This is a genomic window from Diplocloster modestus (assembly GCF_019042245.1).
GTDB lineage: Bacteria > Bacillota > Clostridia > Lachnospirales > Lachnospiraceae > Diplocloster > Diplocloster modestus.
The window spans coordinates 230,686-288,356 of the sequence record NZ_JAHQCX010000005.1; the positions used below are offsets into that span (position 1 = coordinate 230,686).

Sequence of the window (57,671 nt, forward strand, 5' to 3'; positions counted from 1 at the left end):
CGAACAGGTTTCCCGTATTCGTAGCCGCTGATCCGGCCCGCACCATGTTAAAGAAACCGCACAGTCCGCACATGGCCGCCGACAAAGCGTACCCGAATATCCGCATTTTGTTCACCGGAACCCCGGACTGGAAAGCCGCTTCCGCGCCGGAACCTACCGCCTTACAGAATTTTCCTACCTTCGTATAGTTAAAAGCAAAGCAGGAGATCGCGATCACACCCAGCACTATGACTAATTTTAACCCGGAATTATCATAAATGTACATGGAAAACGGTACGCTGACCGAGCCGCCTCCTGAAATGAAGATCGTAAGCCCCCGCAGGACCAGCAGGGTGCTTAACGTAACAACAAACGACGGAATATGGAATTTTACATACAACAGGCCGTTGACCATTCCAAATACAAGACCAACCACCAATGCCACCGGTAACGCGAGTATTGGCATTACCTGTGCCGTCCACGCGGCACAGACCGCCGTAATCCCGACCATCGAACCCATGGAAAAGTCCACATCCCCCTGCGCCACGATGAAGGAACAGGATACGGTCCCGATCACCAGCGCAAAAGACTGGTTCAGAATCAACTTCATATTTTTTATAGACAATAAGGTTCCTTCACTGATGACCTGAAAAAACAGAACTATCAGGATCAGCCCGATAAACGGGATAAAGTCCCTTATATTCATCCGGTCCGTAAGCTTTTTCTTCGGCTTCACCAGAACCGGTGCTTTTACCTGAGCCACTTGCCATCCCTCCTGTTAAATCATATATTGTATCAGATCGTTTTCCGTAAGATCCGGACTTCTGTCAAAGGTGCCTGACAGCGCCCCTTCCTTCAGAATCAGAATCCGGTCGCTCATGCCGATTAATTCCTGCAGTTCCTCGGATATCATCAGAATCGATTTTCCCGACTGCTTATACTGATTCATCAGCTGATAGATCGCCGCCTTGACTCCCACATCGATTCCCCGGGTCGGGCAGTCCAGGATCAGCAGATCCGAATCATTGCCCAGCCATTTGGCCAGCGCCACTTTCTGTTTGTTTCCGCCGCTCAACTGGATGCACAGCTGGTCCAGGGAGCTCATTTTAATACTTAGCTTATTGCTCTCCCTGCCCGCCAGCGTCTCTTCGGCCTTAGGAGATACATAGCACCCCTTTTTTATTTTGTCATAGGACGGCAGGCAGATGTTGTCGCGTATGTTGGACAGCTTCATGATGGACTCCTGATCCCGGTTCTTGGACACATAACCGATTTTCTGGTGGATCGCGGTTCTGGGATTCCGGATCCTGATCCGTTTCTCCCCTGCATATACATTTCCTTTCTTCGGCGCCTGGATACCGAAGATGACTTTCCCCAGTTCGTGCATACCGCAGTCCGTCAGGCCGCCGATTCCCAGGATTTCCCCCTTCTTTAAGTTCAGGCTGATATCCTTGAGCAGGCTGCTGCTGACATGTTCCACCTCCAGCACTACCTGATCCGTCAGGGCCTTCTGCTGATCTGTCCGGTAGTAATCGTCCTGCACGTCCCGTCCGACCATATGTTTTCTCATGACATCCGGCGTGATCTCCTCTTTTTTCAGATCCCGGACAAAGTTCCCGTCCCGCAGTATGGTCACGGAATCACAGAGCTGTGTCAGTTCATCCAGGTCATGTGATATAAAAATGATGGTTTTTCCCTCATCCTTTAAACGGCTCATCAGCCGGTACAGGATCTCGCGTCCCTTCTGGGACAGGGCGGTCGTGGTTTCATCCACGATCATCACCTTCACATCCTCATACATGGCCCTTGCGATCTCCACAATTTTCCGGTTTTCGAAGGATTCCCCGCCGATCGGATTCTCCGCCCGGATATCGGAAGCCCCGATCTCGTCCAGGATATTCTGTGCTGCGCGGATCATTTCTTTCTTCCGGACGATCCCCAGATGGGCGAACAGATTCTCTTTCCCGGCGAACACATTGGCCGCCACACTGATTCCATCGATCGTCCCCATCTCCTGGACGATCATGCAGATCCCCTGCCCCGCGGCATCCAGTACCGATTCCGGCTGGTACGGCTGTCCATCCAGAGCCATGGTTCCATCCTCCGCCCTGTAGACACCGGTGATGACAGATGCCATGGTCGATTTTCCGGAGCCGTTCTCCCCGATCAGCCCATGTATCTCACCTGACCGGAAATCAATGCTCACCTGATTCAGGGCTTTGACGATTCCGAAGGTTTTCGTTATATTCGAAACCGACAAGACCACTTTATCCTCCATTGTTTTCCCTCCCTTTTGTAACTTTCGTAAACCAAGTATAGCAACGGATCTGAAGTAAAATAATAAAATATCCGACCTTTTTGTTTACTATCCCATCATGTTCGGATGCGGATATTTACCATAAATTCAGGCTGTGCTACTATAAGATAAAGCTACTGTATGTAATTTCGGCATCGAAAGAGGGAGACGGTTATGGAGAGCCTGCAGGTTTTGTTGGTGGACGATGAATATCTGGCAATCGAAGATCTGAAATCAATGGTGGACTGGGAAGCCCTGGGATATCGCATCGCAGGCGCCGCCCACAACGGAAAGCAGGCGCTTGGTATCGCCGCCCGGGAAAAGCTGGATATCATTATCACAGATATCAGTATGCCCGGTATGGATGGGATCGAGCTGATCCGGCAGATCCGCAAAAAGCAGCCGCACATGCGGTTCCTGCTGCTGACCGCCTACGCGGAAATCGATTATATGAAGCAGGCGTTCCGACTGGGTGTAGAAGATTATCTGATGAAAGATGAGATCACATCGGACAGCCTGTCCGCGAAGCTGACCGAAATACGGGATAAATATCTGTCGGATCTTTGTCTTAACTACACCTATATCCAGAAGAACCTGCACCACACATTTCTGGACAGCAAGGCTGCCATACCTGAGGACATCATATCCGTCCTGCCAGCCGGATATTCTTATCTGGTCATTGCCCCGGATATCCTGTTTCCGTGGGTGGAGGATCACGGGCTGCAGGAGCGTTATCCCATAACCAAACGATTGGCAGATGCCCAGGTCCTGTGCGAGAACTTCAAGGATGCACACGCAAAGAACCTCTACGTATTTCAGGCTTACAATAATAAACTGGTTTTACTTCTTAAAGTTCCGCCCTCCCATTCCGGGGCGTATCTGCATCAGGCTGTCTATCGTTTTGCACAGGCTTTACACCGCCATTTTACCGAACATATGGCGGAAAGTTTCTCGATTTTCTACCATCCTCAGGTTCAGCCGCTTGATAAGCTGCACCAGGATTATTTCTGCCGTCAGAAAACCTTGCGTGCCCGCTATTTTCTGGAAAACAGGCAGATCCGTTCCCTGGATGATCCGGATCTGTTCATTACGAATACCAGGACCGATCTGTCGGAGTCAAAGATAAACTCCCTTTTGGAAAAAGACCCGGACCAGCTGCTGTCCTTCACAGAAGAACTTTTTCAGAATATTCTTACCCGGCACAATTATCTGGGCCTGTCGGAATATACCCAGGTGTATTTTTCCTGCATTTTCCGCAGTCTGTCTGTAGAACCGGAGGATTTAGAGGACAGCAACCTGGTCAACGCCCGGTCCGTTCATGCCTGGATCCTGTCTCAGCTCGAACATATTTGCCGTTTGAAAAAGCATAAGCGGACAAGGGAGACACAGAAAGCGATTCAGTTCATTGCCGATTACTATGCAAACGAGCATCTGTCGGTACAGCAGATCGCTGATGAAGCGGGCTTGAGCACCACCCATCTGGGACGTGTATTCAAACAGGATACCGGCCTCACCGTATGGGATTACCTTACCAGATACCGCATCGAACAGTCCTGTAAAATACTGGAAAAAGAAGATCTGAAAATCTACCATGTGGCCGGGATGGTCGGTTATTCTTCTTCCCAGTACTTCAGCCAGGTCTTTTATAAACTGAAGGGGGTCAAACCCCTCGACTATAAGAACAAGGTTACGAATTCCCGGAAAGGAGGGCCGGAATGAAAACGCGTTCTATCATCGGGCAGAAGCTGAAACGCCGAACCAGCATCCTGGTCATTCTGGCCATTCTCACCATCAGCATTCCGCTGATTTTCCTTTTCTCCTGGAATTATGTCAAAAATTCCGTCTATAACATGAACGTCATCTCCGACCAGATCGTCGATCAGATGAATGACAGCTGCAAAAGCGTAATTCAATATGCCGGCTGGATCACCACGGATAAGCGCCTTCTAACGCTGCTTAAGGAATTTGATCTAACACAGGAAGCGGAAGAACGGTCCTACTACGAAAGCCTGATTTCCAACCAGCTCACGGAGCTGGCCGGTATGAGCGCCTCCATACAGGATATCGTCCTTCTGCTGGATGACGGAAGGGTATTCCGCTCAGTATTTATCGACGATTCCGACATTGACCTCATCCTGAACTCCGGTTGGTATCTGAGACAAAAGGAAGAGAATTATCTAAAGTTCTTCTCCCCTGACGGGACGGACAGTTTCACTTTCTGCGCACCTCTGGAATCCATGTCCGGCATGTATGGCAAAATTATTCTGACTTTCCGGGCGGACAGTCTGATCCAGCTGATTCAGACTGCCGACAAGACATTCCAGCACTATCTCTGGCTGGATACCTGGAATCAGCCATTTTATCCGGGCATCGAGAATACCGGTTTTGATTATGCTCCGGTCCTGGATCACAGCGCCAGATACCGGCTGCAGGAGGACTTTATCCTGAACCGGGGAAGCGGGATCTATATCACCCATATCAGCGAAGTTACCCGTTGGAAATTCATTGCGTACGTGCCCTATCATGAACTGCTCGGTAACTTTTTCCCGATCTTTGTCATTCTGATCATCTCGGTCCTGTTCGTTGTCCTGCTGGCCAGTTTTATTTTGAATCCACTGATCCGGAATATCATCGAACCGCTGGAAGTCCTCTCACTGCACATGAAGAAGGTGACAGGCGGCGAAGAGGCACTGGTGGATATCCGGACCGGTGATGAGATCGAGGATCTGAGCCATGCATTTAATCAGATGGCCCTGGAGCTGCAAAGACATATCCGAAGGCTGCTGGAAGATGAAAAAACAAAACAGCAGATGAAGTATGGCCTGCTGATCTCTCAGATAAATCCTCACTTTATCTATAACACCATGAATACCATCAATTATCTGGCGAGAAAGGGCAGGACCGGGGATATCGTCGTGCTGAATAACGCTCTGATCCGGATACTGAAGGATAGTCTGAGGGTCAATGACATCTCTGTCTTCGACACGGTAGAACAGGAAATCGATGTGGTCAAACAATACATGACGATCCAGTCCTGCCGATATGCGGATCAGATCCGGGTAATCTGGGAAGTGGATGAAGAGGTACTGGGCTCGAAAATCCCCAAACATATCATACAGCCCATCGTGGAAAATGCCCTGCTGCATGGATTTTTGTCGGAGGATCTCTCCGGATGGGACGAGGCTCCTTTTATCAGGATCCGAATTTATAAAAAAACAGATGCGGACCGTCTTGTGATCCGCATCGAAGATAACGGGGTGGGTATCGATATGGATCATTACCGAAAATTATGTCTGGAAGCAGACCAGCCGGAAGAGAATGAGTCCTCGCGGGGTAATCACATCGGGCTGGCCAATATCAGATGGCGGCTGAACTATCTGTTGAAGGAGGAACAATCGCTGACCGTGGAACAGGCGTCGCCTCATGGGACGGTGGTTACGATCTTGATTGGGGAACAGGATTAAAATTAGAATTACATCTGCTTTTTCATTCTCAGGAGCCTGGCACTGTAAGGACGCTCCAGTGCTATCTTTAGTTCCTTCCTATCAGGATTCCAATCCACGGTTTCCTCTGCAAAGGAGGGATACCGTATCTCAGGCGGTCCCGCTTGAGTCTGCACAAAATCCAGCGGAATAACAGTCTCCTTTTGCATCCCCCGTAATCGCCATACTGCTATATAATATGCCCGCTCTCCCTCCAGGCAAAAGCACAGCCAGGGGGCCTCCCACCCGTGCAGTCCCAGCGGCCAGTGCGGAACAGCCTTTGTTATTTCTTCCCGGTAGCCTTTATAACACGTGACCGCCTCAGCCACCAGCTGCCGGCACACCGGGTCCAGCTCGTCCAGGCGGCCGCCCATGTGGATTCTAAAGAGCATACTATTTATCATATTAAATACGGTATCTTCCGCATCCGAATCTTTCCCGGGATAGGACCAGACCCCGCACTGCTCCGGCGTCACCGCCGACGCGCTGTTAGCTGCAATGACGGCCATCTTATGAAAATCCTCCTGGTCGCTTAAAGACTGGATACTCATACGTGACAGCATGGCATAATCCATCCTCAGGCCTCCGCTGCCGCAATTTTCCAGGATCAGATCCGGATACATCTCCTGAATGGAATAAAGCCATTCCAGATAAGCCCGGTTGTGCCCCAGAAGCCCGTCACCGAGGCTGAATGCCCGATAATCGGTTCCGGGCCCGCTGCATATGTTATAATCCATTTTCATATAGCCGAACCCATAGGTTTCAACCATGTCCCTTATGATCTTTGTGGCCCTGGCCGAAACCTGCCCATTACGAAAATCCAGCTGATACCTGCCGGAATCGATAACAGGATGGCCATCCCTCTGAAATAGCCAGTCCTCTGGCAGCTGATCCGCATGTGGGCAATCGATGCCGAACGCTTCCAGTTCCAGCCAGATTCCCGGTATCATATTGCATTGGCGTATTTTTCTTACCACCTCTTCCAGTCCGTTTGGATACCGTTCTTTCGATGGTTTGAAATCACCAAAGGTATACTGCCAGTCTCCGGAATCATACCAACCGCAGTCTATTACAAAAATTTCACAACCCGCTTTTGCCGCCTGTTCGATCAGCGGCAGGAGCTTTCCCGTCGTGGAGTCACCCATGAAACAGTTCATGTAATCATTAAAAATAACCGGCAGCCGGCTGTAATCCGCATGCTGCCTGCGGATTCTGCGCCGGTATTCTGTCAGGTTTGCCAGCGCTTCTTCTATGCCTTGTTTCCCAAAGGCTATGGCCGCGGGTACGCTCCCGAAAGCTTTACCGGGGTCCAGCCGGATTTTCCAATGATTCTCTTCCAGCCTCGGCCCGCTTAGCTGGAGGTAAAGAGCATTTGTACACGGATTTTGAAGGAGTGAGCCCCCGTAATCCTGGGCCGTGATCCCAGCCTCCCATGCCCAGGCCCCGTTGGATTCGATCTGCCATACGGCTGACCCGCCCTTGCCGGAATGCATCAGGCCGCCCATAGGCAGATGTTCTCCACAGGACAGACCGCTGCTGTTGGATATATGTATCCGGTCGTAGCTTAGATTTCCATAGGCTGTAAGCCCTGCCGACTGCAGGGTCCGGGTTACCCATCTGCATTCCTCCGACCAGGTATTATGAGGTTCATAGAGGATCAGCTGTTCCATCGTATGTCCACCATTTCCCTCTACTGGAAATCCATATTGCAGGGAACTGATCCCCTCAAGCGTCAGGGGTTGTGTTCCATGATTCGTAATCTCACTGCTGCAGCGGAACGCGGGTATACCTTTATATAGTGTGAAGGTGGTCGTTATGGTCAGATCATTATAGTTCTGGAAAAACCGGATCTCCTTCCCTGTGGGGTTGTCGAGAACTTCATGGGATTGATAATTTAAGGGCAGCTGAGGGGTGTCATAATAATTCTTGGCTCCCCGAAATGAATAGTTCGGGAGTTCCGGAGTCATTACGTCCACGATGCGGCAGCCTTTATATTCTGCGTCCGGCTCCCATTCCTTGATCCCTGCATACAGCAGAGTTACTTCTTTGCCTTTTTCATAGGCAAAGATCAGATTCAGATAAGGTTCTTTCAATTTCAGATAGTTCATCTTCTCCTCCACGCGAGTGCTTTCCCAATAATCGGGATGTTTTCCAGGTTCACTATGCCTTAAGATAAAACTATTTTAACGGAATGGACAAAAGAAAAAAGTGAAAATATACTCATTTTGTTAAATTTACATGCAGAATTTTTCCATAAAAGTGAAACTTCACTTAAGAATTTGCGAACAATATGTGAAGGATTCCACTTCCCCTGGAAATCCCCGGCAAGATGTAGTATAATCATGGGCATATCAGAAGTTTTGCGGGGAAGAGACCATGTTTGGATATGTGATGATAGACAAACCGGAACTAAAGGTGAAGGATTATTATAAATATAAAGCATATTATTGCGGCCTCTGCCGGATGTTAAAGGAGAGGTATGGTTTTCTCGGGCAGATGACGCTGACTTATGATATGACGTTTGCGATTGTGCTGTTGACCTCTTTGTATGAGAGCGATACTACTTTGTCAAAACACCATTGCATCGTTCATCCTGTGCAAAAGCATGAGATGCTTCAAAATGAGATTACTGAATACGCGGCTGCCATGAATGTCATTCTGGCCTGCTATCATTTCGAAGATGACTGGAAGGATGATAAGAGCCTGCCCGGTCTGGCCGGTTCCACCCTGCTGAATCGGAAAGTCAGGAACATTATCCGCCAGTACCCGGTCCAAAGTGACGCGATCCGGAATTCCCTGAGTCAGCTTCAGCAGTATGAGGCGGAGCAGGCTACCGATATCGACCTGATCTCCGGCTGTTTTGGAAAGCTGATGGAAGAACTGTTCCTCTATCGCAGGGATCAATGGGAACCCACTCTTAGAAGACTGGGGTTCTACCTGGGTAAATTCATTTATCTCATGGACGCCTATGAAGATCTGCCGGAGGATCTGGAAGGAAACCATTACAACCCTCTGCGGGCAATCTGTGAACAGGAAGATTATGAAGAGCGGTGTCATCAGATGATGCTCCTGATGATGGGCGAGTGCAGTGCTGAATTCGAGAAACTTCCCTGTCTGCTGGATGCGGATATTCTGCGCAATATTCTCTATTCCGGTGTCTGGGCAAAATACAACAAGATTCAGAAAAAACGAAAGGAAGAAAAAGAACAAGACGATGATAACAGATCCCTATAGTATACTGGGCGTGAACAGAAACGCCTCCAACGATGAAGTTAAAAAAGCTTATCGGGAACAGCTCCGCAAGTACCATCCAGATTCCTATGTAGGTAACCCTCTCTCCGGTCTGGCGGAGGAAAAATTCAAGGAAGTCCAGGAAGCCTACGACCAGATCATGAAAGAACGGGAAGGCGGATACGGCGGATATAACAGCTACGGCGGTCCGCAGCAAAGCCAGCAGACCTACGGCGGTTCCCAGGATGACGTGGAATTAAACGCGGTGGTCAACTATGTCAATTCCGGGCATTATCAGGAAGCCTTAAACATGCTGTCCAGAATACAGAACCGCAGCGCACGCTGGTATTACTGCAGCGCCGCCGCCAACGCAGGCGTCGGCAATAACGTAGTGGCCGTGGATCATGCCCGTCAGGCGGTCAACATGGAACCCGGCAATCCTCAGTATAACCAGCTGTTAAACCAGCTGCAATGGAACAGCCAGCGCTACCAGCAGGGCAGTTACGGCAACCGCGGCGGCGGTCTGCCCACCACCGGGAATTGCTGCTGTGATTTATGGATCGCGGACAGCTGTTGTGAATGTATGGGAGGAGATCTTTGTTCATGCATGTAAACGCAAGACAGATGGCCTTTACAGGCGTTTCTCTGGCACTTACAGTCCTTTTGATGATATTGAGCGGTATTCTGAAGTTTAACACTCTATTTCTGCTTGGAGCCGCTTCCTTCTTTGTCGGAATCGTCATCCGTGAATTTGGAATGGGATTAGGCGCCGCGTTCTATGCTGCCTCCATCCTGCTAAGCTTCATGGTGGCGCCCAACAAGCTTCACTGTATAACCTTCGCCGCTATGGGTTTCTATATCCTGATGGTAGAGATCGTCTGGCGACAGTTAGGTAAAACAAAGGCTGCCCATAACCGGAAAGCATTATTCTGGGCAGCGAAATACCTTATTTTTAATATCATCTATATTCCGATCCTTTTTCTGTTTCCGCGTCTTCTGTTCCAGCAGGAGCATACCTCATCCTATCTCTGGATCGCGCTGATCATCGGGCAGGTAATCTTATTTGTATATGACCGGGCTTATGAATATTTCCAATACGCTGTCTGGGGTAAATTAAGGAAGCACCTAAAACTGGATAAATAACAAAGGGGGACATGTCCATTTCGGTTTGGGACATGTCCATTTCTACATACTCTCCATTCAACTGCATGCTAGCCTTCCCTGGAGGCAGCCCTTTCCTTAAACGCATTTTCCACGCCGGTTATTCTCTTATGGAACACGATTACCAGGACGACAGCGATTACAACGGGGATAATCATCGTGCGCCACATAACTACATATCCGGCCCGCTCCGCGATCGCACCAGCCAGCACCGGACCGGCCAGGTTCCCCAGATCCTGCCCGATATAGCTGGTGCTGCTGGCGGAACCCCTTCTGGACTCCGGAACACATTTCATGCACAAGGTCTGGACCGCAGGCTGGGCCGCGCCGTATCCGAAAGCGGAAACCACGGCGGCAACCAGGAATAACGGCAGGCTGCCGGAAAAGCTGATGATCAGAAAGGACAGGGCAAACAGGCACATGGCTGGTATCAGCGCCTTCACAGCCCCGAACCGGTCCGCCAGCTTTCCGGCCGTAGTGGGCGCGAACAGCATGGAGACCGCATACACCGTATAGAACAGTCCGATATTCATGACGCCGCGGTTATCTGCGAAAATGACCAGAAATGAATTGATGTTGATAAAGGTCATCTGCAAAAAGAATAACAGGATGGCCGGCAAAGCCGCTTCCTTCGCAAAAATGTTCTTGACGGACACCTGGAATTTTTTCTTCTCCCGGGTGGGATTCTTAATCAGAGACACGACAAGCACACCGCACATCGTGCAGCATCCGGCGATCACGAATGTGGGCTGGTAACCGATGGACTGGGCCAGTGACAGTCCGATGGTGGGGCCAATAGCCTGGCAGGCCGCCTGGGCCAGCGTAAAGGTGCCGATACCGATACCGAATTTGTCAGCCGGAAGGGAATCCGCCGCCAGTGCCAGGCAGCAGGTAGCCGTAAACGCCTGACCGCAGCCCTGAAGCAGACGGAACGCGACCAGCATGGGGACGCTGTCTGAGATACTAAAACCAAAAAAGGAGACCGCAATCACAGCGATCGCTCCCATCAGAATGTATTTCCGGTTAAAGGCATCGATGGAAGGGCCGGATACAATCTTAAATATCAGCGCTGTCAGCGCAAACAGACTGGACACCAATCCCACAATTGTGGCCGTCGCGCCGAGATGATCCGCATATTTGGCAACCAGAGTATTCACCATCTGCATACCCAGGAACAGCATGGCATTGGCCAGGAATACACAGGTATACACCCGGTTCCATATTTTGGAACGGCCGCCGAAGGCCCGTTTCATTCGTTCATTATTCATTATTTACCTCCAGTGTGCGTTTTCCTGCACAAATAATTGCTTTTCTTTGAATACAAAATACGCAGCCTTCGGCAACTACAGCCATTTTCATAAGCAGGAAAGGCTGCAAGTCATCGAAGGCTGTCAGTTAAAACACTTAAAAACAGTTTGAACAATGTATAATCATATCTTAATTCCGGCCTAGTTTCTCTTCATCCGCCACATAGCTAAAGTCCGTAACAATACCGGCTTCCTCCCTGGCAGGTACACCCAGAACACTGAAGATAATCAGATTCTTTCTGAAATCATTCACATAGACAGGACCATGACGCAGGCCCTTGGGAACGAAGACGGCTCTCGGTTCATCGAAGGACAGTATCTGTTCCTCCTCCCCTTCACCCAGATGGAATTCTACATGAGCGCCCAGATCCTTAGGATGGTCCGGGTCGGTGCCGTAGAAAAAGAATGTTTTATCTGCATTATGTATCCATTTCGGATAGGGGCCTCCTTTGTGGCCGTCAGGACCGATATGTACGATTTTTTCTTCCTCTTTGGACGTTCCCTCCATCATCATGAAGTCATCCGTAATCGTCATGATCTCAACCCAGTTAGCCGCCTGATCCAGATGTTCCTTGCCAAACATATAGACGGGGGATTTTCCCCGGATCGGTTCCCGGTCCGTTTTTAAGGTCATTTTGATACAATATTTTTCCGCTGCATTCATCGTCTGCGGTACCTCCATTTGTTACTAACATTTGCAGTTTTATATCTGCCGTTTATTTCTCCTCTTGCTCCGGCCGGCAGCTCAAGCGAGCTGCTTTTCAAAATTACCAATAGGGTCCACCGGATCACTGCCGTAAAATTTTTTATAAGCTTCCATGTCATCTCCGATCACCGATTTGATTTTCGCGTCATCTCCGATGAACTCAAAGTCGTTGACTACCTCGGCCTCCGCCTTGCTGTTAACCGTATAGACGTTGGTGACCATTACATCCTTATGGAAATTCGTGATATAGATCGGGCCGTAACGTACATTCTGAGGGATAAATACGGCGCGGGGAGAATCAAATTCGAATATTACCTCATCTTCCCCCTCGCCCAGATGGAATTCCACATGTGCACCCAGGTCATTCAGATCCTCCATGTTGGTGCCGGAGAAGATCATCGTCTTATCACAGCCCTTGTTGTATTTCGGGAACGGACCTCCCTTGTGGTCTCCCATGTTATAGGTTCTTTTTTCGAACCCTTCCGGGAAGCCGTTCATCATCATATAATTTCCGGTGATCATCAGGATCTCCACCATGTTCGGTGCGTCCTCAAAATACTCCTGTCCCTGATATTCCTGGCCGAGAATCCAGGTTCCTGCACGCCCTGGACGGCGGGGCCGATCTTCACGCAGCAGCATTTGAATGCAGTTTTTTTCATATTTACCCATATATGATAACCTCCTTGATTTCTTTTTTATTTCAACTCGCACAGTGGGTTAAATGTAACTATTTTTGAACAGTCAATACAGCTCCACGACTTCCTGTGTCTTCCGGTTCCTTGCGAAACGCCGCATAAAGGACCAGGACAGACCTACCATAGAAGGCAGCGGCATATGAGGCATATTCTCAATTCCTACCATGCGCAGATGATATTTCCCGGCGCTGTTTTGGATATCCGCCATATAGTGTTCAAATCCATCGACAAACAGAACCTCACTTTTGTCGCAGGGAATGCCCAGTTTCCTGGTAACAAAGTCTTCACTCTCAGCCGTTGCCCTGATTTCATCCAATGTCTTCATCGGACATCCGGAGGCTTTTAACCGCCTCTGCCAGCTTCCTGCACGGCTCTCAAAACTTAACGGACACATAAATTCCTGCCCGGGCAGCAGATGGTCAGCCGCCTGATTTAACGGATACATACAGCCGCACTCGCTGTAACCGCTGAAATTGATCAACGGCATATCGATCTTACTCATAGCCTCTATCTTTTCATCCGGTACCAGTACCGCTTCGCCGCTCTCCTCGGGTCTTGGCAGGCCCGGAAAATTACCCAGCGGCGCTGCCGCTGCCACCACATCCGGATGCCGGTAAGCGAATTCCCTGGTAAAGTGTCCGTTATGGGAATGTCCCGTTACATAGACACGGTCCAGATCCACCGGATATAGTTCCGACGCGTCCTTTATAATCTCACACAGCAGGTCATTGTCGTCGGGATGCTCCGCCGCGAAGAACAGAACGCACAGCTCGCCGAAGGCGGCCAGTTTCACATACTCGAGATAGATCCCAAGCGCGGCCGGAATCAGATGGTCATTCGAATAATTGACTTCCTGGAATATACATACCACCGGCAGCTTCCGCCCGTCTTTTCCCGCAGCTTCGGGCGCTGCGAAGGTCCACCGGCTGCCGGATCTGTCATGATTTTTACAAATCAGGCCGTTTTTATGCAAATACTCCTGAAGTCCGGCGTCCTCCAGCCGGTCATAGGTGTATTCAAAATACATCCCCTCTGCCAGCTTTTTCCCCATCTCACTATAGAGCAGCCGGTCTTTGTTATAGGCTGCATTCCCGCACTGTGTAATCTGGAAAAAGTTATTGGTTTTATTGTTGGCCCAGAGACCGCTTATATTCAGCGCCGGAAGCTTCAGGGAGCCAATGTGTTCCACCTTGGCATCCACGTCTGTTACAGCTTTTCCATCGGGTGTCTTAAGCGTAAATTCTTTGATGTCCGACAGTTTATGGCCGGTACCGTATACGGAAGAAAGATCCAGGTACAGCCTCTTGGGATCCGCCGGGAAGATGGAGGTGGCTTCCAGGAGGATATTGGAATACATCATGCTCTCATCCACCTGTTCCATGGCCACATACAGCATCATCATATGTTCCCTGCGCGCCATCTCACTGTAAGCCTGGTAATGCTCCAGCATCTCCATCGCCCAGTAAGGATTCGTATAATCTGTTTTCTCCAGAACCATCAGCGCCGTATATTTTTCCTTCGGATTCTCAAGTGCTTCCTTCGAAGCCATCACAATCCAGCGCACGTGCCCCAGTTCGCGGTCCTCGTAATAAAAGCCCAGGTTCTTCCATTTCTCAATCACAGCCGGCACATTCATACTGCCGGTCTTGCTGTGGTAATCCTGCGGATTCTCATACCCTCTCCATAGGCTGTCATCGATAGCCTCCACCCGATGCGGAACACTGGGATTATCCTGCTTTGTGATCCAGCGCACCAGCTCATAGATAGGACTGGTTTTTATCTGCCATTTCGCTTCATCCCATAAGTCAATATTTTCATATTTACAAAAGTGGTTCATATTTTCCTCCGCGGGAAAATTAATTTTCCCGTTCCAGTTTAAGTTCCATCTCCCTGGATTCCTTCCAGCGGCCGCACGCCACAAAATGTCCCGGCTCAACTTCGGTCAGTTCCTGATCCTTATTCTTACACTCCTCGCAGGCCATCCAACAGCGGGGGGCAAAACGGCATCCGGGCTTCGGATTCATAGGGCTTGGAACATCCCCGGTCAGAACGATGCGCTTCTCCTGTTCCTCAAAATCGATTTTCGGCACGGCCGACAGCAGCGCGATCGAGTAAGGATGAAGGGTGTTTGAGAATATCGTGTCGGTCGGCGCGATTTCCACGATCTGACCCAGATACATGACCGCCACACGGTCCGAGATATGCCGCACCACGCTCAGGTCATGGGAAATAAACAGATAGGAAAGCCCCATCTCTTTCTGCATATCAATCAACAGGTTGATGATCGTCGCCTGCACCGATACATCCAGGGCAGATACCGGTTCATCGCAGACGATGAATTTCGGCTGCATGGCCAGCGCCCTGGCGATTCCCACCATCTGGCGCTTCCCTCCGTCCAACTCATGAGGATACTGGTCCAGTACGTAAGGTTCCAGTCCCACACGTTCGGCCAGCTTCCGTACCTTTTCGTCCAGCTCTCTGCCTTCTGCGGTTTTATTAATCTTAAAGGGCTCAGATAGAATACTTCGGATGGGTTTTCTGGGGTTCAGGGATGAATACGGATCCTGAAAGACCATCTGCGTCTTTTTCGTGAGCTCCAGGTTTTCCTTTTTGGATGGTTTGGTCACATCTTTATCTTCATAAAAAATTTTCCCGCCGGTGGGCTTTAGCAGCCGCATCAGAACATTGCCGACCGTGCTTTTTCCGCACCCGCTCTCCCCGACCAGGCCCAGGGTCTCGTTAGGCATGATGTCCATCGTGATATCATCTACCGCATGAAGGTATCCCTTACTGGGAATTTTAAAATATTCTTTTAAATGTTCCACCCGCAGCAGCGGTTTCTGTGTACTCTGTCCGGATGTCCCGGCCTCAATTTTATTTACCTTCTTTATCTCGGTCATAGGTTGCCTCCATGTTCCCAGCACTGCACATAATGATTTTCATTGACACAAATCATTTCCGGCTGCTTTGTCTGACACACCTTTGTGCAATGTCCGCAGCGGGGATGGAATTTGCATCCTTCGGGCAGCATCTGCGCGTTGGCCACATTGCCGGGAATCGAAGCCAGGCGTTCCCTTTTGCCGGTCAGCTTGGGTACGGCATTTAACAGTCCGATCGTATACCAGTGCATGGGATGCTCAAATACTTCCCTGACCGAACCGTATTCCACGATCTCGCCGCCGTACATGATCGCCACGGTCTGGCACAACTCCGCGATGATTCCCAGATTGTGGGTGATCATCAGAAGGGAACTGTCCATGGTCTTCTGCAGATCCTTCATAAGCTCCAGGATCTGTGCCTGAATCGTTACATCTAGCGCGGTAGTCGGTTCATCTGCGATCAGTATCTCAGGAGAACAGACCAGCGCTGCCGCGATACCTACTCTCTGGCGCATACCGCCTGAGAACTGATGCGGATAATCGTCCATACGATATTCCGGTATTCCCACCATCTGCAGGAATTTCGCGGCTTGTGCATGGGCCTCCTTTTCCGTCATATGCCCGTGCTGGCGCAATACCATAGTGATCTGATGTCCCACCGTGAATACAGGATTCAGAGAGGACAGCGGGTTGGCAAATACCATGGAGATTTTGCCGCCGCGGATCGTATTCAGCTCTTTTTCCTTCATTTTCAGCAGGGACTGTCCCTTATATTCGATGTCTCCGCCGGTGACATAACCGATCTTATCCGGCAGAAGTCCCATGACGGAAAGCGCCGTTGTCGTCTTGCCGGCACCGCTCTCTCCGACCAGGCCCATGGCCTGCCCTTTATAGAGTGTCATGTTTAATCCATTCACTGCTTTGGCCACCGTATCACCGGAACGATATTCCACGCTTAATTTTGAAATTTTTAATATTTCTTCCATATCTTAAACTCGCTTTCTATAGTGGAATCATCAGCCCCTTAATCCTTGTTCTTCGGATTAAGAATATCATTCAAACCGTCTCCTAAGAAGTTAAACGCCAGTACGGTCAGCATCAGCGCGATACCGGGTACAATGACGACCCACGGGGCCGTGGCGATATATTCCCGCCCATCGGAAATCATCGCTCCCCAGGAAGGGGACGGGGCCGGAACACCGAGGCCCAGATAACTCATGCTGGCTTCCGTAAGGATCATTCCGCCGAACGCCTGTGTGGCGGTGATGATGACGGGTGAAATTACATTAGGAAGTACTTCTTTCAGAATGATTTTAGAATTCGGAATCCCCAGTACCCGGGCAGCTTTCACATACTCACAGTCGCGGATACTCATCACCGTACTGCGTACCACTCTCGCCACCATGATCCAGCCGGTGATAGACAGCACGACCACCAGGTTCGTGATACTGGACCCCATGACGGCCACCACGCAGATCGCCAGAAGCAGGGTCGGCAGCGCCATCATGATATCGCAGATTCTCATCAGGATCAGATCCGCGATACCGCCGTAGTAACCGGCCAGCAGGCCGATGATCAGGCCGAGTATGGTGGTGATCAGCACCACGCTGAATGCGATCAGCAGCGAAGTCCTGCCTCCCAGCAGCAGACGTGTCAGCACGTCCCGCCCCATAGGGTCACAGCCGAAGATATGCTTGGACAGTCCGCCGAAGATCCCTTCCGGTGCCGCCAGCCGGTTCGTAAGCTCTGCTTTCAGAGGATCGAACTGGACGAAGAGAGGCGATAAAAAGCAGACCGCAGCGATTACCAGGATGCCTGCAAGCCCGATCAAAAACAGCTTGCTTTTCCACATCCGGCGCGTAAAATCTTTTCGATTCATGTTCTTTTCTCCCCCCTGTCAGTTAAAGGAAATACGTTTATCAATGAACGTATACAAAATGTCGACAATCAGATTACAGACTACCATAATCACAGCCACAATCAGCAGAATCGACTGCACCAGCTGGAAATCACGGGATGAAATCGCGGTAACCGTCAACTGGCCAAGACCCGGCCAGTTGAAGATCTGTTCGATTACCATGGAGCCGCAGAGCAGGATGCCCAGCTGTGCGCCCGATATGGTTACGATCGGGAGGATCGCATTTTTAAACGCGTATTTGACATAGACCTGAAATTTGCTGACTCCGCGGGCACGGGTAGCAGTTATGTACTCTTCTTGCAGTACGTCGATCATGCTGGAACGAAGCATTCTCGTGACCAGGGAGCAGAACGCGAATCCCACGCACAGGGAGGGCATCACCATATTCTTCCAGCTCCCCACGCCCTGTGTGGGCAGCCACTTTAAACCCACACTGAATATCAGGATCATCAGCAGGCAGAGCCATACCGGGGACATGGCCTGACCGCAGAGCGCAAAGGCAGTAGCACAGGTGTCCAGTGCGGAACCTCTCTTGATTCCGGCTACCAGCCCCAGCGGAATCGAGATGATCAGGGCAATGATTACGCCGATCACCGTGATTTTTGCAGTATTCAACAGCCTGGAGAGGATCAGGGGACCACAGTCCATATTAAAGTGGAAGGAATAGCCCAGATCGCCCTTTAAAAGATTTCCTATGTACATGAAGTACTGGACCACATAGGATTGATCCAATCCCATCCGGGTACGCATATTATCGATCTGCTCCTGTGTCGCCGTGGCCGGGAGCATCTGCACGGCCGGATCGCCCGGAGCGAGCCGTACCAGTGCGAATGCGATTATCGTAACACCGACAAGGACGATCAGAGTAAGCGCCAGGCGGCGTAGAATTTTCTTAAACACTTGGAACCCTCCTATAACTTTCGATTCACAGTCATTGAGAAATAATCAGAGAAGCTTCCCGTTATTTCATCTGAACGAAACGGTATTCACCGGAACCATCCGCAAAGACGTTGTAGTTGGATACATTACTGGCGCTGGCACACAGATAGGAAGGGGAGTACAGGTAGGAGAATGGCGCCATCTCATCCATTTCGATCTGGAATACCTGTTCTATCAGTTTCGTACGTTCTTCTTTATCGCCGCAGGTCCGTACCTGCGCACACAGATCCGACATTTCCGGATTCACATACTGGGAGCCGAATACGTCAAAGCCAATGATAACCGCAACTTCCGTCTGGGTGTCTCCGGCCGTGGAAGCGAACGCGCCGAGGATGATGTCAAAGGTTCCTGAGGATCGGCGGTCTGTGAAAGCAGCCTGCTCCAGAGGTTCCAATTTTACATTCAGTCCAACTTCCGCCGCCATGGACTGTACTGCCTGAGCCACTTCATCCGCGCGGATAAAGCTGGAGCTGGTATAAACCATGGAGATCTCAGATCCGTCATAACCGGATGCTTCTACCAGAGATTTCGCATGTTCCGGATCATATTTGTAACCCTCCGCGTCTGCCTTATAACCTACATTTCCTTCCGGGCAGGGCCAGGTCGCCGCGTTTCCGTTTCCGATAACGCTGGATACGATCGCTTCACGGTCAATGGCTTCAGACAGTGCGATTCTTAAGTCCTTATTGTTAAACTGAGAGTTCTCGCCGCAGTTATACTCGATATGTATGTGGGTGTCGGAAGCCACTTCCAGCATCGGGAATCCTTCCGCTTCCAGGTCTTTCTTATAATCCGCGCTTAACTGTAATACGATGTCCATATCGCCGGAACGCAGTGCGGATGCGCGTGTGGTGTCCTCACCGATGAACTGGTAGTCGATGATGTCCACATTGGTTTTGATATTATCAATCTCATCCCAGCCCCACCAGCTGTCATTGCGGCTCATAATGCACTGTCCGGTCAGCTGATCGAAACTGTCCAGGGTAAAAGCTCCTGTTCCGACGGGTGCCAGGAAATATCCTTCCGGATCTGCTTCCAGTGCTGCTTTGCAGATGATCGGCACGCGATATAGTTCATCGTAGAAAGTAGGCATCGGATTTGCCAGATGGATAATAGCTGTCTTTTCATCCGGGGTTTCCACTGATTCCAGATCTCCCCAGGCTCCGGTATCCGTCAAAGTCTTGTCATCCCGGATCCGTTCAAAGGTAGCTGCCACATCTGCGGATGTGAAGTCACTGCCGTCTGCGAATTTTACACCCTCTCTCAGGGTAAATGTGTAAGAGAGATAGTCATCAGCCTGCGTCCATTCTGTGGCAAGCCCAGGGGAGTAGGTCCCCATGTGGTCTGAATTTACCAGGGGATCGAAGATCAGGTAGTCCAGGTCATCACAGCCATAGCCGACATTGACGAAACGGTCCAGGGTACTGACCTGGTCCGCGTTGCTCCCGATGGTCAGGGTTACTTTGCCCGAAGTGTCGACGGTTTTCGATGAGGCGGATGCCGCCTGGTCTCCCCCGGCCGGTTTCGCAGGGTTGTCCGCGCTCCCGCAGGCCGTCAGTGACAGGATCATTGCTGCTGAAAGCACGCAGGTTAACAGTTTTGATACTCGTTTCATTTTCATTATAAGGTACCTCCCATTTTTATTTAATTGTGCCATACCGGGCACTTGTTTCATAGAACCTTATATTTCCAAGGGAACAACCGGTTAAAGTATAACCTGCCGGAGTATGTTCCCTCTTCTTTCCTTACAAGCGTTTTTGTCTTAACCTGTTACGACTTTTTTATTGTATTGCTTTGCCTATCATTCTTTATTTGTATTGCATTATTTATATCGCTTTATTCTTATGTAATGACATTGTATCATATGATTTTTGGAAATGCAACGCCTATTATCAGTTTTGCTATTTTCTACAAATATCAACTCTACTTTTTATGCAAAAAGACCAAATGCTTATAATTTGGCTTTTTAAGCGGACATTTTAAATATTTTAATCCTGGTTTTAACTTTACAGGGAGTTTGATATCTAGGTTATCCCGCATAAAAATTTAATTTCAGCCATTTGTTTATTAAAACTTGACAATAAATTCAACTGTGATAAAATATCCTTAAGGTCTTTTGTTATTACATTATATCAAAGTTTATTTAAGACCTGGTTTACTTTTTGTAAAGTTTCTTTACGTGAAGGGCCTTTATGTGGAGTATCTTTATGTGAGTACCTTTACGTGAAGTAGCCCTTATATGATGTATCTTTATGTGATATACCTTTATGTGATGTATCTTTATGTGGAGGTTCTTTATTATGAAGGTTCTTTATTATGAGGGTTCTTTATATGAAGTACCTAAGATAAGTATTTAAGTTAACTTGCTTATTGAAGTCTTTATCCTGTATCAAGCAGACATATCATAAAGTCCACCGTAACTAAAAACTTGCGAACCCTTTTCTAGTTCGCTATAATAATATTATTCGTATATAATGACGATACTAAATCAGGAGTGATTGGATATGCTTCAGGAAAAACAGCTAGACAAATCAATTCCCGTCCCACTTTATTTCCAATTAAAGAAGATGATATTGGAAGAAATGGAAGCTGGGACCTTTCCGGTCGGCAGCATGATTCCCACCGAAAATGAGCTGATTGAGATGTTCGGAATCAGCCGTACAACCGTTCGCCAGGCCATTACCGAGCTGGTTCAGGAAGGGAAATTATACCGTATTAAAAGTAAGGGAACCTTTGTGTCAAAACCTAAGATTGATCAGGACTATGTCCGGCGCGCCCAATCCTTCAATGCTCCCAATAATGAAGAAATCATACGCAGCGGCCGGGTTCCCAGTACCGAAGTGATCAGTTTAAGCGTAGTACAGATGCCGCAGCATATCTCCAAATTCTATCCGGCGGCTTCCAGCGACCGGGCCGTATGTCTCTATCGGAAACGCTGTGCCGATGGCAAACCCATCGTCCGTGTTATTACATACCTGCCGATCAGCAGCTGCAGCTATGTTCTGGAGCACGATTTCATGAAGGAAGGGCTGCACGAGGTGCTGGCGCTGCATGAGGATACCCGGGTCTGCCGGATATCACGGACTTGTGAAGCCATACCTGCCGACCTGGCCGACGTGGAGATACTGGGTGTAAAGCAGGGGAGTCCTATTCATTTCTTTACCAATATCGGCTACAACAGCCGCGGGGAAGTCGTTGAGTATTCCAACGCTTACTGCCGGGGAGATCAAAGCCGGCTGCATTTTGAAATAATACTGGATCAGAATTCGGCAGAGCATTCGTAACTGGCTGTCTGCCCGAAATCAAGAGATTTTAAAGATAATATCAGAAAGATACCGAAAGGCTGCCGTCCGCACATATTTTTGCTGGTACGGCAGCCTCTTTTCGTTATTAACCTTCACAGTAATTTTTGATATTGGGCATACAGGGCATTTGATATCAGTGCGTGGCCCACATAAGTAGGATGCACGCCGTCAAGCAGCACCGTCTCGTTCGAAGTCTTTGCCGCAAAATCGTCCAGCATTTGCTGCAGGGGAACGAAGAATGCGTGATATTGTTCCGCCATACTCTTTGATATTTTTGCGCAGGTGTTTACTCCTTCGCGGAACTGCTCTAAATACCGGTTGGTACCACTGCCCGATTGAACGTACGGTTCCATAATGATAACCTTCGTCTTCGGTAATTGCTGACTGATTTTTTCCAGGAGCATGGAATAAGTCTGCCTGTATACCTCGGGACTGACGCCGTTACCAGCTTCCAATCCATGCCATACGTCGTTTACGCCCATGAGGATACTGATAAAGTCCGGCTTAAGATCCAGGATGTCCTCATTCATTCTGGCGTAGATATCGATACTGCGGTTTCCACTGATGCCTCTGTTTATGCATTGATAAACGCCCGGATAGCCGACTCCGATCTTTCCCGCCGTCATCGTAGCATACCCATTACCTAAAAGATGATCATCTGTCCGGCATCGGCCTGCATCTGTAATGGAATCACCCATAAAAAGAATTGTTTTCATGCATACCTTCCTTTTACATTTTCTTTCATTTTACAAGTACAGTAGTTGAATGTCAATTTACATATCAATTCTCCAAGGGAATATTGTTCCGTCACAAAAGCTTCCTCTTCGCCCAGCGTCCTCCATAAAAATACAGAAAGCATATAACCGTGGGCAGTGCGCGCGACCAGGCGGTCCCGGCAAAAAAGCCAACGGCCCCCAGTCCCATTCCATAGACAAACAAAATACTCAATCCCACTTTACATAACACCCCGTCCAAAATACCAATAATAAAATTAAGGGAAGCAAAACCACTGCCCACCACCACCGCCTGAAACGCGGCAATCGCCGCCGACCACAAAACATGGGCAGTCATAATCCGCAGATATACGGTACCCAGCTCCAGCACTTCCCGGTTCCCGGAAAATATCCCAAAGATCGATTTTGGAAACAGGACAAATACGGCGGATATCAACACGGCGATTCCAAATGCCGAAAGAAAAGTACACCAGACAAACTTCTTAACCCTCTCGTATTTTCCGGCCCCAAGATTCTGGCCTATGATAACTGCCGCGGCCTGCTGCAGCGCTCCGGCAAATATATCCGTAAATTTCTGAAGCTTATTACCGATACTGTTGGCCGCTGATACTATGACTCCATAAACATTCACATGCATATTCACCCAGAACATGGAAAACCGCACCAGGGAAGTCCGAACGGCCTGCGGTACCCCCAGCGCCAGAAGAACTTTAAGATCCCTTCGGTTGATCCGAAAAGAAGAGGCATCAAGTTCCAGCCCCAGCTGCACCCTGTTCCGGTATAGAAAGAAAACTGCCGCCAGAAATGAAAACATCTGCGCGATAACCGTCGCCACCGCGGTTCCTGCCGCCCCCCAATGGAAAACTGCCACAAAAGGGACATCCAGTAAAATATTCACACCAGCCGCCAATGCAATAAAATACAGAGGGCTTTTTGACTCCCCCATCCCCCGCAGAATACCGCAGACAGCATTATACCCGAAAATAAAGGGGATCCCAAGCGATGTTATCCACATATAATCAGCCGCCTGTCTCATAGCATCCCCCGGGCAGTTCAGCAGCAGCAAAATCTGTTTATGAAACAACACACCCGCCAGCATGAATACGCATGCCAATAGGATCACCATAGACAAAAGCGTTCCCGCCGCGCTCCTGATCCGTTCTTCCATTTTCCCCCCGGCGCTCTGGGCTATATATGTCTGTCCCGCACTCGAAAAAGCCAGCGCCACCGGTGTCACAAGATCAGAGACTTCACCCCCCACCGAAACCCCCACCGTCCCCGCGTTCCCCAAAAACTTTCCGATAATAATCAGATCCGCCACCGAGTAAAGCTGCTGAATCAACCCCGATAAAATAATCGGTATCGTGAACACCGCCAGACTTTTAAAAATAGGGCCCTCCGTAAGATCAAGGCCCAGTTTTCCCGACTCTGTTTTATTTGTCATAATCCTATACCTTATGGAGCAGCTATGTTTGAGCCGCTCTTGCCGTCTGACTGCGCTGCATTGCCTGCCTCCCGGCCCCATTCTAATATAATTTGAACTTAAATATCAGATCCCATTCTCATAGTACCCGATAGATGCCCAGCCTCTGACCATCTTCTGAAGCCGGTCCCCATTCTTATAATCATAGCAGGCCGGATCGGCGATTATCTTATCGCATGCCTCGATGATAGACAGGAGAATATTCTTATCCAGGTCGTTGGTTCCATGGCCCCCGAAAATATAATCAAACTCATCCATACGTTTCGCCGTTCTCACCAGAGAATCCCGGTAAGCCGTCACCGTTCTGCGGGAATCCTCAGAAGGGATCGTGCTGCCCTGGAACCGGTCACGTGCATGATGCTCATCCGCGAAGAAATCGCTGCCGCCGCTTAAGCCCACACCGCTGCCACAGATCGCATCCCCCGCGATCAGGATACGATTCTTCTTATCCAGGTAACCCGCGTGGCCGGGCTGATGCCCCGGCAGCCAGATCAGTTCCACATCATAGTCCTCACCCAGATGGAACACATAACCGTCGGGAACACCGACAAATTCATATTTCTTGAACGGGATAATGTCTTTGCGGTCAAAATCTACCCAGATGCTGTTTCCGTTGTCATCAAACAGATAATCCCAGATACCCGGGTCCTGTTTCCAGTTCATATCATCCACCAGGTCCACATGGCCATATGCCTTGTCAAACTGGCAGTTTCCATAAGAATGGTCACAGCTGCAGTGGGTATTCACAAGAATCACCGGCTTTCCTCCGCTGATCTCATCCACCAGGCCTTTTAAGTTGCCAAGGCCGAAGCTGGTGTCGATTAACATGGCTTTTTCCGGACCTATGATCAGGTACATCCACACGAAGTTGTTATGCCCATCCAGCAGATTCGTCAGCAGGCCGTAGAAGTTCTCACGGAACTGGTAGACCTCCACGAAAGGATCTACATCGTAGATTTTTTTTGTCTTATTGTTTTCCCGCAGATTGTTGATCCATGCCGCGTCTAAGTAAGCTTCTCCCACATTCAGCGGGATTCTTGTAACTTTTCTTGATGCTATACTTTCTGTCATTTTTCTTACCTCCTGGGTTTTATATTTTTTCTATATTATTATTTTTATGGGTACTTAGGGGCAGTTTTTATCGCTATGAGCACTTAGCGGCTGTTCTATGCCGCTTACGTGCGCTACTATTTTTTATCGCTGTTGATATTTGAGGGTATATCATCCTTGCTCTATGTATAAATATGTTTTGTTACTATGTCATGTCATTATTATATTACAAGAAAATAAAAATTGCAAGAAAAAGATTCGGAACCAGATCAGCTTCTTATGATAACAAGGAAGTATATCGGGATACCAATATATGAGGTAAGCATCCTAAGACGCCTGACACCGTTAAAAACCGCCCCCTGTCTCTGTGACAAAGGGCGGTAAGATTCGAGTCTGCATCCTGAGGCAGAACATTTCTCTTCTGCTTTTCTATTTGATTAGTTTCTGGCCGGAATAAGCCATTCCTCTCCCATTAGACTCTTTTGTTCTTTTTCACCGTATATATGACCCACACCACCATGTTTGGATGCCATTCTGTGAATGCATCAGTAATATAAACAATCTGTTCTTCGTTTCCATCTGTCCAGCTGAGGAAATTATGCAGGAAAAGGCTTGAAATCTTAAACCAACCCCTCTACTGCCCCGACCGGATCTCCTGCCGCATAAAGCAGACATAAGAGATAGCGAACACTATCATCGTCAGCGCCAGAAGCCACACCAGATGCGGCCAGACCAGAAGCAGGCTCTGCCCCAGAGGCAGGTAACCGGCCACAGCTCCGGACAGCTGATTGACCGTGATGACACTGACCGTCCGCACGCTGGGATTCAGGATCGTGGAAACCGCTTCACTATAGAGATAATAGGGCGACAGCCGGTTCAGATTCTGATTCCAGGTATAGTTCTGCATAACCGTCTGCATGGATGTGGCGTTCTCTGTCGGGAACAGCCCGTTTGCTATAATTCCCGCCAGAAGGCCCATGAAAATAGCAAAGAAGAGCCATACCGCGATCACTGCCAGGGCGGACGTTGCCGCGTGCTTGCACAGCACGGAGAACAATATCGCCAGCGCCAGCCAGAAAGCGATATAAACTGTAGTATAGATCAGGAACACAAACAGCCTGACCAGTTCTTCCCCGCTCGGGGCGATCCCGGTACTGACCAGACCTGCGGTACCGATCAGAATTCCCATTGAGAAAACCATGATTACGATAACCGTATAACCGGCCAGGAATTTCCCGTTGATGACAGCGTCCCGGTAGATCGGCTGGGAGACCAGGCGGTTCAGAGTACCGCTGGTCCGCTCATTATTGATAGCATCAAAACCCAGAGTAAGTCCTACAAAGGGCCCCAGCAGCGCGATAAAGGATACAAAGGAGGGTATGGATTTCCCGCTGGTTGTAAATAATTTGAGGAAAATAAAATCACTGCTGTCCTTGACCGCATCCTGTATTCCGGATAAGGCGCCGTAGAGGCTGGCAAGGCTCGTGATCAGGATCAGCAGCAGTATGATCAGGAACCTCTTGCTATGCATGTGATCCGCCATCTCTTTCCGGTAGAGCACCATCAGCCCGCTGCTTTTTCTTCCCGCGCCCGGGCCGCCCGTTTCTCTATTCGCCATCCTGCCGGCCCAGGGACATAATTTTCCGAATTTTCTTTTTGTTTCTATTGTCTCCATTTTTTTGACCTGCCTTCTCAAAATAGCGTCTGTAGATTTCATCCAGATCCTGACCGCATTGGCGTAAATGAAGCAGTTTATAACCATTTAGTACGACAATCCTGGAGATCTGTTCCCGGATATCCTGGTTCGAACGGATGATCATCCCCTCCGGGCCGTCCTCGATCTCTTCCACTCCATATACGCTGCGAATCAGTTCCCGCAGCCGTTCATCCCCGGGTTCCGCCTTCATCTCCAACCGGTAATAACCGTCCTTCAGGATCTGCTTCCCCAGCTCTTCGATGCGTCCGCAGGCAATCAGATTCCCCTGAACGAATATCCCGACCCGGTCACAGACCTGCTGGATCTGATAGAGCTGATGAGAGGATATCATGATCGTGCGTCTATCTTTATCCGCCAGCTCCCGGATCAGCACAAGCAGTTCGTGCATCCCTTCCGGATCGATGCCGTTGGTCGGCTCATCCAGGATGATGACCTGAGGGTCCTTCATCAGGACATCCGCGATTCCCAGCCTCTGCTTCATCCCTTTCGAATAAGTTGCCGTTTTCTGGTCCGCCGCGGCGGTCATGCCGACTCTTTCAAGGAGCTGATCAATCCGTTCTTCCAGTTCGTGTTCCCCGACCCCGTTCAGCCGTCCCGTGAATCGCAGGTTTTCCCGGCCGGTCATGTCCGGGTAGAACCCTACGTTATCCGGCAGATAGCCTACGATCCGTTTTACCTCGATGGGATTCCTGGTACAGTCTTTTCCGTCGATAAAGGCCGTACCGCCGTTTGGCTCCGTCAGGCCCAGCAGCATCAGGGTTGTGGTTGTCTTGCCCGCCCCGTTGGGCCCCAGCAAGCCGAACACTTCTCCCCGGGCGACACTTAAGTTTAATTGATTCACCGCCGCTTTTTCGCCATACTTTTTAGTCAGACCATTTATTTGTATGATCGCTTGATTATCAGCCATAGCTATCTTCTCCCATATTTACGGAACACATAAACCAGGCCGCCTGCCAGGGCAATAATGATAATAACTGCCACGAATCCCCATACCGTATGGGTCTTCACGGATACTCTTAAGTCCGCCTGGGCAGATGTCTCTGAACTGCCTGCACTGATGGAGGTGACATAATCACCGGTTATGGCGTCTGAGCCGGGAGTAATATAGGCAGTTACTTCCTGGGTGCTCCCGGCAGGCAGTGTCTCAACCGTCGGAGTTTCAAACCGGACATTCCATCCGTCCGGAGCGGATGAGGTCAGGTTCACATTCTGAAGATCCGCGCTGCCGTTATTGGTAATGGACAGGGTGACCGGCGTTTCCTTATTCGCATAGGCATCCAGGCTGAGCCTTCCGCTGGGTGTGGACAGGCTGAGATCATAGGTTCCTGTGATCGTCACCGTCAGATCCGTCGAAAGCGTCTCCCCCGCTGATGCCGCGGAGCAGGAGATCTTATAGTCACCGGCTGTGGCATTCGCCGCCGGGGTTACCGTAATAGAGATCCCCTGGCTCTGTCCTGCCTCCACGTTCAGGCTGGCCACCTGATTCGTCTCACCGGAGGGTTTAAACTGCACCTGCCAGCCCTCGGGGGCCTGCGCAGACAGACTGTATGACTGATCAGTGGCTCCGTTATTGGCCAGGGTTGTATTAAAACTGAAACTGGTCGAAGGTGATCCCTGCAGTTCGGGATACTGGGAAGTGAAGCTGCTCTGTCCCACCGCGGCCTCATTTACATTTATCACAAGATCCATAGCGGATACGATCCCCTCGCCTGCGTCCGCCTGCAGGCTGATCGGATACGTGCCCTCCGCCACATCATCCGGTATTTTTACATTAAAGGTTACGGTGGCTCCCTCATCACCGGCGCTCACATGAACCCGGCTGACCTGATTACCTCCGCCGTTAAAATAGCCCTCCCATCCGTCCGGGATGGAAGTTACACTTAGATCCGCATTCAGAGGCGATCCGTGGGTATTCTGAAGAACTACGGAAAAGCTTAAGTTTTCTCCCGGTTTCGCAGTGATCCCCGGGTAGCTGGTACTCATCTCCAGGCCTCCTGCCGCCCAGGCTTTAAACGGCGAAGCAAGTAAAAATACAGTCACTGCCATGGTCAGCAGAATAAAAAAACAAATCTTTCTATACACCGGCTGCCTGACATTCATCTGTTGGGCATGAGCGCGGGAATACCCGGACGGGCATAATTTTTCACGTGGATTTACTATTTCTTCTAACATGTCATCTTCCTCTCCATCCATGATACTTTAAGGTTCGAACCTGTCTCCTTTTTGTTTCCAGTTACCTAAACGGGTTTGACCGTTTTCTGTAATCTGCTTTGGCCTCAGCTGATACCAATATTTTACAAATTTTTTATGATCATATTATGTTTAAATTGTCAAAATTTTGTGTTCAACCATAGAATCTGGTGGCAGTTTGCTGGAATCCTCTCTCAGCAAACTCACCAAAAAGGGTGTGAAGTATCAATACTTTCACACCCTTTCGAAGCACAAATTTAAAATTCATAATACAAAGCCTTTACTATTGTCGGCTTTTCCTCCATTCGGATATATTGTTCATCCCCATTCAATCGCATATAGGTAATCCAATTACCGGTCTCATCATACGTACCTTTTTCCAATGATAAAAAATCCAACTGCTTGCTTATATTTACAGTTTCCGGATAAGCTCTATATCCATAACCGATAAAGATCAATTCATTTTCGCTATTTTGAATTACGATCCCCGCGCCTGGGATGAATTCGTTATCATCATGGATTTGATGATAAAATTCAACGGATATCTGATATTTCCCCAGTCTCACATGTTTCGTCATATGACCGCAATTTTGTGTAAATCCTATCATTTTATCTGTTCCGTAGAATTTTGTAATAATCGGCATCATATTTCCAAGCAGCTTATAACTTTTTGACAGAAACTCCTTTACCGCTTCACCGGATACATTCTTATCATTCGGATTGGTATGTATGATCTGCGTGATAAACGATTTATCCTCACCGATACTTTCCGCTCCAAACGGTGCGTAGCATAATGTATGATAGGTACCTACGGCCGTATACAAATTAGCAGCTGCCCATTTATCCCTGCGGGTTTCCGGTATAAACAGCGGGTTATCGCTTCTCGTGTATAAGCCCGCAGTTTTTTCAAACTGAAATGTATAGATATCCGGACATAATACATCTAAATCAGGAGCTGCGCACTTCCACACATCCAGCATCTCCGGCAATGGCCCGCCGCTTGGATAAAAGCCTGGCCTTTCATCATCAAATTCTTTCTGCCAGGCATTTGTAAACATTGGCAGCGCATAGCACTCTTTACCGGATTCCGCCAGTTTGTTAATATGCAGCGCATAGTGCCAGCACATAAATGCTTCATCCGCATATTTTTTAAAAACATTGCGCCATGACTGGTCAGACGTATCTTCATAATCAATTATTACACTGCTTAAGCCATTACTTCCTGCATTTTTGATAGATCTCAGTAATTCATCAGGAACATTTTCATTAAATTCTTTATCCGCACCGGATGAAAAATCTCTGGCTGAACCTAAAACACCGACTTCGTTTTCAACTTGCACCGCTATAACGGTCTGTTCATCAGCGTCAAACTCCTTTACATATTTTATAAAATTAGTAAAGGAATTAAGCTCCGCTGATAAAAGATGACTCTGGAACATGCTTAGAATTCTCGTTTTCACTCCATGTTCGTCTTCCGTTCTTGGAAATCTTTTTAAATCAGTCTTGACCCAATTGGGAGCATAAGTCGAAAGTCCATTTTTCCAGCTTCCAAACCATAGTAAGACTAATTTCATATTTTGACTTCTTGCATCTGATATTAATTGTTCTACCAGATTAAAATCAAAATGATTTTCCTGCGGCTCAATGAACTCCCAGTAAACCGGGGCTAAAACCGTATTACAATTTAATTCCCTTACCTTTCTCCACACCTGCTGCATATATTTACGTGAGGTACATGCGGAGTTATGTACCTCTGCGGCTAACATTATATAAGGCCGGCCGCTTACCAGAAAGGAAAAACCGCTGTTTATTTTATCGATTCTGGGCAAACTTTCCATATTTACCTCCAGTGCCGCATTTACTGCAGCTCAATTACAGATTTAGGCAGAATATTTTTTGGTTCCACCTATTCCTCCCAAAATCATTTTTGTAATTGTGTTGTGCCTCTGACAATCAAGTCTGTTTGAACGGCTATTTTAGTATTGTAATCCATGGTATCCACATTCTGTATCGCATCCACGATTGCCTTGGAATATTCTTTATAATTACAAGCTATTGTCGTAATACCCGGATAAATAAACTGCGATATGTCAAGATTATCGTATCCCACAATCGCGATATCTTTCGGAATACTCATATTATTTTTGTATGCCTCGCTTAACACTCCTGTCGCGACCAGATCATTAATGCATATGATGGCCTGCGGTAATTTATCGCACTTTAACATTTCCTGCATAGCGATATTGCCGCCCTCTACCGAGTAATCACTTTCAATAATTTCTCTGCGTATGTTTATCCCATACTTTTCAGCATTATCTATGATCTCTTCCCGTCTTTTTATAGTAGTTCTGACATTGGAATATCCACCCAGCAGCACGACATCCCGGTAGCCTAAGCCGGATAAATGTTCTAATAGTTTATTACTGCTTTTTTGCTGCTCCTGATATATTTGTATGCAGCCTAAATTAGGCACGTCAACGCATGAGATAACCGGTATCTTCTTATTTACCTCTTCTATTTCACACAGATATTTTTTATTGCTCTCGATATCATCAAGACGCCCGCCCATAAATACAATCGCCCGGACATTCGCGGATATAAATGCATCCAGGATATTGCTCTCCAGGCGTTTATCTGATTCTGAATTACATAACATCAGGGTGTAGCCTTGCTTTTGGGCAATAAGCTCTGTCTCGTAAAATAGTTGTGCATAATAGGGACTGTTAATATGAGGAACAATAAATCCTACTGTATTTGATTTACTGGACTGCAAAGCTTTCGCAATCAGATTCGGTTTATAATCGTATTTTTCAATCAGATCTAAAACTTTTTTCTTCTTGTCATTATTAACTTTTCCCGTATTATTGATGATTCTGGACACCGTAGCTGTTGAAACATTCGCTAGTTTCGCAATTTCAACAATAGTTATCTTCTCACTCATGAAAATATCTTATCCTTTCAATCCACTGTTCACAATGCCTTTAATAAAATATTTTTGGAAACATACGTATAGTATAATAATCGGCAATACCGTAAGCAATGACATCGCCATAACCGGACCTTGATCAAGAGCATCTTTGTATCCGCTGATGGATGAATTTAAAAATACCAAGCCCACAGCCAATGTATATTTCGATTGGTCATTTAAAAATATGACAGGTCCAAAGTAGTCGTTCCATGTCCACACAAACATAAAAATACCTACTACAAATAAAATTGCTTTTGAATTGGGTATCACTATTTTAAATAATATATTTAATTCACTGCATCCATCTATTCTCGACGCCTCCTCTATTTCTTTTGGAAAGGTTTTAAAGAACTGATGTAACAAAAATATACTAAAAGCACTCCCCGCCAGGATATTCGGCAATACCAACGGTACAATCGTATTGATCAGCTTCAATTTTGCATAAATACTATATAAAGGTATAATCGTTACGAAATATGGCACCATCATGGTGGACATCAGCAGTGCGAACCAAAAGCCTTTCAGACGGGCATCATATTTTGCAAACCCGTAAGCGACCAGAGTCGTACTGATTAATGTGCCGAATATATTTAACAAAGTTATTATACTACTATTTTTAAAATATGTAAAAAAATCACTCTTCGTAAAAATATATTCAAAAGACCTAAGCGTGGCAGGTGACGGAATTAATTCCGGCGGATATTTTACTATTTGCTCTGTGCTCATCAAAGAGGTAGATAACATCCAGACAAACGGCAGCAAAAATATCGCACCTAAAACAATACATATTAAAATCCAAATTCCAAATCTACTCTTTTTTAACATAAGTAACGATCTCCCGCCTTTCCTAATCTTCGTAATTCATACGCTTTTCCAACGATTTTAATATAAACATACTGATGAATAATATAATCAAAAACATGATCCAGGCAAGAGATGCGGCGTATCCGAATCTGCCAAAGCTAAAACCGCTGTCATAGATATACATTCCATACATATAAGTTTTTTTGAACGGTCCCCCGCCTGTCATAATTAATGGCTGCACAAATATCTGAAAAGCGTTTATAATTCCCATAACCAGATTGAATACGAAAACATTCGAAATTAAGGGCAGTGTTATTTTAAAGAAGCATTTCATACTGCCTGCTCCATCAATTTTTGCGGCTTCATAATAGGAGACAGGTATTTGTTTAATACCGGCCAAAAATATCAGCATTTGTGAACCGCAGAATATCAAATTAACCAACACAAGCGCGGTCATTGCCCACTTTGAATCTGTTAACCAATTGGGTCCCTGTATCCCAAAAAACGATAAAATATAATTGAGCAGACCGCCTTCCCCTTTCAGCAAAAACTTTGCGACCGTAAATACTGCGGCTCCTGCCGCTACGGACGGAAAATAGAAGACGATTTGAAAGAAATTACTTGCTTTCGATTCTTTGGAAAGCAAAAATGCTATGATTAAAGCCAGCGTCAAACTTGTCGGCACTGCTATGATTGCGTATTGAAAAGAATTAATCAGACTTTTTATAAATAAATCATCATGGAATAAGATGTCCGTATAATTTTGCAGGCCTATAAAATTCGGCGCCGCGCTTCCGCTATATTGTGTCAGTGACAGATATAAAGAATAGATTAACGGTATAAAAGTCAATAGAAAAAATCCCGCTAACCACGGGGAAATAAACATGTAAAAATATTTTGCTTCTTTTCTTCTAGATTTCATATATAACCATCCCAGTATCATAATGGTGTAGTCAGGAAAGACTACTCAGTTAGTAAATTTCTAAATCAGTCATACCCGTAACACAGGCCTGAGGCCTTCAGAAACTGCAGCCACCGCAGCAGCTTCTGAAACCTCTGCCTAATCAGAATATTACAGACTACCGACAAAATCAGATTATTCTTCTTTCATCCGGTCTAATTTTAATTGACCCTTCGTCTGTATATTTTCTAATGTAGTATCTATATCCTGTTCCCCCGCAAACAGTAATTCTAATTCATATTTTATAATTTCATCCTGTATTTCATTGAGAACCACACCGTCTACCGCATAATCAAGCGCATCGTAAAATACGGCTTTGTTAAACGGCTTCCAGCCTTCCGGTATCGTATTCATGAATTCACTGTCCTCACTGATCGATTTCAGAGCAGGTAAACCAATGAGTTCCATTTCGCCCTGTACCTTATCCTGTGCAGACATATAGCTTATGTATTCCCAGCATTCATCTTTATAAGGTGTATCTGCCGACATACCGATTGCGGTAGTCCACAGCGGAGACCTCCATTGTCCATAAGTAGAATTCGTCGGAAATGTTACGATATCCCATTCGAAGTTATCACCGATTGCCTGGTTGAAGCTTGCCATATCCCAGGAAGCCCCTATTGTCATTGCAAATTTGCCGTTTTCGAATGTTCCGCCAACATCAGCAGCCATGGTCGGAGTCGGTGATACTTTATGCACCTGGTATAGGTCCGTGATATACTGGACGCCATCTCTGAATCCCTGGGTATCCGCAGTCATAGTTCCGGTTTCCCAATCCCAGGCTTTGTAGCCGTCATATAAGTTTCTGGCCAGTGAATATGCCCACCAGGATGAAAAATCTACTCCCCAAACCTTGTCATCGCCCTCGCCTTTTGTCAGCGCTTTTGCAGCTGCTAAAAATTCTTCATCCGTCCAATCATTTGTCGGAAGCGGAATATTGTTCTCCTCGAACATAGTCTTGTTGTAGATAATGAACCCGGAATTAAAGGAGGTCGGCGCGGCGTAGACACTTCCATTATAAGACAATCCGGACATTAAACTGTCAACCCAGGCATCCTGTAATCCATCTTTTTCGATGTAAGAATCCAATGGAGCAAGTAATCCATCCTTGAAGTATTCACCTCCGAAGTCTCCGGCTATCTGTACCAGATCGGCTAAGGTCCCGGATGAAATCTGTACCGTTAGTTTCTCATGGAAACCTTCCGGGATCGCTTCCAGGTTCACATGGATTTTATCATTTTCCGCGTTGAACTCTTCCGTCCACTGTGTTTTTCTATCAATTTCCTCCTGATTTCCCCATAACAAAAATCTTAATTCCACTTTTTCATTCCCTGAATCGGCAGCGCTCGCACTGCTATCTTTTTCCTCTGTCTTGCTATCCGTAGTATTTGTCTCTTTTGTTTGATCTGCTGATGAGCCACACGCCGATAACGCCAGCATCATGGCTGCTGCGATCATAAATACCTTCATTTTTTTAAATCGTGACATTGACATGACCTCCATTATATAGTATAATTTTACCAGGATTTGTAAACGTTTACATTGTAGCATAGAAATTTTCAGGTGTCAATAAGCATTGTCAAAATGTATGAAATGCATATTAAAAGGAGGGTTCTATTGTGCAAAATGTGAAAAAAGGATTTTGTTTCCTGATTATGGTTGTTCTGTTAACGACTACAATGCTTTCCAGTGTATCAGCCAGTTCTGGTGTTTCGGCACAAAGCACTGTAACAATTAGTCCTGAGAATGAATTTCAAACCTTCAAAGGCTGGGGAACTTCTCTGTCCTGGTGGGGTAATGCCATCGGCGGATGGCAGGATACTACAAAGCAAAGCGAAATACTGGACCTTATATTTGATGAAACTGACGGATTAGGGTTCAATGTAGCGCGGTACAATATCGGCGGGGGCGATGACCCGACGCATACTCATATGAGAAACGGCGCGAACCTGGAGGGTTATCAGCCGGAGCCCGGAGTATGGGATTATACTGCCGATGAAACGCAGCGCTATGTATTAAACGAAGCAATTGCACGCGGCGTCAACATCGTCGAAGGTTTCGCAAAAACTCCGCCTTATTGGATGACCTATAGTGGATGCTCTGCTGGGAATGTCGATGGAGCCAGCAATTTAAAGCCTGAATATTATGATGACTTTGCCGACTATTTATCGGAGGTATATCTGTTATTTAAAAATACATACAATATTACCTTTGATTCTATTTCCCCGATCAACGAGCCTAACGGACCATGGTGGGAAGTAAACAACCGGCAGGAAGGTTGTCATTATACCCAGCAGGAACAGAATGACTTTTTTAAGGTGTTGGCTGAAACCTTCGATGCAAAAGGATTATCTAATGTAACGCTTGCCGGGCCAGAGGGATTTGAATTCAACTCCACGTTATCATCCTGGAATTCCTATGACAGTGCTGCGAAATCCAGCATCGATAAAATCAATACCCATTCCTATTACGGAACAGAACGTTTATATCTCAATACAATCGCCTTATGTAATGATAAACGGATCTCCCAATCAGAATACGGTCTGGGTGTAGGTGATCACGACCATAACGCTATTGAAAGCGCTCTGGAACTGGCACATAAAATCCGGGATGACGTTCGGGACATGCAGGCAGAGACCTGGGTATATTGGCAGGCTGTTGAAGAAGAATTCAATGTGAATAATTGGGGCTTTATCCACGCAAGCTTCGAAGGGGAAGAGACCTATGATATAACAAAACAGTACTATGGAATGGCTAATTATTCCAAATTTATCAGGCCGGATTCCACGATCATCGGTGCAAATGATTCTAATATGCTTGCCGCATTAAATAAGAATACAAATGAACTGACGCTGGTCGTCATTAATGATTCTGATTCTCAAAACAATTATGCTGTCGATTTATCCAAATTTTCGACGGTAGGTAATAGCGCCAACGCATATCGGACTTCCCTTACCGAGAATCTGGCTCAGCTGGATGACATCAGCATTCAAAACAATACGTTACAGGTTACCACTGCCCCTAAATCAATTACCACTTATGTAATCAGCAACGCCACTGCTAATACTGCGCCTGCATTTAACAGAAATGCGACTTACAAAATTATAAACAAAAGCGATAATACGAAAGTCATCGATGTAGAGAACTCCTCACCTGATAACAGCGCTAATATTATTATTATGGATGCAGACAGCAGCAGCGTCAGCCAAGGTTGGAAATTCATCGTCAATGATATCGGTGAATATTACATAGCCAATACCAATGCATCCAAAATGCTGGATGTACCTGGCGCATCCACTGCTAATAGCACAAGTATGAAGTTATGGCAGCCAAATGGCGATAATAATCAGCTATGGCAAATTGTTGACTTGAACAATGGCTATTTTAGTATTGTTAATAAAAACAGCAACAAGGCGTTAGGTGTAAAAAATGGGGATATGACGAACGGCAATAATATTGACCAATATGATTATCATGCTTATGACAACCAGCAGTGGAAATTTGAAGCGATCAATTAATACAAAAACAGTTCATGTTACAGCGGGTGATTTTATGTGCAATGAATTCCATAACAAAAAAAATGTTTCTGTAACTTCCGGCAACCAGGCAGTTTTTCCTTATGGAACAAATGGATTTCCCTGTGAGCTTTATTATGATAACATCGATGAATGTGTGAATCACGTTGTGGATTGGCATTGGCAGCTTGAATTAGAGTTTGCCATTGTTCAAAAAGGTTCCATTGAATTGACAGTACAAAAAGATGTTGTCACGATTCACGAAAATGAGGGGTATATTATATTTCCAAATAAACTCCATCAGGTTAAAAAAAATGGGAACCAGTGTGGGATATATCGGACGATTATTATCAGCCCGCAGCTCATTTATGGAGACAGCAGATCCATATTGTTTCATAAATATTATCTCGCTGTTATTAAAGCGGTATCAAATGGATTTATGATCTTGAATAGAGAGACGCCCTATGGAAAAAGTATTATGGAGGAGCTTGAAGCTGCGATCCAATTGTTAACCCGGCCTTCCCTTAGATATGAATTAGATATACATAAGCATTTTATTAATATCTGGTCGAACATTTATGGCAGTGTTCAGGATACCCATTATTACAACCCAAAGTCTTCTTCTAAAGATGAAGATCTGACCAATCAGATATTATCGTTTATACATACAAATTATAAATATGATATCTCTTTATACGATATCGCCAAAAGCGGCAGTATCAGCAAGTCCGAATGCAGCAGACTATTTCAGCGTGTCTTTTCCTGCACACCATTTGAGTATCTGACAAATTACAGGCTTTTAAAAAGTCAGGAATATTTGAGAGATAAAACTTATTCGATAACGGATATCGCAGGATTGGTGGGATACAACAGTGTAAATTACTACACCACCGTTTTCCGGAAAAATCTTGGCTATACTCCAAGCCAATATAAAAAGCTGTTAAAGCAATCTGTTGCAAATATGTAAAACCATTAGAAAACGCTGGCATGTATTCCGCCAGCGTTTTCTTATTCTTCCATAGGAACGTGCGTCCCTATTTGATCGAATCCTAATATAAATTATATTTCAGGTTCGTCATAAAATTGGATGGAGCCGGATACCTTGCCTTCCGTCTCAAATATTACTAAAGTATTTTTCCCCTTTTTTAAAAGGGGCCCCGGCACATAGAGCCTTTTTTGCGGCCCGATCTCCCAAAATCTTCCGATATTGAAATGATTGACAAAAACAATGCCTTTTCCCCAGCCATCTGTATCCAAAAAGGTATCCGCCGGGTCATCAATTTCAAATTGGAATTCATAAAAGCCAGGCAGTCCCGTTTTCGCAGGAACGCCAAAATCCACATTTGTCAAATCTTCCATGGGTAATGGATAGATCGTCCAGCCGAAATGCAGGCGGTCGTTTACCTGTACTCCTCCATCTATACCTTTTCTTTGCTCTTCCATAATAGGTGTAAAGTTAACACGCCCCATATTTTCCATTAAAATATCCAGTTTACCATTGGAACATACCGCATTCTTAAGCTCGTGCCCGGACAGGAGTTCCCTGTCATAAAGTGTGAGGACCGGTTTTTCGTCTAAAAAAATATTTGCTCTGTCATTTGCTTTCCATAAGCGTACTTTTTCCAGGCGCTTTAATTCCGGCAGATTACTTTCATATAAAATATAACCATATCCCTGGTTCAATTTTTCCATGCATACCGGATAAAGATTTTCCACGGGGGCGGTTAGATTGTCAAGGTTCTGGAACAAATCGGCGGTTCTTGTAACCCCGAACGTGCCATACGCTCTTCTTTCTATATGACAGCTTAAGTGAACCTCCGGCAGAGCCATATACTTACCAATGACCTTTTGGTACTCTTTATATTTAGGTGTGATTCGGCCATCCTCTGTCAGCAACGCATCATAGTCATAAGAAGTCACATCCGGTTCCAGTTTTTCGTAATAATTTGCGCCATTCATGAAGCCAAAATTCGTGCCGCCTTCAAACATATAGATATTGATATGTCCTTCTGAAAGGAGATCATCAAGATCCTTTAGATGGCCGTCCAGATCGCCAATGTGATGCTCCCCACCCCAAAAATCAAACCAGCCAACCCAAAACTCCATACACATCAAAGGTTTATTTCCTATTTTTTTCTTCATGACTTCAAATTGGGCCTTCCCCTTTGACCCAAAGTTTCCTGTCGGAAGAGCTCCTTGTGCTTTTCCACAATCAAAAGCCTCTCCCCATGGACCATCTGATGTTACAAGAGGAACTTCGCATCCATTTTCTATCATCAGATTTTTAATGAATTCCATATAAGCCGCATCATCCCCATAATAGCCATATTCATTTTCCACCTGCATGAGGATTACCGGGCCGCCCCTTGTGATCTGCAATGGCGCTATCACTTCAAATAGTACCTTGTAATAGTCCCGGATATGCTGGATATACGGCTCATACATACATCTTAATTTCATTCCGTCTTCCTTCAAAAGCCAATAAGGAAGCCCGCCGAATTCCCATTCTCCGCAAATATAGGGAGAAGGCCTGAGAATTACCATAAGGCCAAGTTCCTGTGCCATTTTAACATATTTGGCTATATCCAGCATTCCGCTGAAATCAAAAGTCCCTTTCTGTTTTTCATGAAGATTCCAGGGGATATAGGTCTCCAGTGTATTGCAGCCCAAGGCCTTTAATTTTTCAAGGCGGTCACGCCAATACTCCGGCAGAACCCGAAAATAATTCATACCTCCTGATATAATTTTAATTCGATTATCGTCCAAATAAAAATCATCTTTAATTTCAAACTTATCCATCTTTACCTCCTGTGACGCGTTTACTGTGCCTTAAATTCTGCGGAAAAAGGTTCACGAAACCTTTTTTTATTTCATAGGAAAGTGCTCCTATGAAATAAAAAACGCTTCGCGGGGATCGCACTGCGGCGGAAAGGAAGATGCCGCTTGCGCGGCCCGCCGCAGGCTGAGAGTTTCGCAGGCGAAACTCTTTTACACATGCAACACGAAGGTATGGGGAAACATCTTTTTGTACCCCCGCAGTCCATTCACGTGTCTTATCTGTAAAAACAGCATTACTGCATGCTATTAATACCTGATTATATCAGTTCGTATGTTAAATTACTTTTAAATTATTATCTAATTGTTAAACTATATTCCCAGGATAATCAGCCTCCGAAAAACAGAAGAAGAAGGGGGACACGTCCACCTTTGCTTTTTTCCGTTTAACTTTTAAGAAATACCAGCTGCCCCTCATCCGAAAACTTCTCGGAGTATGTGTATCCCAGCCGGTTAAAGCTTTTCATAGCCTGCCAGTCTGTAATCTGTCTTTCCGCCATATAACGGACCATTTCCCCTCTGGCCATCTTGGCCTGAGTCCCTTTCTGAATGACTTTACCGTCTCTCTCTTCCCCGAACACACAGGTTACATAGGTGATCCCATCCTCCAGCCAGTTTTCTATACATCTGGAATACTCTTTGGAAGCCAAATTCACGATACAGTCTGTATCTGCAGCCAGTGCCTGGTAGATATCGTCCTTCCAGAACCCGTATAGGTTTCTGCCGTATAGACTTCCGTCCAGGATACTATCCGGGCTACTGTCCGGGCCTCTGTCCGGGCTTCTGCCCGGACGGCCTTTTGCCTGCATCTCCAGGCGATAAGGGACTACACCGTCAAGCGGCCTCAGTATCCCATAAAATCCGGACAGGATCCTAAGATGATCTTCTACATAATCCCACTGGTCATATTCAAAGACATGAGGCGCCATATACTGATACTGAATTCCCTCATAAGCCAGCAGGGCCGGAGTCAGCCCACGCTTAAGATCCATTGTCTGAAACCGCTCATAATTAAGCGCCGCGATCTTGTCATTACAGCCCCACAGCTTCTTCGCTTCCTCGTAGGACATTCCCCGGATCCATTCCATAAGCACAATCGCCCTTTCAAGGAAAATAGGGCTTGTTTTTACTTCCATATCGTCGGTATTGATGTTCATCTTCTTCGCAGGTGATATGATAATTTTCACAACTTAGTCTCCTCCCCTTGCACCGTAATCCACGGCTTTCAATCCTGTACTCTTTTAACGATACCGTCATCACGTCCGACCATTCGACATGATTTGACTTTTATTGTCCGATAATCCCAGTCAAAATACAAGTCCTGATATGTATCTTCACAGTAAAATTAAACTTATGATACAGGCATAGTAACCAGGTATTTGCTGCCAGCTAGGAAATTATGAATATACTGGCAGCGGGGAAGGTGATGGGTTTAAATCCGGGCTATACCTTATGGAGCAGCTATACTGCGCCCCGCCCGAAAGGCATGCATTCTCACCCGAAGGGCATGTATCGCGGGGTGCCACACATAGTACACGTTTCCAATCACTAAAAAGGGAAAGCCATGTACAGCAGCGATTGGCACTGCCATACATGGCCTTTTATCAGGTTTTATTTAACTTACATACCGAATCATCCGCAGACACCGTCAGCACTTATGCCAGCTGTGTGTAACTAAGCCCGGCAGGCAATCCGGTATATCGCTTCGCAGTCATCCCGGTTCAGTTTCACAAAGTTCCCCAGAGTACTTCCGTCAATCTGAAGGGTATCCAAAAGCTTCGGAATATCTTCTTCTCTGGCATCCAAATCTGCAAAATTCCCCGGCATCCCAATTGATTTCCAAAACTCCCTCAGGGAATTGATACCCGCTTTTGCCGTAATCTGCGGATGAGCAAAATCCATCTGGCAGCCCCAGACTCTCACGGCGATCTGTGCGAACCTGGCCACATTGTGATCCATGACATATTCCTGCCATGCAGGGCAGATCACTGCCAGTCCGGCTCCATGCGCGCAGTCGTATAACGCGGACAGCTCATGCTCCAGGCTGTGGCTGGCCCAGTCCTGTTCCCGGCCGGCGCCGCAGATATCATTATGGGCGATCATACCGGCCCACATAATATTCGCGCGGGCCTGGTAATCCTCCGGGTTCGCTATAACCTTAGGCACTTCCGAGGTCATGGTCAGCAGAACAGCCTCACACAGCCGGTCCGTAATCTCCACATCCTTTGTATTTGTAAAATACCGTTCGAATACATGAGCCATAATGTCAACTGCTCCGCAGGCTGTCTGATAAGCCGGAAGTGTCTCAGTCAGCTCAGGATTCAGGATCGAGAATTTCGGGCGGATCAGATCACTGCCGCAGGCTCTTTTAAACATACCTTCTTCCAGAGTGATCACACTGCCGTCAGATCCTTCACTTCCCGCTGCCGCAATAGTCAGCACGGTACCAATGGGAAGTGTCCTCTCCACTACCGCCTTATCACTGTAAAAATCCCAGAAATCACCATCATACAGGGTTCCAATCCCGATGGCCTTGGCGGAATCAATTACGCTGCCGCCTCCTACGGCCAGTATAAAATCGACCTTTTCCTTTTTACAGAGCTCGATCCCCTCATACACCAGCCCGCTTCTGGGGTTAGGCTTTACCCCTCCCAGCTCGACGTAAGAGATGGCTTCCTTATCCAGGGATGCTTTGACCCGGTCCAGCAGGCCGGAACGGACTGCCGAACCGCCGCCATAATGGATCAGGACCCTGCTGCCGCCAAACTGCTTCACATAACTTCCTGCATTTTTTTCTTCTCCCTGACCGAACACGAACTTCGTCGGGCTGTAAAACGTAAAATTATTCATATCTACCTTCTCCTCTTCTTTAATATTCTACTGACTTTATCATAACCGTTAAAGTTAACTGAAAGTCAAGCTTTTTTTTGCTGACTGGCGTATTCGCTGATTGGATTTCGGATTTACTGGAATTCCCGCTCATGTTGCTTAAAAAAGTCGTAGAAATACCGGACGTTTTCCAGTTCATGCCACTGACAGGCATCCAGGTTCGGAGAATCCAGATTATATATTTTCGCGTCCAGCGTTCCCAGCAAAAATGGGGAATGGGTTGCAATGACGAACTGACAGCCTAAAAACCGGGATGCCTGGTTTAACTGCTGCGCCAATCGCACCTGGTTTCTCGGAGACAGAGAGACCTCAGGTTCATCCAGCAGATATAGCGCATCCATATTCAGATAATCATCAAAGATTTGTAATGCGGTTTCTCCATTTGAATATTTTTCCTGGGAATAGATCATATTTTCCATATCCCTTTTCATTTCCCAGGAATTTTTATACTCGTCCCGCTGCTCTTTCGTCCATCCTTTTTTGGCATGTTCATAGAGATATCCTTCCTGAAGCACGGTCTCCTGCTGGATTTTCTTAATCTCATACATGATATCTTCGCTTTTGATATAGCGGCTGCCAGGCGGAATCTTTGAAATGGTTCTGCCATATTCATCCTCTCCAAGCCCATAGGAACATTCCTTCGTAAATTGGTCAAAATAGGGGTCCCATGGATTATGGGTCGCATTTTCCTTCCCTTCTATCTGCAGCTGATTCGCCAGAATATTCAGCATGGTAGATTTTCCGGAAGCGTTATCGCCGTATAAAATTGTGATTTTGTCAAACAATATCCAATCCTTTGCCTTACCTGCAAATACATGATACGGATATATATAGGGATCCCTCACTGTTTTACAGGACAGACGAAAACTTCTCAAATAAATCATTTTCTTCCATTACACCATTCCATTACACCACTGTAATGCGGCCCTTTCTAACGTACTTTTTAAATATTCTTTCCGTATGTTCTTACTCTATGTTCTTCCTCTATATTCTTCTTTTGAAACAGATATTTTTGTACCTGTCTTGTTCCGATTCCCTATATAATTTAGTCTTACCCTCATCCCACATATCTGTCTACTGAAGATTACATATATTACGGATAAGATTACATAATTTTACAGATAAGCCTGTACATTAATGCAAATAAACTAGCGCTTCTCGAAAGCCGGAAAATGTGTTACTATATAAAAAATAGTAGCGCTCAAAAAAGCCTCGCTGACTATTTTTCATGCATCGCACGTAAGCGCCAAAATACGGCGCTAAGTGCTCATAGCTATAAACAATAGTGTAAATCTAAATTACAAAGGTTGTGATCTTATGGCCCGCTGTATTATCATCACAGCGTATCATACTGGTAAAATAAAGGATTCTTACCTCCCTATGCCGGAGGATTTTATTATCTGCGCGGATGCCGGCTATCTGCTGGCCCGTCAGGAGGGAATTACGCCTGATGCGGTATTGGGCGATTTCGATTCCATGGAACGGTCTCAGGTAACCTGTCCGGATATTATTCGTGTTCCTGTAGAAAAGGATGACACCGATACGCTGCTGTGCCTGAAATACGGGATGGAACTGGGTTACCGGGATTTTATTATGATCGGTGGGATCGGCGGGCGTCTGGACCACACCATCGCTAATATTCAGACTCTGCTTTATGCCCATAACCATGGCGTCCTCATGGAGATGGCCGATGCTCAGAATACGGCGCGCGTCCTTTCTCCCGGAACCTATCATCTGAAAGAAAAGAAGGGGTATAAGCTCTCATTGTTCTCCCTCAATGAAGCCTGCACCGGGATTTATTATACCGGTTTAAAATATCCACTTCAGAATGCCACTTTGACGAACGATTTTCCGCTGGGTGTCAGCAACGCATTTGTCTGTGAGGAAGCGAAGATTACCTTTGCCACAGGTACCGCACTCCTGATCCTGTCCAAAGACTGATTCTGGTAAAATAACATACCTGTTTTTTGCCGCTAACTCAAGCCAATTAATTTCCTTTTTATACGATACAGCGATCGTTTATCAACACTATAAGGCTCTGGCTGAAAAGCAGACATTGTATTTATCTCAAGACACAATGCTCCTTTTCGCCACAAACCATTACACCATCCATAGTAAATTTTTGCTGTTCCACTGTTCTTGCCATTCATCTTCATTCACTATTGCCTCAAACACAGGCTCAAGGAATTTCTGTATCTCATCAATTACGACAGCAAACTCAAGAGAATCATCTTTAATATTTTTCAAGAAATATTTCCATCGTTTCTGCATATCTTCAGCTTCGGCAAGTGAAATAATCCGTTTGAAGCTATCTCGGTCATAGGGAGTTCCTCTCCTCTGCAAAGTTTCAAAAATTGCCGTCTGCAATTTTTCCCCATCAAAATCAAAAGCTCGTGCCAGATAATAAATATCATAAAAATCTTTCATTCTACCTGTCAGCTCTAATCGTTGCAGGATTGCATCGAGTTTTTCTGCGATAGTGCTTTCGAGAGAGTAGGTTTTGATAATAGGAGCTTCAAAGTCAGGAAGCTGAGTGTTAATTGCCCGTTCCTCAGCACAAGGCACAATGACATCACCCACACCTATATCCACATTAAAGGGGACACGGACATTTTTTATCTGAGCAATAATTTGTGCACTAATACCGTGATATTTTCTCTGCGGTGAAATTTCCTCAAAGCCTTTAGCAGTCATAAAAATATAATCATTGCCCGTAGGCGTATTGATAATCTTCCCTATAAGCACCTTTACATCTTCAATCGAACTAGAAGCTGCCCGAAGAAGAAAGTCCACATCAATCGTAGCTCGGCTCTCAAAATTGGTAAGGGTGTAAATAAACAGACCGCCCTTGAGAATGAGGTTATCCTCATATCCAGATTTTGAAAGTTTACGCAGGAATTCCTCTTGTACAAAAAGCTGTAAGCACTGCTGATAACTGATATCAGATGCCTTTGCTTTGTTTTTAAGTTTCACAAGAACTGAAGCTGCAATATCAGCCATCACAACCACACTCCAATCATTTCTTTTACTCGCTTTTGCACATGCAATACTTTTGCATATTCCATAAGATTTGGTATATTTTTCTTGGGGTCTTTTACATAACCCTGTATTGCTTTATTAAAAATTTCTTTATCCATCTTATTCATATTTCGCAGCACATCACAAATGGTACGGTCACGGTCATAAATACGGACATCAATAGAATCAATTTTTCCTCTGGTTTCTCCAAGTGTAACCAATGCAGGCTCAACACGGTACGCCTTAATAAATGGATAATCAATTTTAGTACGCAATTTTGAAACATTCTTATCAATTGCAAAATTCCACTCGGCAGGATTTCGTTCGCTGTATCTGTAGTAAAAAAGAGCCGTTTCCATACAAAGCACTGCATCGGGGAACAGACGATTGATAATTACAATTTCGCTTTCTCCAAAGTCCTCAATCCAATGATAGTAGCCCCGCTTTACTCTTTCAATTAGACCTTCATCCATAAGCTGTTTTATATCTGCGTAATATAGCTTTGAAGCTGTTAGTTCAGCGGTAGTCATAATATAATTGTGTTTGCTAAACAGCTTTCTCAAAATTTCAAAATCATTTTTCAGAAGCATTTTTTCACCTCTACTTAACTGACCCGATTTCTTATCACCAATAGGGCACTTTACTATATTATATCCACTTTTTGACTTAGAGTCAATAATAGTTAACTGAACGCTTTTGAATTGTACAAATGGGTAGTTAAATAGAAGAAGCTAATATGATTGACCATAAAAGGCAAATTAAATATATATAATGATTGTCAAGCTATTAAAGATAGCTACGACAGATTACGTCTTACCAAGCACTGAATTTGGTTATCCGAATTCGCTTGTTGGGGGCAAAAGCCCCTAATACCCCATAATTTTTTGAACTACTCACAGAGGCAGAAAAGCTAAAGGCAGAATATACCTTGGAATTGGTCGGAAGAATGAATAACATACGGGCGTGTGCAAGAGAGATTGTGAATGAGGAAATCATCTTCGCATAAGCAGGAAAGGCGGCGGGGAGAAATTTCTGCCGCTGTTGTTTTTCGGAAAGGAAAAATTAGAATACCTCGGCAATATGACGCTGGATTTTCTGTTTGAACACATTGCTATATCCAAAATTTCAATTCTTACGGATATGCAGACTCCAAAAGCCAATGACAGCACCCACAAAACCTATGTGGCATATTTGCCTCTTGTTGCAGCCTGCCGCCCTGACCTAGATGATGCAAAAAGGAACAAAATACGGCATAGCCATGAACGACTATACCGTATTTTGTCAGAGCCACTTTTTTTATTCATAGTCGTAGGTTTCCAGATCCCATCCTGTCGTAAAACCTGTGTGAAGGCCGTCTATCACCTTCATGTCTTCTTCCTCCAACTTAAAATCAAAGATATCCGCATTCTCAACAATCCGTTCCTTGTGCACGGATTTCGGGATTACCACATAACCGCTCTGCACGTCCCAGCGCAGGATGATTTGAGCCCCTGTCTTTTTGTATTTAGCGGCCAGGTCCTGAATCTGCGGTATATCAAAGCTTCCTCTGATCAGGGGGGCCCAGGCCTCAGGCTGAATTCCCCTCTCCTTACACCAGGTAAAAAGTTCCGCGGGGTTCCACAATGGATGCCGCTCGATCTGATTCAGCGCCGGAACCACTTCGCATTCTTCCATGATCCAGTTCAGATGCCGGGGCAGACAGTTACACACGCCGATCGCTCTGGTCTTTCCCTCTTTGTATAATTCCTCAAGCGCGCGCCAGGACTCGATCAGCCGCTCTTTGCGCTGTCCTGGCCAATGGATCAGAAACAAGTCAAAGTAATCGGTTCTGAGCTTCTCCAGACTTTCCTGAAAGGTGCGTTTGGTATTTTCATATCCCATATTGCAGGTGTCCACCTTGCTTGTCAAAAAGTATTCCTTTCTGGGTATACCGCTAAGTTCAAGCGCCTCTCCCAGCAGTTCCTCATTATGATACATCTGAGCGGTATCAAAGCTCCTGTATCCTGCCCCCATGGCATAGTTGATAGCGTTCTGCATCTTTGTAGCATCCGTCGCCAAATATACTCCCAATCCCAGCACCGGCATTTTCACTCCGTTATTCAGCGTCACTGTCTGGTCTATCATGCTTGTAATCCCCTTTCTTAATTTGAACTGTCCGCATCCTAACGAACAGATATAATTATTTTACTCCTTGCCGCCTGACTTGTCGATCATCGATAAAATAAATAAGTGAAAATGTTGGAAAACCTGATGCAGGAGCTGGACCGCGGCGGTATTCCTGGAAAAGAAGAACTGGGACAGATGCAGGCGATTTCACACAACAATCAGCTTTTTAGCATAAACCACATTAAGCAAAACTTTTATCCTATTCATTTGGCAGGGAAAGACAACTCAACTCGTCCGAGGTAAAAAAGGGCCGTCGTAACAGTTAAATAATTTAGCTGGTACGACGGCCCTTCTTCTTTGTTCAGGAGCAGGTGGATGGTTAATATTCGTGTAATTCCGTAATCTACTGCATGCGTAAATTTTAATCCTAATTACCCCTATCTCAACCTATCTCACAGCCAGTACATCTTTTTCATATCTCTGCACTTCTCTCATCCACTCCATGCCGGCCGGTACATTGTTCACATAACAGTAATAGTCCCAAACAGCCGCATAGGGATAGGTTTTCAGCTCTTCCAGCCAGGACAGCCGGCTCGTATAATCACCCTGTTCCTCCAATTCCTGCAGCATCACCGTCGGTTCCAGCAATGCCTTCAGCAGCGCTTTCATGCTGTTGCGCATACCTATCACGCAGGCAGAGATCCTGTTGATACTGCCATCGAAATAATCGGTTCCGATATGGATCCGCTCCAGCCATCCCCCGCGTACTACCTGCGTCAGCATCGACTGGGTCGCATCATCTAAGGAAACTACATGGTCGCTGTCCCAACGCATGGGTCTGGTCACATGCAGCGCCATTTCCTGCGAGAACAGCATGACGGAGCTGATCTTGTTGGCCACATCCTCGGTCGGATGAAAATGTCCGGCATCCAGGCACAGGCTTCTGTTCCGTTTTGCCGCGTACATCATGTAGAATTCATGGGATCCTACCGTATAAGCTTCCACCCCGATTCCAAAGAGTTTGCTTTCGAGGGTATCCAGGTTTAATTTCTGGTCCACCGGCGAGGCAAATACCTGATCCAGGCTTTCCATCAGCCTGCGTCTCGGAGCCTCCTGGTCTACCGGATAATCTTTGTATCCATCGCAGATCCAGTGATTGGTAACTGCCTGGATCCCCAATTCTTTTCCGAAATAAGCACCGACGCGGCTGGAACGCTTACAATGCTCGATCCAGAAGGAACGGATGTCCGGATCCCGGCTGGACAGAGTAAACCCATTTTCTGAATTGGGATGGGAATAACAGCTTGGATTAAAATCCAGACCGATTCCCCGCTCCTTCGCCCATTCTACATAGGCCTCATAATGCTTAGGCTCGATCTCATCCAAGTCGATCTGTTCCGACGTATCCACCTGAGTCGCCTGCAGGCTTAATTTATGTTTCCCTGGCAGCAGGGAAAATGCCATATCCGCATCCTGCCGCAGCTGATCGGGATTAGCTGCCGCGCCGGGGTATCCTCCCGTAGACAGAATCCCGCCGCTCATGGCCGAATCTTTTTTCAGAAAGCCTTTTACATCATCAAATTGCCATGCGTTAAAGGATATCCGGGTTCTCCCGAGAATTTCCAACGCTTTTTGTGTATCCACACCAATTTGCGCGTAGCGCTCTTTGGCAGCTTCATAAGCCAGTTCTACTGCGTTCATATTTCCCTCCAGTGGCGCATTTACTGCACATTTTCAACCCTTAAGTCCGGGAACGCAGTCACAGCTGTTGACCTGATCCCGGAAAATATTACACATAGCGTCGGCCTCGATCCGTTCCAGCATACTATACGCCATGAACAGATCCGAGCCCGATACCACCACACCGTGTAACGGCATGATCGCGCCTATTGGATATTTTTCCGCCAGTTCCCGGCGCGCATCAAAGTATCGGTATACCTCTTCATGCAGATTCGTGGTATAGGCCTGGGTATATGGAATACATTCCACCGGTCCCCGTTTCATAGTGGCCTCTGTGATGTTGGGAATTGGCTTACTTTGGGCCACAAAAGCCATACAATATTGAGGATGTGCATGAATCGTAGCGCCGATATTTTTAAAATTCTTAAGCAGAAGAACATGCATATATCCTTCCCGGGACAATTTTCCAGTGCCCTCCAGTACGTTCATGTCATAATCGATCAGCAGAAAATCCTCCGGTTTCATCTCACAGAAATGCCGCTCCGACATCAGGGACGGAGAAATCAGTACACGGTTTTCTTCCGCCAGGACAGCAAAATTCCCTCCGGCCGCGTTTGTAAGCCTCCTGTCCCACATATAGTGGGCTACCTTCGCCATCTGTTCTCTTAGTTCCATATAGGATAGATGTTCCATGTTCTCAACCTTACCTTTCCATACCATCTTTGTTTCGTTCGTCAGGTCTTTCCTGATGAATACCTATGGCTCCTTTCACTTCTCTGGTCCTTCCATTTATCTGGCTCCTTTAATTTCTTCGGTTTCTTCCATTTATCCGGTTTCTTCCATTTATCCGGTTTCTTCCATTTCTCCGGTTTCTTTAACCCCTTCGATTTCTCCGGTTGTCTCGATCTGAGATATTTCCTGAACTCTCACCGCATGTCTTCCGCCTTCGTACTCCCCGTTAAGCCAGCATTCCAGTATCATCAGTGCCAGGTCTTTTCCCACCACACGGGAACCCATAGCCAGCATATTCGAATCGTTGTGCTGTCTGGAGAGAAGCGCGGAATACGGATCACTGCAAACCACACAGCGGATCCCTTTCACTTTGTTCGCCGCTATAGAAATGCCCACTCCGGTTCCACAGCATAAGATTCCCCGGTCGCACTCTTTGCTGGCCACTGCGTTGGCCGCTTTCAGCGCATATTCCGGATAATTACAGCGGACGGTGTCATATGTCCCATAATCCAGATAGGGATATCCATTCTCATCCAGATATTCTATAATAGACCGTTTTAATTCTATTCCCACATGGTCACTCGCCAGTGCGATCATCAGAACGCCTCCTTTGCTTATTCGATCCCATATTCCCGGCTGAGAGCTTTACGCATCACCTCCGCGCTGCATGTGCGGCCCGTCCAGAACCGGAAGCTGATGATCGCCTGATTAACCAGCATGCCCAGTCCATCGATGCTTTTGGCTCCCCTCTTCTCAGCTTCCTTTAAAAATAACGTATGGGGATGATTCGGTATCACATCACACACGGCCATCCGGGGGAAAATTGTGTTATAGTCCACATCCGGCTTCTGATCCGTATCCGGATACAGCCCGATATTCGTGGTGTTCACCAGGATATCCACCTCCTGCGGTATCGACAGCTTGTGATCCCAGCATATATACTCCGCTTCAGCCTTCGTTTTCTCGCGGACCAGAGCAGTCAATACTTCTCCCCGTCCCGATGCGGGACGGTTTGCGATCAGTAGCTTTTTGGCTCCTGCGTTGGCCAGTTCTACGGCAATTGCTCTTGATGCCCCGCCGGCACCCAGAAGCATGGCGGTTTTCCCTTCTATGGAGACGCCTTCCTCTTTCAGCGAGGTCAAAAATCCTTTTCCATCCGTATTTTCCCCATACAATTCCCCGTCTTTTACATAAACCGTATTGACTGCACCCATGATCTGAGCATCCTCAGCCACATGATCCAGGTATTTCAGCACTTCCACTTTATGAGGTATGGTCAGATGGATTCCTTTCATGTTCAACGCTTTCAGTGCGCTCATGGCGGTACCTAAATCCTCCGGATGTACCAGGATTGTCAAATATCGATATGGGATACCCAGATCTTCAAAGGCCGCCTGCGCAACCACCACGGTCGGATTTTCATCGATCGGGCATCCGAACACGCCAACTAACTCTTCCCGATAACAATTTCCCATATTTACCTCCAGTGGCGCATTTACTGCGCCTAAGTTCAGGTATGGGTGAACATTTTGTTCAACCGTACCTCCAGTGGCGCATTTACTGCGCCATCATTCACCCTTTTTAATTTACCGCACCAGAATGTCCGGCCGCAGGAGGACTCTATCACCGCAGGTAACCTCCCGGTAGACCCAGCCCCCGGTATGGGAAATAATCTCCTGACCGTCATCTGTGACCAGAAAGGTATCCTCCGACTTGACACCCGCGATAGTGGGGTTCCAGGAAAATGCCTGTCTGCCCAGTACCACTTCCTGGTTCCGGAAGGTGGTGCAGAAATCACGGGTCGGATATCCCAGCGGGCCTCCCTGATGATGAAGATGAAAATCCTCCTCGTATCCCAGTTTCTTATAAGCATCATAACCGGCCTGCAGTACATCTCTGACCGGAATCCCCGGTTCTGTGCCGCGGATATAAGCCGCATCAATCTTTGTCACCGCGTCCATCCGTTTCTCTTTGTCCCGGTCCGGCGTCCCGAATGAAATAATCCGGCTCATAGATACAGTCAGCCCGTACTTCTGGGCACACACGGCTGCCATGGCGTATTGACTGACCCTGTGCTGGGTGGGGATAGGGTGGCGGTATTTCTTCAGTCTGTCGTCCGCCGCTACCAGGCATACCGGAACCTGATATCCGGCTGCCATCAGCATTCCCGTTGTACGTCCTGCGATTTCCGCTTCCGTCTCGCCCCTTTGAATACGCCGGCAGGATTCTTCCAGCAGCCCGGCACTCTCCGGCCCGATCATCCGATAGCGCTCCAGTTCTTCCCTGGTCAGCACATAGCGCAGTTCCTGAAACTTGGCCCCTCTGTCAGGTGTGCCGAACATACCGCTGTCACTGATGATATTCTTCTGTTCCAGGTAGGGTTTCAGCACTTCTTCTTCCGACTCATGCCACAGAAAGGAGATTAACTCGAACTCCTGCTGCGGCAGTTCTTCCTGCGTAACTCGATATTGTTCACTGGAATTACAGATCACGTACTGATGGTCCATGGTAATCAAAAGCTTTGACGCTGCCGCTCCCGTTCCTTTATCCACGTACGCGTATTTGCCTCCGCTCATCCAGCAGAAATTTTCATTGGTGGTAAATAAGACTCCGTCGTATGCATTTTCTTCCAGGTACTGCCGCACCCGCGCCAGCTTTTCCTGTATTTCCGTTCTCAAAGCTACCACTCTCCTTATTTGAATACCGCTTCCCGGATCATTCCGAATACTTTGGTGGCGTCCGTGCCGTTGATGCATTCCGTCAGCTTCTCATAACCGATCAGATCCACCGCCCGGTCAAAGATCTGCATCATGCGGATACTCTCAGCTGCAGCGGCGAAACCATTTTCACGGAACGGGAAGATATCCACGGAAGTCCAGCCGTCATATCCGATCTTTCTCAGGGAATAGCACAGCTCGATATATTCCGTATAGCGGACGCTTCCGAGCATCATATCATCATCCCATGCGCTGTAATTGTCATTGATGTGCAGATTATATAGCATACCGTGATTTGCGCACATTTCCACTACCTGAGCCACATTCCCCTGTGCCTGGAATACATGGCCCAGATCCACAGTCAGCCCTACATTTTTCCGGTCCACATCTTTCGCAAGCAGAAGAGTGCTTCCGGCGGTATCCAGTGTACAGCGGTTTCTCGGCTCACGAAGCTTGAATTCCAGTGCAATCTTCATATCTGGCGCATAATCGCAGATCTCGCGCACCGCTTCCACCATCAGATTCCACTGTCTGGTGTAATCGGTCTGGAATACATAGTCAAAACCGTCTTCTCCCATCCAGATGTTTACAAACTCCGCGTTTACCTTTTTGGCAAAATCTACGGTGTCTTTACAATATTGAACAGCCAGCGCCCGGTATTCCGGGTTCGTATTCGTAAGAGATCCGTAACCAAAACGCTTATCTCCGTTAAGCGGTGCGTTGACACCGGATATTTTGAATCCGTATTTATCCGCCAAAGCCTGAATCTCAACCGGGTCTTTCTCATCACCGTCCGGATCGTAGCAAAGCTCCAGTGCTTCCACCACACCGGTTTTCGCCAGCCCTTCGATTCTATCGGCCGCTGTGTTATCTTCCTTGTAGCCTCCCGACATGAAGCGGTCTACCCGGTTTCCTAATGATCCTGTAATACAAGCATATTTTAGCGCCATAATCTTTTCCTCCTGATTTATATTTAGAATATTTTAGTTTTGTTACTTCAAAATAAAACTTAGGTGCTTCAAAATAACCGTTACTTCCAAAATCAAATAATAAAAAATTCTGACTTGGACATGTCCCAAACTGGAATGGACATGTCCCCTTTCAGGCTTTTAGTTTACATAACTCTATAAAACAGCGTACAACTACCCGCCCTGTCACCCTCTATCTATTCCGATAGTGGCAAGAGTGTCAAAAAATATTCGTACGCTTCATCCCAAGCCTTCTGTTCCTGTGGCTCATATATCGCGATCTGTGTGGATCTGGCTATGATCTCCCGGCCCTGTTCCAGGTTACCGATAGCCCCGGCTGCCTGCAGCTGCATCAGAAAATTCCCGGTCAGCGCCGCTTCCTGCGGCCCCACATAGACGGTCCGGCCGCACGCATTGGCGGTGAGCTGGTTCAACAGCGTATCCTTACCGCCTCCGCCCAGAATATGAATGGACTCGATACGGTACCCCAGTATCTTTTCCAGCGTTTCCATCACCCAGCGGTATTTGAGAGCCAGACTCTCTTCGATGACGCGGATGAACCGGCCCGGTGTATCCGGCACCGGCTGCCCGGTTCTGATACAGTAGTCCCGGATCTTGCGAAGCATATCCCCGGGCATATAGAAGGCTTCATCGTCCGGATCAATCAGGGATACAAAAGATTTCTCCCTTCCGGCCAGCTCCACCAGCTCCGCAAATTCATAGGTAGTCCCCATCTTGCGGTATTCCAGCCTGCATTCCTGGATCAGCCAGAGGCCCATCACGTTCTTAAGCATCCGGTATCGCCCTCCGACACCACCTTCGATGGCGATGTTATACCGGTAGGTCCGCTCATCGATCACCGGTTCCGGGATCTCCACCCCCATCAGCGACCAGGTTCCGCTGCTTATGTATGCCGCATGGGGTTCGTTGGTCGGAAGCGCAGCCACTGCAGAAGCCGTATCATGCTCTCCCACCGCCGTCACCTTCATCCGGGGCACTCCGATCTCATCGGCCGTTTCTTTGGTCATGACGCCGGCCACCGTACCCGGCATTATAATTGGAGCCAGCAGTTTTGCAGGTATTTCGAACCGGCTCAGAATCTCCGGGTCCCAGTTCGATGTCTCCCACTGGAACATCTGGCTTACACTGGCCAGTGTATATTCCGAGTGCCGCTGCCCCGTCAGGAAATAGGTGAGCAGATCCGGGATATGCAGAAGGGTTTCACACTGCTCCAGCAAAAATCCGTCCCCTTCCAGACGCATAGCCGCCAGTTGGATCAGCGTGTTGAACAGCGCATTTTGATTCCCGTTTTGAAAATGAAGCTCCCGCCGTGACATGATGCGGTAGATCCCGGCCTCGTTTCTGGCCATCCTCAAATCACGATAGCATCTGACCTGAGTGATGAGATCCCCGTTTCTGCCGATCAGTCCAAAATCGTTACAGTACGCGTCGATTCCGATACTCACCGGTGTCCCTCCGGCTGCGGCGCAGCCTTTACGGATCCCTTCCGTGAGGTTCTGATGGATCCCCAGGAAATTCCAGTACAGATGATTGCTCACGCAGATCTGCCGGTTAGGGAACCGATGAATTACCTCTGTAGTGAGATACGTTCCATCAAATTCTCCCAGCATCACTTTTCCGCTGCTGGCACCCAAATCAAATGCTATCTGTTTCATATCATTCCTCCGCATTCATCGATGCGGCTGTTTTCTAATTCTCCCTGGCCACCACGATTCTGGTTCCCTGGGATTCGATAAGCCTGGCTTTATCCGGCGAAAGCTCCCGATCTGTGACGATATAATCCACCTTCGAAAAATCGGAAAGAAACACCACTCCCTTTTTCCCGAACTTGGTGGAATCCGCCAGCACATATACCTTCTGGGCCTTCTCCATCATCAGCCGTTTCACATCGATCTCATAGATACTGCTGTCTGTGAATCCCTCTCCCTCGTATACACCATAACAGGAGAGAAATACTTTATTGGGCCTGAAATTATTGATCCACTCATTGGCCATGATACCGGTCAGCGAGAAATTCTTCGCCCGGAACACCCCCCCCAGCGAAATCAGCGTCAGATTGGGATTCTCGATTAAAGAGGCATCCAGCAACAGACGGATGGAGTTGGTGATCACTGTCACCTGATAGTCCTTATGGATATGGTGGATCATATTCAATGTGGATGAACTGTTGTCGATAAATATGGTGTCCCCGTCCAGAATCGTCTTGGCCGCCTCCCTGCAGATGCGGTCCTTTTCCATATAGTTCTGGACTTCCCTCATCAGATAGGGATATTCCTTCACTCCCTTGGAAGTGTCGGACAGTACCGCACCGCCGTGGGTACGGCGGATCAGGCCGGAATCTTCCATTTCCTTCAGATCCCTGCGGATCGTCTCTTTGGATACATTCAATAAATCCGACAGCTGATTGACATTTACCTTTCCCTGTTCCTCCAACAAATTCAAGACTTCAGATTTTCGTTCAATGTTATACTTTCTCTCTAACATGCTGCATACACCTTCCGCGCTTTTTCTTTCAGCATAGCATAAAACGAATACTTTGTCCTACCGAATTTCGCCGCTGAACTTAATACTGTCCATCATAACAGCTATAAAAATGATAATCCCTCTGAATATCGTAAACGCATAAGCGGAAGCGCCTGTAATAGTAAGGCCGTTGGTGATTACCTGCACCATAACGATACCGATAATGGCGCCTGGTAATATTTTCCCCTTCCCGCCAAACAGGCTGGCCCCACCGATCACTGCCGAGGAAATAACCACGAATTCGTCATTGATGGCAAAGTTCGGATTGATCACACTTAAGATGCAGGCATTCATCATTCCGGCGATACCGGCCAGTCCGCCGCAGAACAGATAGGCCATAAATACGGTTTTCGTCCCGTTAATTCCCAACTTATTGGCTCCAGCCAGGTTGTTTCCGCAGGCAAACAGCTGCCGTCCGTACTGGGTTCTTGTCAATATGAAATGTCCCAGCAGTACAACAATCAGGAATATGTAGACAATCAGCGGTATCCCAAACAGTTTTGCCCCTGAAAACTTCATAACAACATTGTCCAGGAACAGCATCTGCTGGTTGGTAAACATAAGTCCTAAACCTCTGGCCACACTGTAGGTTGCCAGTGTGGTGATAAACGGAACCATCTTAAGCTTCGCTACGAAGAATCCGTTGATTGACCCGATCAGCAGGCCGCTTATACAGGCTCCCGCAAAACACAGCGGAAGCGGCGCTCCCAGGTTATTCAACAGTGTAGTTCCCACCACGGCTGAAAAATACATGTTGGCGGAAACTGAAATATCTATTCCTCCGGTAATCAGTACGAAGAACATACCGACCACCGCGACCCCCAGTGTGGAGGACAGGCGGAGGACATTGACCGCATTGCTG

49 protein-coding genes and 1 pseudogene (2 of these 50 only partly in view) are annotated in these 57,671 nt (G+C 47.0%); 11 read left to right on the forward strand and 39 right to left on the reverse strand.

What is annotated here, in order from left to right; all coding sequences use genetic code 11:
* Together KTH90_RS09715 and KTH90_RS09720 are read right to left on the reverse strand one after the other, a co-directional pair.
* Positions 1-742 carry the 5' portion of an ABC transporter permease gene (locus KTH90_RS09715; protein ID WP_158351181.1) on the reverse strand. The gene continues 227 nt to the left of window position 1, outside the view, so 742 of the gene's 969 nt are visible here — the first part of the coding sequence; it begins with the start codon at positions 740-742; its stop codon lies beyond the left edge, outside the window.
* Positions 743-757: 15 nt separating this feature from the next.
* Entirely contained in the window at positions 758-2,257 is a 1,500-nt protein-coding gene (locus tag KTH90_RS09720; RefSeq protein ID WP_238726706.1) for a sugar ABC transporter ATP-binding protein, read from the reverse strand.
* Between the two features lie 192 nt (positions 2,258-2,449).
* On the opposite strand from KTH90_RS09720, the gene KTH90_RS09725 reads away from it, so the two are divergent.
* Together KTH90_RS09725 and KTH90_RS09730 are read left to right on the forward strand one after the other, a co-directional pair.
* Positions 2,450-3,994, forward strand: a complete 1,545-nt coding sequence (locus KTH90_RS09725) for a response regulator transcription factor (RefSeq protein ID WP_158351183.1) — start codon at positions 2,450-2,452, stop codon at positions 3,992-3,994.
* Complete coding sequence (locus tag KTH90_RS09730; RefSeq protein ID WP_158351184.1) at positions 3,991-5,739, forward strand: sensor histidine kinase; 1,749 nt, start codon at positions 3,991-3,993, stop codon at positions 5,737-5,739. The genes KTH90_RS09725 and KTH90_RS09730 overlap by 4 nt, the downstream gene beginning before the upstream one ends.
* A gap of 8 nt (positions 5,740-5,747) precedes the next feature.
* Here the strand turns inward: KTH90_RS09730 and KTH90_RS09735 are convergent, their stop codons facing one another.
* Positions 5,748-7,865, reverse strand: a complete 2,118-nt coding sequence (locus KTH90_RS09735; RefSeq protein ID WP_158351185.1) for a glycoside hydrolase family 36 protein — start codon at positions 7,863-7,865, stop codon at positions 5,748-5,750.
* Positions 7,866-8,133: 268 nt separating this feature from the next.
* Here KTH90_RS09735 and KTH90_RS09740 point away from each other — a divergent pair, with 268 nt between their 5' ends.
* The 3 genes from KTH90_RS09740 to KTH90_RS09750 are packed head-to-tail and all read left to right on the forward strand — an operon-like array spanning position 8,134 to position 10,131.
* Positions 8,134-8,991, forward strand: coding sequence for a DUF5685 family protein (locus KTH90_RS09740; protein ID WP_158351186.1), 858 nt, complete (start codon positions 8,134-8,136; stop codon positions 8,989-8,991).
* Positions 8,972-9,601: a J domain-containing protein gene (locus tag KTH90_RS09745; protein ID WP_158351187.1), complete on the forward strand. Its 630-nt coding sequence runs from the start codon at positions 8,972-8,974 to the stop codon at positions 9,599-9,601. Before KTH90_RS09740 ends, KTH90_RS09745 begins: the two co-directional genes overlap by 20 nt.
* Entirely contained in the window at positions 9,592-10,131 is a 540-nt protein-coding gene (locus KTH90_RS09750; RefSeq protein ID WP_158351188.1) for a hypothetical protein, read from the forward strand. The genes KTH90_RS09745 and KTH90_RS09750 overlap by 10 nt, the downstream gene beginning before the upstream one ends.
* Positions 10,132-10,199: 68 nt before the next feature.
* Here the strand turns inward: KTH90_RS09750 and KTH90_RS09755 are convergent, their stop codons facing one another.
* From KTH90_RS09755 to KTH90_RS09795, 9 genes are all read right to left on the reverse strand, one after another.
* The gene (locus KTH90_RS09755) at positions 10,200-11,417 is read right to left on the reverse strand and encodes an MFS transporter (protein WP_238726707.1); all 1,218 of its coding nucleotides are present in this window, start codon (positions 11,415-11,417) and stop codon (positions 10,200-10,202) included.
* A gap of 169 nt (positions 11,418-11,586) precedes the next feature.
* Positions 11,587-12,120 carry a hypothetical protein gene (locus KTH90_RS09760; RefSeq protein ID WP_158351189.1) on the reverse strand — a complete coding sequence of 178 codons (534 nt, stop codon included), beginning with the start codon at positions 12,118-12,120 and terminating at the stop codon, positions 11,587-11,589.
* Positions 12,121-12,201: 81 nt separating this feature from the next.
* Positions 12,202-12,831, reverse strand: a complete 630-nt coding sequence (locus KTH90_RS09765) for a hypothetical protein (RefSeq protein WP_158351190.1) — start codon at positions 12,829-12,831, stop codon at positions 12,202-12,204.
* A gap of 72 nt (positions 12,832-12,903) precedes the next feature.
* Positions 12,904-14,694 (reverse strand): alpha/beta hydrolase family protein, encoded by a 1,791-nt coding sequence (locus KTH90_RS09770; RefSeq protein ID WP_158351191.1) that lies wholly within the window; start codon positions 14,692-14,694, stop codon positions 12,904-12,906.
* Positions 14,695-14,713: 19 nt separating this feature from the next.
* Entirely contained in the window at positions 14,714-15,757 is a 1,044-nt protein-coding gene (locus KTH90_RS09775; protein WP_158351192.1) for an ABC transporter ATP-binding protein, read from the reverse strand.
* Positions 15,754-16,722 carry an ABC transporter ATP-binding protein gene (locus KTH90_RS09780; RefSeq protein ID WP_158351193.1) on the reverse strand — a complete coding sequence of 323 codons (969 nt, stop codon included), beginning with the start codon at positions 16,720-16,722 and terminating at the stop codon, positions 15,754-15,756. Before KTH90_RS09780 ends, KTH90_RS09775 begins: the two co-directional genes overlap by 4 nt.
* Positions 16,723-16,760: 38 nt before the next feature.
* A complete protein-coding gene (locus KTH90_RS09785) occupies positions 16,761-17,615 on the reverse strand; it encodes an ABC transporter permease (protein ID WP_158351194.1) in 855 nt (284 codons plus the stop codon).
* Positions 17,616-17,633: 18 nt separating this feature from the next.
* On the reverse strand, positions 17,634-18,554 hold the full coding sequence (locus KTH90_RS09790) for an ABC transporter permease (RefSeq protein ID WP_158351195.1): 921 nt from the start codon (positions 18,552-18,554) through the stop codon (positions 17,634-17,636).
* A gap of 61 nt (positions 18,555-18,615) precedes the next feature.
* Positions 18,616-20,214: an ABC transporter substrate-binding protein gene (locus KTH90_RS09795; protein WP_238726708.1), complete on the reverse strand. Its 1,599-nt coding sequence runs from the start codon at positions 20,212-20,214 to the stop codon at positions 18,616-18,618.
* A gap of 883 nt (positions 20,215-21,097) precedes the next feature.
* On the opposite strand from KTH90_RS09795, the gene KTH90_RS09800 reads away from it, so the two are divergent.
* The gene (locus tag KTH90_RS09800; RefSeq protein WP_158351197.1) at positions 21,098-21,877 is read left to right on the forward strand and encodes a GntR family transcriptional regulator; all 780 of its coding nucleotides are present in this window, start codon (positions 21,098-21,100) and stop codon (positions 21,875-21,877) included.
* A 113-nt stretch (positions 21,878-21,990) separates the two neighbouring features.
* On the opposite strand, the gene KTH90_RS09805 is transcribed toward KTH90_RS09800, so the two are convergent.
* The 11 genes from KTH90_RS09805 to KTH90_RS09855 form a co-directional block, all read right to left on the reverse strand.
* Positions 21,991-22,614 carry an SGNH/GDSL hydrolase family protein gene (locus KTH90_RS09805; RefSeq protein ID WP_158351198.1) on the reverse strand — a complete coding sequence of 208 codons (624 nt, stop codon included), beginning with the start codon at positions 22,612-22,614 and terminating at the stop codon, positions 21,991-21,993.
* A 91-nt stretch (positions 22,615-22,705) separates the two neighbouring features.
* A complete protein-coding gene (locus KTH90_RS09810; protein ID WP_238726709.1) occupies positions 22,706-24,076 on the reverse strand; it encodes an MATE family efflux transporter in 1,371 nt (456 codons plus the stop codon).
* Between the two features lie 105 nt (positions 24,077-24,181).
* Entirely contained in the window at positions 24,182-25,186 is a 1,005-nt protein-coding gene (locus KTH90_RS09815) for an MBL fold metallo-hydrolase (protein WP_158351200.1), read from the reverse strand.
* A 613-nt stretch (positions 25,187-25,799) separates the two neighbouring features.
* Positions 25,800-26,783: an ABC transporter permease gene (locus KTH90_RS09820; protein WP_334300914.1), complete on the reverse strand. Its 984-nt coding sequence runs from the start codon at positions 26,781-26,783 to the stop codon at positions 25,800-25,802.
* Positions 26,773-27,789 carry an ABC transporter ATP-binding protein gene (locus tag KTH90_RS09825; RefSeq protein ID WP_158351202.1) on the reverse strand — a complete coding sequence of 339 codons (1,017 nt, stop codon included), beginning with the start codon at positions 27,787-27,789 and terminating at the stop codon, positions 26,773-26,775. The genes KTH90_RS09820 and KTH90_RS09825 overlap by 11 nt, the downstream gene beginning before the upstream one ends.
* A gap of 2 nt (positions 27,790-27,791) precedes the next feature.
* Positions 27,792-29,054 carry an NEW3 domain-containing protein gene (locus KTH90_RS09830; protein WP_238726710.1) on the reverse strand — a complete coding sequence of 421 codons (1,263 nt, stop codon included), beginning with the start codon at positions 29,052-29,054 and terminating at the stop codon, positions 27,792-27,794.
* 275 nt (positions 29,055-29,329) lie between these two features.
* Positions 29,330-30,910, reverse strand: coding sequence for a GH35 family beta-galactosidase (locus KTH90_RS09835; RefSeq protein WP_158351204.1), 1,581 nt, complete (start codon positions 30,908-30,910; stop codon positions 29,330-29,332).
* 83 nt (positions 30,911-30,993) lie between these two features.
* Positions 30,994-32,013, reverse strand: a complete 1,020-nt coding sequence (locus KTH90_RS09840; protein WP_158351205.1) for a LacI family DNA-binding transcriptional regulator — start codon at positions 32,011-32,013, stop codon at positions 30,994-30,996.
* 9 nt (positions 32,014-32,022) lie between these two features.
* On the reverse strand, positions 32,023-32,865 hold the full coding sequence (locus tag KTH90_RS09845; RefSeq protein WP_158351206.1) for a carbohydrate ABC transporter permease: 843 nt from the start codon (positions 32,863-32,865) through the stop codon (positions 32,023-32,025).
* Positions 32,866-32,887: 22 nt separating this feature from the next.
* The gene (locus KTH90_RS09850; RefSeq protein ID WP_238726711.1) at positions 32,888-33,766 is read right to left on the reverse strand and encodes a carbohydrate ABC transporter permease; all 879 of its coding nucleotides are present in this window, start codon (positions 33,764-33,766) and stop codon (positions 32,888-32,890) included.
* Positions 33,767-33,940: 174 nt separating this feature from the next.
* On the reverse strand, positions 33,941-35,293 hold the full coding sequence (locus tag KTH90_RS09855; protein WP_238726712.1) for an ABC transporter substrate-binding protein: 1,353 nt from the start codon (positions 35,291-35,293) through the stop codon (positions 33,941-33,943).
* Positions 35,294-35,424: 131 nt separating this feature from the next.
* Here KTH90_RS09855 and KTH90_RS09860 point away from each other — a divergent pair, with 131 nt between their 5' ends.
* Both KTH90_RS09860 and KTH90_RS09865 read left to right on the forward strand, forming a co-directional pair.
* On the forward strand, positions 35,425-37,323 hold the full coding sequence (locus KTH90_RS09860; protein ID WP_158351209.1) for a glycoside hydrolase: 1,899 nt from the start codon (positions 35,425-35,427) through the stop codon (positions 37,321-37,323).
* Complete coding sequence (locus tag KTH90_RS09865) at positions 37,307-38,287, forward strand: helix-turn-helix transcriptional regulator (protein WP_238726713.1); 981 nt, start codon at positions 37,307-37,309, stop codon at positions 38,285-38,287. Before KTH90_RS09860 ends, KTH90_RS09865 begins: the two co-directional genes overlap by 17 nt.
* 92 nt (positions 38,288-38,379) lie before the next feature.
* On the opposite strand, the gene KTH90_RS09870 is transcribed toward KTH90_RS09865, so the two are convergent.
* The 4 genes from KTH90_RS09870 to KTH90_RS09885 form a co-directional block, all read right to left on the reverse strand.
* Positions 38,380-40,119, reverse strand: coding sequence for a glycoside hydrolase family 35 protein (locus KTH90_RS09870; protein ID WP_158351211.1), 1,740 nt, complete (start codon positions 40,117-40,119; stop codon positions 38,380-38,382).
* 422 nt (positions 40,120-40,541) lie between these two features.
* Positions 40,542-41,342: a YaaA family protein gene (locus tag KTH90_RS09875; RefSeq protein ID WP_158351212.1), complete on the reverse strand. Its 801-nt coding sequence runs from the start codon at positions 41,340-41,342 to the stop codon at positions 40,542-40,544.
* Positions 41,343-41,829: 487 nt separating this feature from the next.
* Positions 41,830-43,005, reverse strand: coding sequence for an iron-containing alcohol dehydrogenase (locus KTH90_RS09880; RefSeq protein WP_158351213.1), 1,176 nt, complete (start codon positions 43,003-43,005; stop codon positions 41,830-41,832).
* Positions 43,006-43,118: 113 nt separating this feature from the next.
* Entirely contained in the window at positions 43,119-43,829 is a 711-nt protein-coding gene (locus KTH90_RS09885) for an AAA family ATPase (RefSeq protein WP_330655970.1), read from the reverse strand.
* Between the two features lie 532 nt (positions 43,830-44,361).
* Here KTH90_RS09885 and KTH90_RS09890 point away from each other — a divergent pair.
* Positions 44,362-44,985 (forward strand): thiamine diphosphokinase, encoded by a 624-nt coding sequence (locus KTH90_RS09890; protein WP_158351215.1) that lies wholly within the window; start codon positions 44,362-44,364, stop codon positions 44,983-44,985.
* Between the two features lie 159 nt (positions 44,986-45,144).
* On the opposite strand, the gene KTH90_RS09895 is transcribed toward KTH90_RS09890, so the two are convergent.
* Together KTH90_RS09895 and KTH90_RS09900 are read right to left on the reverse strand one after the other, a co-directional pair.
* Positions 45,145-46,044: a nucleotidyl transferase AbiEii/AbiGii toxin family protein gene (locus KTH90_RS09895; protein WP_158351216.1), complete on the reverse strand. Its 900-nt coding sequence runs from the start codon at positions 46,042-46,044 to the stop codon at positions 45,145-45,147.
* On the reverse strand, positions 46,044-46,652 hold the full coding sequence (locus KTH90_RS09900) for a type IV toxin-antitoxin system AbiEi family antitoxin domain-containing protein (protein WP_158351217.1): 609 nt from the start codon (positions 46,650-46,652) through the stop codon (positions 46,044-46,046). The genes KTH90_RS09895 and KTH90_RS09900 overlap by 1 nt, the downstream gene beginning before the upstream one ends.
* Positions 46,653-46,966: 314 nt before the next feature.
* Between KTH90_RS09900 and KTH90_RS09905 the strand changes: the two are divergent.
* A pseudogene (locus KTH90_RS09905) lies at positions 46,967-47,068 on the forward strand (TnpV protein); the annotation flags it as partial.
* A gap of 290 nt (positions 47,069-47,358) precedes the next feature.
* Here the strand turns inward: KTH90_RS09905 and KTH90_RS09910 are convergent.
* A complete protein-coding gene (locus KTH90_RS09910) occupies positions 47,359-48,186 on the reverse strand; it encodes an aldo/keto reductase (protein WP_158351218.1) in 828 nt (275 codons plus the stop codon).
* A gap of 126 nt (positions 48,187-48,312) precedes the next feature.
* On the opposite strand from KTH90_RS09910, the gene KTH90_RS09915 reads away from it, so the two are divergent.
* Positions 48,313-48,471, forward strand: a complete 159-nt coding sequence (locus KTH90_RS09915; protein WP_238726714.1) for a hypothetical protein — start codon at positions 48,313-48,315, stop codon at positions 48,469-48,471.
* 144 nt (positions 48,472-48,615) lie between these two features.
* Here the strand turns inward: KTH90_RS09915 and KTH90_RS09920 are convergent, their stop codons facing one another.
* From KTH90_RS09920 to KTH90_RS09960, 9 genes are all read right to left on the reverse strand, one after another.
* The gene (locus KTH90_RS09920) at positions 48,616-49,869 is read right to left on the reverse strand and encodes an L-rhamnose isomerase (protein WP_158351219.1); all 1,254 of its coding nucleotides are present in this window, start codon (positions 49,867-49,869) and stop codon (positions 48,616-48,618) included.
* A gap of 33 nt (positions 49,870-49,902) precedes the next feature.
* The gene (locus tag KTH90_RS09925; RefSeq protein WP_158351220.1) at positions 49,903-50,541 is read right to left on the reverse strand and encodes a class II aldolase/adducin family protein; all 639 of its coding nucleotides are present in this window, start codon (positions 50,539-50,541) and stop codon (positions 49,903-49,905) included.
* A 150-nt stretch (positions 50,542-50,691) separates the two neighbouring features.
* On the reverse strand, positions 50,692-51,180 hold the full coding sequence (gene rpiB / locus KTH90_RS09930; RefSeq protein WP_158351221.1) for a ribose 5-phosphate isomerase B: 489 nt from the start codon (positions 51,178-51,180) through the stop codon (positions 50,692-50,694).
* Between the two features lie 14 nt (positions 51,181-51,194).
* Entirely contained in the window at positions 51,195-52,055 is an 861-nt protein-coding gene (gene aroE, locus KTH90_RS09935) for a shikimate dehydrogenase (protein WP_158351222.1), read from the reverse strand.
* 111 nt (positions 52,056-52,166) lie between these two features.
* On the reverse strand, positions 52,167-53,258 hold the full coding sequence (locus KTH90_RS09940) for a M24 family metallopeptidase (RefSeq protein ID WP_238726716.1): 1,092 nt from the start codon (positions 53,256-53,258) through the stop codon (positions 52,167-52,169).
* A 14-nt stretch (positions 53,259-53,272) separates the two neighbouring features.
* Complete coding sequence (locus tag KTH90_RS09945; protein ID WP_158351224.1) at positions 53,273-54,247, reverse strand: sugar phosphate isomerase/epimerase family protein; 975 nt, start codon at positions 54,245-54,247, stop codon at positions 53,273-53,275.
* Positions 54,248-54,462: 215 nt separating this feature from the next.
* Complete coding sequence (locus KTH90_RS09950; RefSeq protein WP_238726717.1) at positions 54,463-55,941, reverse strand: rhamnulokinase; 1,479 nt, start codon at positions 55,939-55,941, stop codon at positions 54,463-54,465.
* A gap of 34 nt (positions 55,942-55,975) precedes the next feature.
* Positions 55,976-56,770 carry a DeoR/GlpR family DNA-binding transcription regulator gene (locus KTH90_RS09955; protein ID WP_158351226.1) on the reverse strand — a complete coding sequence of 265 codons (795 nt, stop codon included), beginning with the start codon at positions 56,768-56,770 and terminating at the stop codon, positions 55,976-55,978.
* Positions 56,771-56,827: 57 nt separating this feature from the next.
* Positions 56,828-57,671, reverse strand: the 3' portion of a protein-coding gene (locus KTH90_RS09960) for an ABC transporter permease (protein ID WP_158351227.1). 137 nt of this gene lie beyond the right edge of the window; 844 of the gene's 981 nt are visible here — the last part of the coding sequence; the start codon falls outside the window, past its right edge — the gene reads right to left on this strand; its stop codon occupies positions 56,828-56,830.

Coding starts and splice junctions, on each gene's coding strand:
- KTH90_RS09845 (WP_158351206.1), bottom strand. CDS start 32,865: ATGTTAAAAAAGAGTAGATTTGGAATTTGGATTTTAATATGTATTGTT.
- KTH90_RS09755 (WP_238726707.1), bottom strand. CDS start 11,417: ATGAATAATGAACGAATGAAACGGGCCTTCGGCGGCCGTTCCAAAATA.
- KTH90_RS09765 (WP_158351190.1), bottom strand. CDS start 12,831: ATGGGTAAATATGAAAAAAACTGCATTCAAATGCTGCTGCGTGAAGAT.
- KTH90_RS09880 (WP_158351213.1), bottom strand. CDS start 43,005: ATGAATAATTTTACGTTTTACAGCCCGACGAAGTTCGTGTTCGGTCAG.
- KTH90_RS09735 (WP_158351185.1), bottom strand. CDS start 7,865: ATGAACTATCTGAAATTGAAAGAACCTTATCTGAATCTGATCTTTGCC.
- KTH90_RS09950 (WP_238726717.1), bottom strand. CDS start 55,941: ATGAAACAGATAGCATTTGATTTGGGTGCCAGCAGCGGAAAAGTGATG.
- KTH90_RS09770 (WP_158351191.1), bottom strand. CDS start 14,694: ATGAACCACTTTTGTAAATATGAAAATATTGACTTATGGGATGAAGCG.
- KTH90_RS09795 (WP_238726708.1), bottom strand. CDS start 20,214: ATGAAAATGAAACGAGTATCAAAACTGTTAACCTGCGTGCTTTCAGCA.
- KTH90_RS09910 (WP_158351218.1), bottom strand. CDS start 48,186: ATGATAGACCAGACAGTGACGCTGAATAACGGAGTGAAAATGCCGGTG.
- KTH90_RS09825 (WP_158351202.1), bottom strand. CDS start 27,789: ATGGCTGATAATCAAGCGATCATACAAATAAATGGTCTGACTAAAAAG.
- KTH90_RS09870 (WP_158351211.1), bottom strand. CDS start 40,119: ATGGATAAGTTTGAAATTAAAGATGATTTTTATTTGGACGATAATCGA.
- KTH90_RS09800 (WP_158351197.1), top strand. CDS start 21,098: ATGCTTCAGGAAAAACAGCTAGACAAATCAATTCCCGTCCCACTTTAT.
- KTH90_RS09730 (WP_158351184.1), top strand. CDS start 3,991: ATGAAAACGCGTTCTATCATCGGGCAGAAGCTGAAACGCCGAACCAGC.
- KTH90_RS09915 (WP_238726714.1), top strand. CDS start 48,313: ATGCAGGAGCTGGACCGCGGCGGTATTCCTGGAAAAGAAGAACTGGGA.
- KTH90_RS09925 (WP_158351220.1), bottom strand. CDS start 50,541: ATGGAACATCTATCCTATATGGAACTAAGAGAACAGATGGCGAAGGTA.
- KTH90_RS09820 (WP_334300914.1), bottom strand. CDS start 26,783: ATGGCGAATAGAGAAACGGGCGGCCCGGGCGCGGGAAGAAAAAGCAGC.
- KTH90_RS09740 (WP_158351186.1), top strand. CDS start 8,134: ATGTTTGGATATGTGATGATAGACAAACCGGAACTAAAGGTGAAGGAT.
- KTH90_RS09835 (WP_158351204.1), bottom strand. CDS start 30,910: ATGGAAAGTTTGCCCAGAATCGATAAAATAAACAGCGGTTTTTCCTTT.
- KTH90_RS09890 (WP_158351215.1), top strand. CDS start 44,362: ATGGCCCGCTGTATTATCATCACAGCGTATCATACTGGTAAAATAAAG.
- aroE (WP_158351222.1), bottom strand. CDS start 52,055: ATGGGAAATTGTTATCGGGAAGAGTTAGTTGGCGTGTTCGGATGCCCG.
- KTH90_RS09780 (WP_158351193.1), bottom strand. CDS start 16,722: ATGGAAGAAATATTAAAAATTTCAAAATTAAGCGTGGAATATCGTTCC.
- KTH90_RS09725 (WP_158351183.1), top strand. CDS start 2,450: ATGGAGAGCCTGCAGGTTTTGTTGGTGGACGATGAATATCTGGCAATC.
- KTH90_RS09920 (WP_158351219.1), bottom strand. CDS start 49,869: ATGAACGCAGTAGAACTGGCTTATGAAGCTGCCAAAGAGCGCTACGCG.
- KTH90_RS09945 (WP_158351224.1), bottom strand. CDS start 54,247: ATGGCGCTAAAATATGCTTGTATTACAGGATCATTAGGAAACCGGGTA.
- KTH90_RS09775 (WP_158351192.1), bottom strand. CDS start 15,757: ATGACCGAGATAAAGAAGGTAAATAAAATTGAGGCCGGGACATCCGGA.
- KTH90_RS09855 (WP_238726712.1), bottom strand. CDS start 35,293: ATGTCACGATTTAAAAAAATGAAGGTATTTATGATCGCAGCAGCCATG.
- KTH90_RS09900 (WP_158351217.1), bottom strand. CDS start 46,652: ATGCTTCTGAAAAATGATTTTGAAATTTTGAGAAAGCTGTTTAGCAAA.
- KTH90_RS09840 (WP_158351205.1), bottom strand. CDS start 32,013: ATGAGTGAGAAGATAACTATTGTTGAAATTGCGAAACTAGCGAATGTT.
- KTH90_RS09720 (WP_238726706.1), bottom strand. CDS start 2,257: ATGGAGGATAAAGTGGTCTTGTCGGTTTCGAATATAACGAAAACCTTC.
- KTH90_RS09955 (WP_158351226.1), bottom strand. CDS start 56,770: ATGTTAGAGAGAAAGTATAACATTGAACGAAAATCTGAAGTCTTGAAT.
- KTH90_RS09830 (WP_238726710.1), bottom strand. CDS start 29,054: ATGTTAGAAGAAATAGTAAATCCACGTGAAAAATTATGCCCGTCCGGG.
- KTH90_RS09815 (WP_158351200.1), bottom strand. CDS start 25,186: ATGACAGAAAGTATAGCATCAAGAAAAGTTACAAGAATCCCGCTGAAT.
- KTH90_RS09760 (WP_158351189.1), bottom strand. CDS start 12,120: ATGAATGCAGCGGAAAAATATTGTATCAAAATGACCTTAAAAACGGAC.
- KTH90_RS09745 (WP_158351187.1), top strand. CDS start 8,972: ATGATAACAGATCCCTATAGTATACTGGGCGTGAACAGAAACGCCTCC.
- KTH90_RS09850 (WP_238726711.1), bottom strand. CDS start 33,766: ATGAAATCTAGAAGAAAAGAAGCAAAATATTTTTACATGTTTATTTCC.
- KTH90_RS09810 (WP_238726709.1), bottom strand. CDS start 24,076: ATGACAAATAAAACAGAGTCGGGAAAACTGGGCCTTGATCTTACGGAG.
- KTH90_RS09785 (WP_158351194.1), bottom strand. CDS start 17,615: ATGAATCGAAAAGATTTTACGCGCCGGATGTGGAAAAGCAAGCTGTTT.
- KTH90_RS09805 (WP_158351198.1), bottom strand. CDS start 22,614: ATGAAAACAATTCTTTTTATGGGTGATTCCATTACAGATGCAGGCCGA.
- KTH90_RS09895 (WP_158351216.1), bottom strand. CDS start 46,044: ATGGCTGATATTGCAGCTTCAGTTCTTGTGAAACTTAAAAACAAAGCA.
- KTH90_RS09750 (WP_158351188.1), top strand. CDS start 9,592: ATGCATGTAAACGCAAGACAGATGGCCTTTACAGGCGTTTCTCTGGCA.